Source organism: Fischerella muscicola PCC 7414, from assembly GCF_000317205.1.
GTDB classification, from domain to species: Bacteria; Cyanobacteriota; Cyanobacteriia; order Cyanobacteriales; family Nostocaceae; genus Fischerella; species Fischerella muscicola.
Genome location: NZ_AJLK01000140.1, coordinates 1 through 46,833, shown reverse-complemented (window position 1 = coordinate 46,833; position 46,833 = coordinate 1). Strand labels below are relative to the sequence as shown.

The following is a 46,833-nucleotide window of genomic DNA, read 5'->3' as shown; positions in this document are numbered from 1 at the left end:
ATTAAACTGTTTTCTAAAGGCATCAAAACTACCAAAGGTTTGATTTATTTGTTGGGCGATTTCCCCCGTTGGTTCTCCGCCACCATTAGGACTCATGATTTGCCACAAAATTGTGTGGTTCAGATGACCGCCACCGTTGTTGCGTACCGTTTCCCGAATATCCTCTGGTAGGCTATTCAAGTCGCGTAGCATTGCTTCTACACTTCTGTTTTGCAGTTCAGGTTTTGCAATGCTTCGTTGAGGTTTTCCACGTATGTAGCATGGTGTCTGTCATGATGCAGTTTCATCGTTTCTGCATCAATGGCTTTTTCTAGTGCGTTATAAGCGTAAGGTAATTCTGGTAGCTCTGCGGGGGAAGCACTCAGTTCTCTGTCAGGATATGCTACGGGGGGAAACTGGTTCGCAGCAAGAGTTTGCTCTGTTGCAGGTGTTACTGTGGGAGTTGGTGACTCTGCGATCGGTGTTCCTTGACAAGCAAGTAGCACAGATACCAGAAAAATTCCTGTTACAAACAGAACAAATTGTTGTCGCAAAAATTTTATAATCATAGGTTTTTGCTTCAAAATCAAATGGTTTATTGCTGACATCAGCAGCTAGTAGTGGACTGACAGGACTAAAATGGTGCATAAATAAACCGCATGAGGCAAGAGAGAACACACCAGAAAGAAGAAGAGATTTTTTGCACCATTGTATTCGTGTCACGCCACTACTGAACTTTAGCGAAGAAGTGCAAATTTTAATTCAGTGTTTAACAAGCGTGTCAATCGCTTTTCAGCTAAAAGAAGACAATTTGAGTTGGGAATAGATATATCAAAATATAGAACAAAGTTACATCAAAATTAATAAATTAAAATTGAATTATACAACAACAAAAACTATTAGTTGATTTTCACAATTACTGTTTTTAAAACTTTAAATTCTCTGGGGTGTCACCCCTAACTTCCTCAATTTGACCAACTTCAAAAATTAAGGTGAAAGGTTGACCCATTTCTTTTTCTAAAAATTTTTCTAAAAAGATTACTTGTGTTGGTGTTACAGGTTCCTTTGTCCTAACATTCAAACGAACTTGTGGCGGATTGGTTAACCAATTCACACTACTATTTAGGAGTACCACCCGTTGAAAGGTAACAGTTCGATTCAGCAATGCTTGCCTAATACTAGTTTCAAGTCTAGCTTGTCTAATTAACCGATAAAAGCTTATGCTTAAGGGAATAAAAAGTATTGCTGTAAAAGCTAGCGTCCATCCAAGGGCTTTTCTCGCAAGTTTAAAGGAGGTGCAACCCGTTAGCAAAAACGTCACCATACAAGAAAGAGTGATTCCCAGTAAATTAGTTAGATAAAGTATTGTTGCACCGATACTAAGTGACAAATTTACTTGTGATAAACCCAGGCCAATTACACAAACTGGTGGCATAAGTGCAACTGCGATCGCGGTTCCGGCTAAACTTTCAGAAATTTTTGGTTCCACTTTTGCATAACCACTAATTCCCCCAGCCGCTACGGCAATTCCTAAGTCTAGTAAAGTGGGTCGAGAACGGGCGATAATTTCACTACCAAATTCTGGAAGCGCTACGAAGTAACCGATAAACCAAGCTAAAGCAATTGCTAGAATAGTTCCAAATATAATCGCAGTTAAACCTTTACGAAATAAGATTACATTGCCTTCTAAAGCTCCAAATGCTACTCCCCGAATTGGCAACATTAAAGGTGCAATAATCATGGCACCAATAATCACAGCAGCACTATTAGAAAGCAATCCTAAGGTAGCGATGATACAAGAACCAAAAATTAGCACTATATAATTAATACTTATTGTTGATTCTTCTAATAGACCACTGCGTATTTCCTCTAATCGTGGTAGCGGAATTCGTTTGTTTTTGAAATTATTAAAACGATTGCGAATACCATTTATATTTCGCACAATGCTATCCCTCGCACGCCAATAATTTTTGAGAAAGTAAAGGATGAACAGTATCCACCCTACCAAATTTATCTATTCAGAATCAAGAAATTATTCTAGGTCATCATCTATCGCAACGAGCGATCGCAAAGTTTTAATTGTCACATTATATCAATTTAATGTGAAGCCGTACTAAATGAGTAACCCTCCACTCTTAGCGTTCTACCCTTCCGGAAGCCGCTTGCGCGTTTATGGCGTCTTAGCAGTTAGTTTTTTAAAATAATGTGCATCTTCATAAATAATTGGTATTAGTGTCAATCTGCTTTCAACTCATCCATTTCAAATAAACTAATAATTACTCCAGCAATGGGAACAGCCAGAAAAACTCCTAGTAGTCCTGCGACTCTTGCACCTATTAATAGTGCAAAAAACATCACAACTGGATTAATATTCAACGAACCTTGCATAATGCGAGGCATAAGTAAATTCTCTTCTATTTGTTGAAGTAAAATACAACCTACTAATACTTTAAGACTGAGCCAAATTCCTTGAGGTAAAACAATTAAAGCCACAAGGCTAATTCCTAATGTGGCTCCAATGCCTGGAATCAAGTCAAAAACTCCGGCAATGGTAGCTAAAATTAATGCATAAGGCACTTGCAAAATCAAAAATACAATAAAAGCAGAAACCCCAAAGAACACAGATAAAATTAGCCGTCCCCAGAAAAAGCCTAAAAAGTTCCGCTGAATAGCAACCGTCAATTCGTTACGCAGACGTTCGGGAAAAAATTTCAGAATGAAATACCAGAGACGTTCACCATCTAGTAACATGAAAAAAGCAACAACGGCAATCAAAATTACATCAACTAAGCTGGCAAGTAATCTTTGAACTGTCTCGAAACCCAAACCAATTCCGGCTAAAGCTTGATTTCGTAGTTCCTCTTCAACAGCGCTTAAATCCACTTGCAAATTCCACTGATCCAGTAAAGCTTCTAGTCGTTCTAATAATGATATTATAAAGTTGACAAACTCTGGAGATTGACTGAGCAATTGTTGTCCCTGAGATAAAGCTGCAAAACCGATTGTAAATGTAAAAACACCAAGAATTAAGAGACTTAATAAAAAAACTAAAATGACTGCTAAAGTGTGCGGTAAAAAACGCTCCACCCACTGCACAGGATAATTAAGTACAAATGCTAAAACTGCTGCCAAAGTAAAAATTACAATTACTGTGGAAAAATAAGCCAAAACTTGGACTATTCCCCATCCAAGTGCAAATAGTAGCAAATAGTGAACTAACTTGCTAGTACTTATTTGTTCTAAAAAATTATTTACTCTTGGTTTATTCATTGTTTTGTTTCATTCGTTTTGCTCGTCATAATTGACGCGATGGTTATCAATAAATGACGGCAAACTGTGTAAACTAATAGTATAAATATCTGTCGATATATCAATTCTCGTTAATCCTTTTCCAGAATGTATTAGTAGCAGACAGGAAACAATGAATACAGCCGTTACCGCAACAAATACCGTCAACGTTTGAGCGTTGCAAATTGGAATTGGCTTGGTTGGCTGGAACTACAGCTGCACGCAAATTCCGATCAAGCAGTACTCGCAAACTAGCTTCTGAGTCGGGTGCAATACCACGCATTAGAGTTCCAGCCATTCCCAACTCATCTGGTTTGGCAATAGTAAAGCGTTCATTTTCATTTTGCTTGATTGACTCAGCACTAGCAGCTACACCACCATCATGCTGTGGTTGTTGGATCTGCGTTTAACCCAAATACGGCATTATTCAATGTAGTCAGTCCATGGAACCAACCGATGGAAGCAACACCACTCCAAGCGTAGGGAAAAGTTTCGTGGGTGTAGGAAGATGGAATTTGTGCTGAGTTATTCTTGAGGTCGCCATTAGAGACAAAGTTACCAGGTGGCCAGGAAAGAATCGCAGCATCAACCTCATCTTCCATAATTTTTGGGTCAGGGAGTTTTGCTGTTTCTCCTTTGTTGTTGATGAAAGTATGTTCTCCCGGTGTAATTTTGGTTGGATTGACATCTGTCTGACGGAAGAGCGCAGCAGAATTACTTGCCATCGCAATTAATGGGCCCAAATTGATGTCTGTATTGATTGCACCTTCTAAAATACGTCCGGTTTCTGCACTCACTGTTGCATGGCACAAAGCACAAGTAATTCCTACTCGCAGTTGACCTTTGTCGAGGTGAGTGATTAACCCTAAAGGAAATAGCGAACCTCCAGGTACATCTAAACCAGTATTCAAAACTGTACCAGCTTTGAAGGTGCGATCGCCAACGGTAATATCTTGGTCTATAGGCAGTTGCAGATTTGTAGTTGCCTTTCCTTTCAAACCCAAAACTGCTTTGGCAATACTACGTAAATTAATTGGGCTATCCAGAATACCGACGACATCTGTAAATAGATACTCATTACCAAAGGTTTCTTGATAAAAAGCATCACGACCCAAATCTATTAAGTCTTGGGTAACTTTAACCGCACCATGATCAGGAGAAAGTGCTTGGCGTCCTTTTTCGGTTTGCAGCCATCTGTCGGCTTTTTCAGACTCGACTACATAACCCAAAACATCATAGGAACCTACACTTGTGGGGGGAGATTTTGTCAATGGTGTATAGGTTTTGTCAATAGAAGGCGGTCTTCCTGGCAAATTCAGTTCTAACTGAAAACCTAAAAAGCCGACGACTATTAACAAAGAGATGAGGATGAGAATTGCGCGCGATCGCATAGTTTCCTCACTGTTGATTTTCTTTTCCAGCAAGCAGCGCCACTTTAGTTATATGCCTCAAATGTGATTGAAAAGTGATGATGTATTGCTATAGCTAATTTATTAAAATGATTGCAGTTTCATCACTAAAATGAAATATGCTGTAAGCATTCAAACGAACTTGATTATAGGTTTTGGGATTAAATTAGAAGATTTCTAAATATTTTTTACTGGTTATCTATGTTTCAACGAGTTTTGATTTGCACAGATTTTTCTGATGGTTTACACCGTCTCACACATTTTGTTTCTAGTCTTGCGCTTGCGGGGATGAAGCAAATTGTTTTTCTGCACGCTGTTCCATTGTGGGAAAAAGGCATTATTCCACGAGCCGATACTGAGAAAATAGAACAAGCTCAAACTCGATTGACCGAAACTGTTGGTGAAAGTCCTACTGATGTAGAAGTAAAAATAGAAGTTCAATCGGGAAAGCCTGTGGAAATCATCCTTAAGGTTGCCCAAACCTATCAGTCCCAATTGATTATACTGGGTTCTCAAAGTCGCAGCTTACTCACTGAAAAATTGGTGGGTAGTACAATGGCTGACTTGTCTCACAAAACAACGATTCCTCTTCTGGTACTGCGTCCTCAGTTAATCTCTACTTATACTTCTGAGGAATTAACGCTTCGTTGTCAGCACCTTTTCCGTTCTTTGCTACTTCCCTACAACGATACTCAAGCGGCGAATTATCTAGTGCAACAGGTGAAGCAATTAGCTCAACAACAATCTGATAGATATCTACAACAGTGTAAGCTATGCTGGGTATTAGAAGATACTGGTCGCCGAGAAGTACCAAAGAAAATCTTACCGCAGCAGGCAGGGCAAACTCTATCTCAGATTAAAGCTGATTTAGAGAGAGTAAATTTACAAGTGGAGACAGAAGTTCGCGAAGGACACTGCGTCACTCAGATTTTAGAGGCGGCTACAATGGCAGATATTAGTGCGATCGCAGTGTCTTCAGGAACGATAGGTAAACTCCAACAATGGTTGGTTTCCAGTTTTGCGGCGGAATTATTACGTTATAGCTGGTATCCTGTACTCTTTTTTCCACCCCAACGTGGATAATCATGATTAAGTACAGCTTTGCGTAAGAAAGTAGCAATTTGAACGCAGAGGCTCGAAAAGTTAAGCGCAAAGGAGCGCAGAGCCTTTGTGTAAAAATTTCGTTATGAACTTGCCTATCATCACCGTCATTTCTACTAGGTAGTTTCAATTTTCAAAAAACCCTGGCATAGTCTTTTACACTACTGTGAAAGATTATTCTACACTCCAAGGCTGCCAAGTTTGCTGCTTAACTTCCACATCGCCTTCTTGAACCGCAGCATCCCATTTTGTACTTGCTCCATCCCGCCAGAACCGCAAATCAACTGACGCCTTGCCAACTTCCACACGTCGCAGCGTCAATTCTGGCAACCATTCAGGTAAATAGGGGTCTAGGTGCAGGCAATTATTTGGGGCATCCGCTTGCAAACCGAGGAGTGCTTGTAAAATTTGAAACACAGATGCTGCTGCCCATGCTTGAGGTACGTTTGCCTCTATATACGGTACGGGGAAAGTTCCAGGCTCTTTTTCAACTCCTGCGTAAAGCTCAGGTAAACGATAATTGCTAAAAAGGCTACCAGCCTCGAAAATTCCCAAAGCAACATCAGCTACTTCTTGAGAAAAACCATATCTTTTCAGTCCCAAAGCAATGATACTGTTATCGTGGGGCCAGACGGAGCCGCGATGGTAAGAAAATGGATTATATGCAGAATTTTGTGTAGATAAAGTGCGGATACCCCAGCCAGTCCACATATCCGGTGCAAATAAGCGCTTAACCACACGTTCAGCACGTTCTGGGCTAATCATACCGCTCCACAAACAGTGACCGGGATTGGAAGATACTGTTTTGACTGGTTTTTTGTCGGGGTCGAGGCTAAAGGCATAAAAACCAATGTCATCACACCAAAAGCTTTCTTCAAATGAGTGACGCAGTTTTGCAGCTTTACGGCGTAACTCACCAGAAAATTCCCTTTCCCCTAACACATCAAATACTTCTGCCATCCGCATCCAGGCATCAAAGACATAACCTTGCAACTCACACAAAGCCTTGGGTGCTTTCACCTGAGTGCCATCTGGGTAGACAATGGCATCACCAGAATCTTTCCAACCTTGGTTTTCTATTCCGTAACCCGAATTGCAGCGCATTTGGTACTCTTGAAAACCATCACCGTCAAGATCACCATATTTATCAATCCACTCTAAGCAACGCAAAGCCACATCTCGCTGTTCGTGCAGTAGCGAAGTATCCCCCAGCCATTTCCAAGCTTCATGTAACAGAATTAAATACAATGGTGTGGCATCAGCAGTGCCATAGTAAGGCGTGTGGGGAATTTGCCCTAAACGTGCCAACTCTCCAGTACAACATCTAATGGGGAACTCTTAACTCTTAACAGGGATTAACTAAAACAGCAAACCCATAATCCATCGCCTTGCACTGTTGAAAAGTTTGTAGACGCGCCTTCTTTGGCTTCAAGGTAAGAGTAGCGTCCCGGAGGGAACTTAAAAGCTTTTCAAGACAGCTATTTATGAACTTTGGTACACAACCAATACATGAAAATTCTTACCCTTTTGCCAATCCCCTGGTTGTGGGCGCGATCGCCCTTGGGGTCTAATCCGCAATCTAAAATCCAAAACCCTCAAGCCCTCGGATTTATCCATGAGGTCAATCCAAAATCCACCAAAATTGGATGACAAAGTCGGTCACTTTCTAGTCAATGCTGGTAGAACCTTTTCACCAAAAACTTCAATGAACCTCTGCTGCTCCCGGTTGACGTTGTGTAGAGAGAGTTCACTGAATCCCAGTTCTACATATTTTTGCAACCACTCGATATGCTGCTGCGGGTCGGCTGATATCCGCACATGCTCGTCCATGTCCTCTGGCTTGACAAACTCTGCCATCGCGTCAAATTGCTGAGGATTGCGGAGTTCTGATAACACAGGACTTTGGAAAATGTTCGTGCGCCATTGTTCGTAAGCTCCTTGACGGGCAGTTGCCTCGTTGGCTGCATAGGATATCTGTACTTTTAAATACATCGGTTTTCCTTCGCCACCACCCCGGTGGAAAGCCTCAACCACTTGTTTTAGCTTCTCGTAGGGGTGAGAAATTGTGATTAGCCCATCAGCCCATCCCCCCAACCACTCTGCTGTTGCTGGGGTAATTGCTGCGCCGATGATTTGGGGCGGAATTTGGGGACGGGTATAAAGCTTTGCCTCTTCTATACGGACTAAACCATAGTGGGTGACGGTTTCACCTGCCCAAAGAGCGCGGATAATATCAACGCATTCCTGCAAACGGGCATTACGTTCGGCTTTGGCGGGCCAGCGATCGCCTGTAATCTTTTCATTCAATGCCTGACCACTTCCTAAAGCAACCCAAAAGCGGTTAGGAAACATTTCCGCCAAGGTTGCTGCTGCTTGAGCAATGATGGCAGGGTGATAGCGCTGTCCGGGCGCGCAAACTACACCAAAAGGCAAGCTTGTTGCTTGCATGGCTGCACCCAGCCAAGACCAGGTAAAACCACTTTCTCCCTGGCGATCGCTCCAAGGGTAGAAGTGATCCGAAGAAGATATGAAGTTAAATCCCGCTGTTTCGGCAGCTTGAGCGTATTCTAACAGAGCGCTCGGCTTGAACTGTTCGTGGGAGGCGTGATAACCAAACTTTGCCATATATGAAATAAATAGAAAATCGGACATCTTGTAAAGAAAATCCCCGACAGAATCATGTTTCGATATTCTTCGTCTGGGTAAAATGGGCAAACATTTTTCTGTCGGTTATCTTCCATAGGTACGTCATATTTAATTGACGCGTTGATGAAGTTAAACACAAATGAGTGACACAGCTTGTTACGTAGAAATATCAAGCAGTAAAGATGTGTCAGGGAGTAGTCGTTGGTGGTGCATCTGGGCAAACAGATAAAGGCACTTGCCCAACAACGTAGATGTCGAATTGGTTGAATCAATCCATACCTCCTGATAAATACTGCGTTCTTCTTAACTGCGATCGCCTTGGGGTTATTAATGGCTATACCGCTAACAGTGGTTGCAAAAACTTGGTTAGAGGAAGTTTTATTTAAAGACGTTTTAGATCAGTGGCGTCATGCTTAGATTTATGCACTTGTGACAAAATTGAAGGTGGAAGTCTATGTGCTTTTAGCTGTGGGAGGAAAAAGTATTTTATAAAGGAGTTAGCCAATAACTAATTCCACCAATCACTTTATTTTGAAATCCCAAATCACTCAGTTTATCCGGCGGATAACCAATATAAGTCCAATGAGGTACATCATATTCCACAGTGCGAAACCAACCATTTTGATTTAAAGCCTGTCTTTGAGCTTCAGTTGATACTCGCAAATCAATTGCTAATCCCCACAGATGTTGTGATGCACCAGGAGGTGCAACTGTTCCCAAAATTTTTGTTTCTTGACCTTGTTGAACTCTTGCTAAAGTTTTATCGTTAGCATACTTTCTCCAAAATCTAACGTTGGCGGCAAAACTACGAGTGCAGTCACTATCAGCGTAACCAGATTTTAAGGGAATACTAATTTGTGCTTTAGCCTGATTTAAGGCATCGGCTGCTACTTTTTGTAAATAACAGTTGTTAGTTCCATTCACTTTACCCATTGTCAGGGTATCCTGAAATTCTTTTGTTTCTTTTTCATCTTTAAATAACACTTTAGATGGAAGTTGAACCTCGGGATTATGATTTACAAAAGCTGCCCCATAGGCACGCAACAAAATATATTCATAAGTCCCAAATTGGGGAATTGTTGATAATTGATCTGTAATTGCTGTCAAAAACCGCTCTCTGTTAGTCAAGTTTAAATTAGGAGTAGGAGTAGTCTCGGGAGTAGGGGTGACTATCTCATTAACTATACCGATATAAAGTTGATTTAATTGCTGCTGTTTGTGAGGCGGATCAGCAAGAATGTAACTTTCTGAATTACGAGTATCTTGACTCAGGATTTTCTTTGTTGTTCCACTACTTGCCACTAGACTAAAAACAATTAAGGCAAGAAGCGTAAAAAAGGCAGTTTTTTTCCAAAGTCGTTTCATTTTTCATAGTTTTATAGGTAGGTTTCCTGGCTAGAATTTCTGATATAAAAATCTGGTGCTAAAGCGCTACTCGAAACCAGGGAATTTACGTTTATTTACATAGCTTTTTCATTGTATAATTTTCGTTAAAAAAAAATAATAGGAGGGGCTATTAAACCCCTCCCAGATTTTGGAATATTTTCCCTGTCCTCGGCAAAGCTTGACTATGTAAGGCGATCGCAAGGTTATTTATCTATTCCAGCAACGGAAGCTATATTAGATTCTGCGATTTTGGGAAATAGGAAGCCCTTAGCAAATATTTGGGGATTGGTTTGTGAGATTTGGATGTAAGATTGGCGCACCTGGGTATTAACTGCAACAGTTTTGACGTCGTACATCTCGGTAGCCAGTTTTGGGTAGACGCCGATACCGATAGTCAGCAGCAAGAAGCAAGCAGCAATAAACACTTCACGCGGCTTAGCATCGCTGAATTTGGCCTCAGTTGGGAGGACGCAGTTAGTCCCGAAGCAAACAGCTTCCTCATTGTCTTGGTTTTGTGAACCTGCATCAGAAATCACACAAGCAGGAGCAACATCTGAACCGTAAAATACTTGTCTGAGCATCGAGAGTAGGTAAATTGGTGTGAGGATGAGTCCTACTGCTGCTAAGAAAACCATAACAGTACAGAAAGTCGAACTGTAAATGTCGCTAGTGGTGACGCCGACAAAGACTGCGAGTTCACCCACAAAACCACTCATTCCAGGAAGGGCTAATGACGCCATTGCAGCAGCTGTAAACAGGGCAAATACTTTCGGCATTGCTCGACCGATACCACCCATATCTGACATGATCAGTGTGTGGGTGCGATCGTAGGTGACGCCTGCAAGGAAGAACAGTACTGCAGCAATCAAACCGTGGGAAATCATCTGTAGCATCGCCCCACTGATTCCCAAGTCGGTGAAGGATGCAATACCCAACAGGACAAAACCCATGTGAGAAACCGATGAATACGCGAGGCGGCGCTTCATGTTGGGCTGGGCGAAGGAATTCAATGCACCATAGATAATATTGACAACACCTAGACAAGCTAAAACTGGCGCAAAATAAACGTGGGCATCAGATAAAAGTTCTAAGTTGAGACGAATTAAACCATATCCACCCATTTTTAGGAGTACACCTGCTAAAATCATTGACACAGGCGCAGACGCTTCACCGTGGGCATCAGGTAGCCAGGTGTGCATGGGGAAAACAGCCAGCTTCACACCAAAGGCAATCAACAATCCTGCATACAGCAGCAATTCGAGTGCCAGTGGGTAATTTTTCATCCCCAATTCGACCATATCAAAAGTCATATTGTCACCGTAGAGGGCCATTGCTAACCCTGCTACCAGAATAAAAATCGAAGCTGCTGCTGTGTATAACAAGAATTTTGTAGCTGCGTAGCGACGCTTTTGTCCGCCCCAAATAGAAACGAGTAGGTAGACAGGAACCAGTTCTAGTTCCCACATAATGAACAACAGCAGCATGTCTTGGGCAACAAACACGCCTATCTGTGCAGAATACAGCACCAACATTAGAAAATAGAATAGGCGCGGTTTGCGATCGACTTGCCATGCTGCAAAAATCGCCAGTGTTGTTACCAATCCTGCTAGCAGTACGAGTGGCACAGACAGCCCATCAACTGAAACTGCCCAGTTCAAACCCAACTGAGGTATCCAGGTGTATTTCTCCACAAGTTGAACAGATGCGCTGCTGGGATCGTAATTTTGCCAAAAGGCATAGCACATCAACATAAAGTCCACCATACCTACGCCCAAGGCATACCAGCGCAGACGCTTGCCGTTTTTATCGGGCAAGAAGGGAATAGCTAGGGAACCCACTAGTGGCAATAGAATGATCGCAGTGAGCCAGGGAAATTGATCGCCTATCATGTTTCTGAGCAAAAATACTTATGATGGTCTAGAACCATAATATTAAACTTTGTAAACATTTTTTATCAACGTTTATCGCAGATAATTATTGACAAAACTCTAGTTTATGTAAAATACAATAGGGATTATCTATGATTCTGGTTAGAACATTTTAGAATTGAGTTTTCTTAGGATTTATATAAGTTTTTATCAGGGAAAGGCAGAGGGCAGGAGGCTCAGTTGGCAGAAGGGAATTCAGCATAGCTGCATAGCTGCCTGTGACCGAAGGGAACAAGGGTTTAAGACCCCCACTGAACCTCCGTTCAGTGGCTCTCGTTCAGATGGGGATTCGACCCCATCTGAACGAAACATAAAAGCCCTCTGCCTTCGTACTTCTGCCTTCTTCAATTATTTTGCTGGATGTAAATTGTCGCTATGAGAATAATTATTGGATGAATGTCGAACACCGATGCACACAGATGAACACAGATGTACACAGATAGATCATTGGTAGGTATTTGTATCTGATGGGATTGGTTTGTTCAATAAGGGTTGGATTTGTACTAGTTTAAAAGTGATTATAAAGTGTTAGATATTATGAAATTATTTGTGTTTTAAGTTATCAGAAGTTACTAGAGTGTCTAGTGTAGTTAGAAATATAATTTTTGGGAAAGATAGTTTTATTAGAAATATTCACTCTAGCAAAGCAACAGTATCGATAGGCAAAAATCTGATTGTATTTCAAGACTTATACACCAACAAATGACATCATGCACAATGAATAATCTCTCTGTGTCCATCAGTGTTCATCTGTGTGCATCGGCGGAAGTTTGTAGACGCTTTGCGGCTTAAGGTTAGGGTGCGAAGGTTTTCTCCGCTCAAAGCTTTCCAAGACAGTGTTCGCCTTCCAAAACATAACTTTCATTCACCGCTTTCATCCATATCAACCTTAATTTTCCATTCAACATGGCATAAATCTGAAAAGACAGTATCAGTTAAAATTGATCAGAATCTCCATGCTTAGTGTTTTCTCATTATGACCATGCACAATTCTATAGATTTTCAAGACGCTTTTGATGTCATCGTCGTCGGTGCTGGTCACTCTGGTTGTGAAGCAGCGCTTGCTACCGCACGCCTTGGTTGCCGTACCATGCTGTTGACACTCAACTTAGATAAAATTGCTTGGCAACCTTGTAACCCAGCAGTAGGTGGGCCTGCGAAATCTCAGTTAACCCATGAGGTGGATGCACTCGGCGGAGAAATAGGTAAGATGGCAGACCGTACTTACCTGCAAAAGCGGATTCTCAATTCTTCGCGGGGACCTGCGGTGTGGGCATTACGCGCCCAGACAGATAAGCGGGAGTACGCGGCGGTGATGAAAGGTATTGTTGAGAATCAAGAAAATTTAACTGTCCGTGAGGGGATGGTTACAGATTTAGTGCTGGGTACTAACGATGAAGTCATTGGCGTCCAGACTTATTTTGGTGTAGGTTTCCAATGCAAAGCGGTAATTCTTACAACTGGTACATTTTTAGGCGGCAAAATTTGGGTTGGTAACAAGTCGATGTCAGCTGGGAGGGCTGGAGAATTTGCTGCTGTCGGGCTAACGGAAACTCTACAGCGTTTGGGCTTTGAGACTGGGCGCTTGAAAACAGGTACTCCTGCACGAGTTGACAAGCGGTCTGTAGATTACAGCAAAATGGAACCCCAGCCAGGGGATAACGATGTGCGTTGGTTTAGCTTTGATCCCCAAGTGTGGGTAGAAAGGGAACAAATGCCCTGCTACATGACGCGGACAACAGCCGAAACCCATCGTCTGATTCGCGAAAATCTCCACTTGTCCCCGGTGTATGGTGGTTGGGTAGAAGCGAAAGGACCGCGTTACTGTCCTAGTATTGAAGATAAAATTGTGCGCTTTGCTGATAAGGAAAGCCACCAGATATTTATCGAACCGGAAGGTAGAGATATACCAGAACTTTATATTCAAGGGTTTTCTACAGGATTGCCAGAAAACTTGCAATTGCAAATGTTGCGGAGTCTTCCTGGTATGGAAAACTGTATCATGCTACGTCCAGCTTATGCTGTGGAGTATGATTATTTGCCTGCGACGCAGTGTTTTCCCACACTGATGACAAAGAAGATCGAAGGACTGTTTTGTGCTGGACAAATTAACGGCACAACTGGCTATGAAGAAGCAGCAGCCCAAGGGATTGTGGCAGGAATTAATGCGGCACGATTTGTGCGGGGAAAAGCGATGATTGTGTTTCCCCGTGAAGAAAGTTACATCGGTACACTGGTTGATGATTTGTGTACAAAAGACTTGCGGGAGCCTTACCGGATGTTAACTAGTAGGTCAGAGTATCGTTTAATTTTACGTTCTGATAATGCTGATCAACGCCTGACTCCTTTGGGAAGGGAAATTGGTTTGATTGACGATCGCCGTTGGGAATTATTTACCCGCAAGCAAGCAAATATTGCCGCCGAAAAAGAACGGTTGCATAGCATCCGGGTGAAAGAACATGATGAAATTGGCAAAGCGATCGCCCAAGCCACAGGACAAGCGATCAAAGGTTCGATCACCCTCGCTGATCTATTACGGCGTCCCGGCTTTCATTATCTAGACCTCAACACCTACGGACTCGCAAATCCTCACCTCAACCGTGCCGAAACAGAAGGGGCAGAAATTGATATCAAGTACTCTGGTTATCTGGCGAGACAGCAAAATCAAATTGAGCAAATTGCTCGTCAGGCCAATCGCCACTTACCTCCAGATTTAGATTACGGAGCAATTGATACCCTTTCTAAAGAAGCACGGGAAAAGCTCACCAAGGTAAAACCGTTGACCATTGGTCAAGCAGCACGTATTGGTGGTGTGAATCCGGCTGATATCAACGCTTTGTTAATTTATTTAGAATTGCGCAGAACAAAGACGGATACTGAGTTTTCAGCTTTAGCTTCCCAACAAACTTTATGAAGCGGGAGTATAGTAGTAGGGTATATCAGGGTATAGTTAAGTATGATTGATGACATCAGTATATACTGAGAATAATCATCTTGCTTCCTGACTCCAGTCGAATTTAATACCAAAACCATCATTAACTCGTCTAACTGAGACGAGGTAATAGATTTTTGCTCCCAGATCAGCATACAGGGCTAACAATTCATTGGTTCCCTACGACGAAGCTAAAACTGAAAAATCGCTATGTCTCAAGAAGCCAGCACCAACCTCATTATTCCAGAACCATCAGAGGAATTAATCGCCATTGAACCTTGGACGATAGACACCTACGCAGATGGTTTTATGGATGATCTATTTGCCGATATAGACTCGATTTTGGATGGTAGTCCCAACCTACCTTCGCACACGGCGCAACAAACATACCCGATGCCGCCAGTTGTCTTGCCAAATCAACCGTGGCAAAACATACAAACAGTGGCGCACTACAGAAACAACCCGAATGCAGTAGTGGTGAATTCTGCTTCTGTCAGAAAAGTTGTTAAGAGAGTACGCCCAAAATCACGAAACTGGTTCAGTCGGATGCTAAGTATAGGAACAACCTTAGGAGTGGCGATCGCTAGCATTGTCTGGTTAATCAACTCTGGTTTGTTCCACCGCTTCAGATTAGCATCTTTCCAGCAAGCCTTAGAAGCACCCCAACCACAACTGCCTACAAAAGCAGAAATAGAAGCAGATTTTGTGAATTATATGTTGGGTTCGCTTGCTGCCATAGACAGACAAGAAGCGAAAACCAATATCAAACCCGTCAACGTTGCACTCACACCAGGAGTAACAACTAACCGCACAGCCTTAGCTTATGTCAGGAATGACCAACCTCCTCCTAACCTACCACCAGTTTTGACCGCTAACAATACATCCCCTACTCCGAGTTCTTCCACTTCTACGAACGTTGTTGAGCGAATTTATATTCCTGTTTATAAAGCGCCATTACCAATGCGCTACGTACCTCCAAAGGTTTCTGGCATCAGTACAACTTTGCCACCACTGCCATCTGTTATGAATCAAAAGACAACAAATACCTCTAAACCACCATCTATTGTCAAACCTTCTCCCAATAGTGGGATTCAACCAACTAAACCCGTAAATGTCTTAGCAGTAGTACAACAAAATCTGAAACCCGTAGATATAAAAGCTGCACCAATTACAGTTAGACAAGCACCCAAACCAACACCCAACAACCAACAACCACCAACCATTAACCAACAACCAACAGCTATTGCATCTGCTCCTACTCCTGCCTATATTCTTGAGGGATTGCTAGAGTCAGAGAATAAATCCAAATCTGCTGCTTTATTTCAAATCAATGGTGTGACTCAGCGCATTGATATTGGTGAAAGCATCGGTTCTAGTGGTTGGACACTAGTAGATGTGGCAAACAAAGAAGCAATCATCCGCCGCAACGGCGAAGTGCGATCAATTTTTGCTGGACAGAGATTTTAGTTAATATCATGTTCGCTTGAATACCTATACTGTCGCGTATGCTGGTAATAGGTAATTGGTAATCCGTAATGGGAAAAACTAATGACCAACAGCCAAGCATAATATCGTAAGCAGTTAGTCGAACTTGATATAAGTTAGTGTGAACAAATGGCTGGTTAAGGCTGTGAGTAGTTAGTAGGTAAAAACAACTTCCAATTTCCGTCTACACCTTAACACAGTAATATCTTTCGCCTTTTGTGCAAACCAGACAAGGGCACATCATCTTGAAACTGAAGTTTAATTCGACAAAAATAAAGCTACTAAACTGTCCTAATTCAAAGATTCAAATGCAGAAAAACTCCACGACCATTTGGGTTGAAAAACGCTATGTTTTCACGGAAAGCTCAACCAAATAGTTGATCAAATTAATTGATTCTTGAACTTTTAACGAGACTCTAATTTAGTAACTCGCTTTTCCAATCCTTGGACTTGGCGCTTAACTTCGACTACTAACGTCGCCAGTCTATCAAACATTTTATCTTTTTCTTGTTGGGAAAGATTTCGTCGGGATGGCGACGGAGTTATGGTTGTTCTGGGTAATGAAGAAGGACGATTTGATAACTGGGATTGGAGTTGATTTACTTCTGACTGCAAGCGATTAAAATCAGCTTCTAAATTGTTAAGTCGAGATTCTATTTGTTGCGATGCGGCAGGATGAGAAAACAAACCACCCCAAATAAAAATAAACGTTAATATTCCCAGAGAGATTAACACCCCGATTCTTTTCATTGCTTTGCTATAGTGACAATTATATCACTACGTTAGCGCATCTCATCGCATAATCGGGCTGGCATGATGATGGATTAAGTACCATTTTCCTCCCAAAAATTCAAAAATATTTGTAGCAAGCGATCGCGCTTCGATTTTTCTACCATTGATCACTTGCATCACATTTTCTACTAACACAATGTAGGCAAGATGATCGCGTATTTCTACAGTAATTAACTCGGTGTTAATTTCAATATAAGGAGTATTTTTAAATATCTTCTGCCAAGAGGTAGAAATTGCTTTCCAACCCCGGAGTATATCCCAGCCAGGGTGAACACAAAGACTACCAGTTCCTTGAGACCAAACTGCACTCATAGCCTCAATATCTTTTTTTTCAAACGCCCGATAAAAAGCGTCATTCACAGCTAAAATTTCAGAATTATTTGTCATTTGTCATTGGTTAGTAGTTAGTGGTTAGTGGTTGTTGTAGAGACGTGCCATGGCACGTCTCTACAGTGGTTAGTAGTTAGTGGTTATTCCTCCACTCCTCACACTCCCCATCACCCCATTGCCCCTAATCCCCACTCCCTATCGGTCGTGGGGGCCCCGAGTTCCCCATCTCCCCATCTCCCCATCTCCCCATCTCCCCATCTCCCCATCTCCCCATCTCCCCATCACAAACTACTTTCCACTTTTCACCACACCAATGGTTTGCAATAATTGCTTGGCGGTGAAGGGTTTAGATAAAAAGGCTTTGACGCCGATGTCGGCTGCGGCGTTTACCTTTTCGGTGGAAGCCAGTCCACTGACGGCGATAATTTTGACGTTGGGATTAATTTTTTTCAAGGTGCGGATGGTTGTCAGTCCATCCATAGATGGCATGAGCATATCTGTTAATACTACAGATATTTCGTCGCGATGTTCTGCATAAAGAGCGATCGCTTCAATGCCATCGCTAGCTGTGATCGCTTTATAATTGTGGGTTTCTAGGGATGTTTTGGTGATGTCCCGAATCGAATCTTCATCATCAACGACCAAAATTAATTCACCATTGCCGGTGGGTAATTCTTTTTCTGGTTCTTCTAGACTTTCTGGTGTCTGTTGTGCCGGCAAAAACACTTTAAATTGACTACCTTTGCCAACTTCACTGTAAACACTCACAAAACCGCCGTGACTTTTGACAATTCCTAGTACCGTAGAAAGACCTAAACCAGTTCCTTTACCAAATTCTTTGGTTGTATAAAATGGCTCAAAAATCCGGTCTATAATTCCCGGGGCAATACCCACTCCTGTGTCAGCAACGGTAATTGCTACGTAAGCCCCTACTTGCGCATCTAAATGCATTCTGGCATAGTTTTCGTCGACTAAAAAATTTTCTGTGGAGATTGTTAAATTACCACCGTTGGGCATAGCATCACGGGCATTGACACATAAATTCATCAGTACTTGATGCAGTTGGGTGGCATCACCGTATATAGTCCAAAGATTTGGAGGGATAGAGGTAGAAACGTTAATGGATTTCGGGAAGGTTTCTCGAATTACTTGCTGGATTTCTCGGACTATGTGCTTGAGTTGCAGCAAGGTGCGATCGCCTTCCATCCCCCGAGTAAAAGATAATACTTGTTTAACTAAATTTGCTCCCCGTTTGGCATTGCTAATTAAAATTGGTAAAAGTCGCTGACTGCGCTCATCATCTAGTTGTGATTCTAAAAGTTGTGCTGTCATCAATATTGGTGCTAGGACATTGTTCAGGTCATGGGCAATACCACTAGCCAAAGTACCTATACTCTCTAATCTTTGGGCGCGTAAAAATTGTGATTCTAATAATTTTTTTTGAGTAATATCAGTATTTACAACTAAAAAACATTGGGTTGTGTTGTCAAAATCTTTGACGAGTGTCCAACGGCTTTCAACTGTAATCTCTTGACCAGTTTTTGTGATTTGTTGTAATTCACCTTCCCAGGCACGATTTTTCATTAGAATCGAGAGGGCGGCTTGTAATTTTGATAAATCTTTTTCTTGCCAAAGTTCTGAGGCTTTTTTACCAATAGCTTCTTCTTTTTTCCATTTATAAAGATGTTCAGCAGCTTTATTCCAAAATAAAATTTTATTATCTAAATCCTGGACAAAAATGGCATCAGTTGCTACGTCTAATAAGGCGGCTTGTTCCCGGATTTTTTGCTCATTTTGTTTACGTTCTAAGGCATAACGAATAGAACGTTCTAGTAAAGGGGCTGCCAATTGGCTTTTTTCGAGATAATCTGCGGCCCCGGCTTTCATGGCCTCGATATCTATTTCTCTGTCTCCCTGACCGGTGAGAAAAATAATCGGGGCTGTACAGCCACGATCAATAGCTTCACGTAATAATTCTAGTCCGTTGCCATCGCCTAAACGGTAATCTACTAGATAAACATCATACTGCCCAGAGGCGATCGCGTCTCTGCCTGCTTGATAGTTATTTACCCATTCCAATGTACACGAAGCTACTTGAAATTCTTTAAACCAATCGCGAGTTAATATATAATCATCTTCATCATCGTCAATCAGCAAAACCCTGATTAAGTTACTTTTCATTGCTGCCTCCCACGCTTATAGCGGCAGTTCTACAATTTCAAACCAGTACTTTCCTATAGTTTTCATTACTTCTACTAAGGCTGCAAAGGTCACCGGTTTAATGATGAACGAATTTGCTCCCAAATTATAGGTACGATAGATATCTTCCTCGGCTTTTGAGGTAGTAAGTACGACCACGGGAATTGACCTTAGTTCTGGATCATTTTTGATTTCCCTAAGTGCTTCACGACCATCTTTTTTCGGCATATTCAAATCTAACAAAATCAGACCTGGACGAGGTGAAATATTAGGATCAGCATATCGACCGTGCCGATACAGATAATCCATTAACTCTTCTCCATCTCGAACCATGCGTAGCTCAATGGTCAAGCGACTTTCTGCTAATGCTTCACGAACTAACATACAGTCGTCCTCATCATCATCGGCCATTAAAATAGTGACGGTTGTTTGCCGACCCTTCACTCTGCATTTTCTCCTTTATGAGGTTTCTTAGGATTAGTTCATTATTAAATTGCAACAAATAAATGGGTAAAAATGCAAAACTGCTAATTATCATATGGGGCATGATAAACCCATTAGTAGCAGAAAAAATCAAGAGTGATGATGAATTGGCAAAGTGACGATAAATTTTGCCCCTTGTCCTGGTTCACTCCTGGCGGTGATGCTCCCCTGATGACGCTCAACTATTTTGCGGCAGATTGCTAACCCTATACCAGTGCCATCATATTCACTACGACCATGTAGGCGCTGAAAGACGTTAAAGATACGGTCTAAGTATTTCTCATTAAACCCTATACCATTATCTTCCACGATGATTTGACATTGTTCACCACTGACGTGTTCTGGATCATACAGGAGTTGACTGTAGATTTTCACAATAGGCTGTATTTCTTTTTGATGAAACTTCAGGGCATTACCGATCAGATTCTGCAACAATTGTCGCATTTGCAGCGGGTCGGCATCGATGACAGGCAATTCTCCGATTTCTATAGTTGCTCCGGTTTGCTGAATACTAATTTCCAAATCAGATAAAACTTCTTGGGTAACCTGTAAAAGATCCACCGCCACGAAAGGCTGCGCCCTGGTGGTAACTCGCGAAAGGGTCAATAAATCTTCTATTAATGTCTGCATCCGACGGGCAGCATTCTGCATTCGTTCTAGATAATCGCGTCCTTGTTCACTCAGGACATCACCACAGCTAGCTTTGAGGCGATCGCCAAAGGTTTTGATTTTCCGTAGTGGTTCTTGCAAGTCATGGGAGGCGACAAAAGCAAATTCTTGCAGTTCTTCGTTAGAACGACTGAGTTCTTGTCGTTGTCTGGTTTCTTGTTCTAGGAGTTTAGCTTGGGCTAGGGCAATACCAATTTGATCTGCTAGTTGTCGCAACAATTCGGTTTCCCACTGATCCCAGTGGCGGGGTTGGGTACAATGATGAGCAATCAACAGCCCCCAGAGTTGATCTTGCATAATAATTGGCACAACTAGGTTGGCTTTGACTGACAGTTCTTGGAGAAATTCCACATGACAAGGTTGGATGTCAGCCTGGGTGATATCTTCTATAGCACTAATTCGTCCCCGACGGTATTTTTCAACGTAATCTTCTTGAAAACAACGATCAACGATGTTCCGCCCTAAAATTGTGGGTGTACCAGGAAGCACTGCTTCTTTAACCACAGTCCCAGAACCATCAGGACGTAGCCGAAAAACTAATACCCGGTCAGCACGTAGTAGCTTTTGGACTTCTGTGACACTAGTGTGCAGAATGTCATCGATTTGTAATGACTGGCGAATTTTGAGAGTGATATCAGCAAACAAGCGCGATCGCATGTTTTGCCGCTGTAATTCTTCTTGGACACGTTTGCGATCACTGATATCCATCATGGCGCCGATCATGCGGACAGGATTACCTGCACGGTCAAGAACAACGTAACCGCGGTCAAAAATGTATGCATAAGAACCATCAGCACGACAAAAGCGGTATTCGTTAGACCAAAATTGTTGCTTACTATCTATAACGGCGTGAATATCAGCAATAATCCTCTGTCTGTCATCCGGATGTATACATTCATACCACCAATTAGTATTATTCCTACTTACTTCTGGTGGATAACCAAATAGTATTTGGACATTTTCATTCCACCACACCTGGTCGGTCAGCAAATCCCAGTCCCAAACGACATCGGTGGTGGCACGGGCAAGGATTTGAAAGCGTTCTTCACTCTGATGCAATTGTTCCTCTGCTAGCTTACGTTCGGTAATATCCGTATGGGAACCTACCATCCGCACAGCGTTACCATCTTCATCCCACAGCGCTTGACCGCGATCCAAAATCCATTTGTAAGTGCCGTCTTTACAGCGGATGCGGTATTCACTGATGTAAAAAGGAGTTTTTTGATCAAAGTGGTCTTGAACTACTTGCATTACCCAGCCAAAATCATCGGGATGCACTCGGCTTGACCATTCATCAAAATTGTTAGAAATTTCCTGTTCTTCGTAACCAAGCATTTCTTTCCAGCGTGTGGAAAAGAAAACTTCATTGGTTTTGACATTCCAATCCCAAATACCATCATTACTACCCCGCACAGCTAACTGCCAACGTTGTTCACTTTCTTTGAGTGCATCTTCAGCTTGCTGGCGGGCGATCGCTGTAGCTAAAACATTGGCAGTGGCTTGTAGAAAGTAAATATCATCTTTGCTGAAAGTGCGATATTTGGTTGTATGTGCGCCTAAAACACCAAAAGCACGGTCTTTGCCATGAATAACGACGCTGAGACTACTAATTAATGGCTGTTCCTGAAAAAACGGCGACGAATTGAACCGTGTTTCTGTGCGGAGGTCTTCTACGACCACTGGTTCGTTAACATTGAGAGTGTAGCCAGCTTGAGAATTGTTCCCAGCATTGATAGTTGCCCTTCCTACTAGTTCTTGTTGCCAACCTACTGCTGCCCGCAACAGTAGTGTATTGTTATCTGGTAGCAGTTCCCAGGCTTTGCAATACTCTACTTCTAGGCACTGGGCAACAAAGGTGACTGCTTGCTGCATGAGTGAGATGAGGTCTGTACCAGCTAGTGCCTGTTGACTAAGTTCTGCTACTAGGATCTGCTGTTCGGTTTGTTGTCGTAGTGCCTGCATCGCGTGACTAGCTTCTAAAAGACGCTGCACTCGTTGACGCAATATCGGCCATTTAATGGGTTTGGTAATAAAATCTGCCGCACCTGCCGCAAAAGCTTTTTCTAGAGATTCTTGGTCAGTAAGACCTGTAACCATTAATATAGGAGTGCGATCGCCGCCAGGAAGGCTTTTTATTTGCGCGCAGCAGGTAAATCCATCCATCCCTGACATTAATGCATCTAGCAACACCATGTCTGGTTGCTGTTGAGTATAAATAGCGAGGGACTCCTCACCACTACTTGCCTCTAGCACTCTATAGCCTGCTGTTTTTAACAATTCTTGTAACTGTCTACGTACAAAATGGTCATCATCGACAACCAAAATTAAATTAGTCATTTGTCAAGAGTCAATGGTCAATTGTCAATAGTCAAGATTTTTAAAATACTTTGATTTTGATAAAAAAATTAATATTAATTTTTTTACTTATTCTATTCTATGTATTTTTTTGCTTCCTTTTCTATTACTTTTTCACTCATAAAAGCATCTTGCTAAGCTGTAATTCAAAATCGGATGTCTCTTGACAATTGACCTTGACTATTGACTATTAACTATTAATTACATGTAATGTTTTTAATAATTCCTGTGCAGTATAAGGTTTTGGTAGGAAAACTGTACGCTTTGTATTGTTATTTAATAAAAATTGTTCACCTGTTGCCAATCCACTCACAGCAATAATACGTAACAGTGGATTCATTTTCAGCAATGTGTTAATAGTGGTTGTGCCATCCATATTTGGCATCATCATATCGATAATTGCTGCACTAATTTTGTCTTTGTGTTGGGCATACAGTGCTACTGCTTCAATCCCATCACTAGCAGTTAATACTTTGTAGTTGTGATTTTCTAACGAAGTTGCTGTAATCTCTCTGACGGCGACTTCATCATCTACAACCAAGATCCATTGTCCTTGCCCTTTTGGCATTTCTACGTCTTCTGATGGAGCTTCAGTCTGTGTTTGAACTGCTGGTAAATATACTTTAAATTTTGTACCTTTACCAAGGGTACTAGACACAGTGATAAAACCACCGTGCCCTTTAACAATACCCATGACTGTTGAGAGTCCCAGTCCTGTACCTTTACCAAACTCTTTGGTTGTGAAAAATGGCTCAAAAATTCTGTCTAATATTTCCTGAGAAATGCCGACTCCTGTATCAGTAACTTTCAGGACTATATAAGAACCGACTTTTGCATCTAAATGCATTTTGGCATAGTTTTCATCAATGACAATATTCTGAGCGGCAATTGTGATATTTCCACCTGTGGGCATGGCATCACGCGCATTGAGACACAAGTTCATTAATACTTGATGTAGTTGAGTACTATCTCCACAAACACTCCACAAATCTGGTTGAATTTCGGTATCGACAGTAATTGATTTGGGAAATGTTTGTTCCACAATTTGTTTCATTTCCAAAATCAGGTGTTTGACTTGGAGAACAGTGCGATCGCCTTCTATTCCCCTCACAAATGACAGTACTTGTTTCACCAAATTTGCACCACGCTTGGCATTATTTTCTACTATTGCTAAGATTTGGCGATCGCGTCGGTCTTGGGATTTAGCTTTTAATAGTTGTACCGACATCAAAATTGGCGATAAGACATTATTTAAATCGTGAGCAATGCCACTAGCAAGAGTACCAATACTCTCCATGCGTTGGGCGCGTAAAAATTGCTTTTCTAGTTGTTTCTTGTGGGTGATATCTGTATCAACGATCAGAATGGATTTTGGTTGTTGATGTTCATCTCTTACCAGCGTCCAACGACTTTCAACGATGATTTTTTGACCAGATGTGTTAGTTTTTTGTAATTCTCCTTGCCAAAAACCTTGCTCTAAAACTGTGTTATGAATTTCTCGTAGTAGTGATAATGGTTCGTGAACAAAAAGTTCATCAGCATACTTACCGATAGCTTCTTGTGAGTGCCAGCCGTAAAGGTTTTCTGCACTTTTATTCCACAGTAAAATCTGATTAGATAAATCTTTCAGAATTATGGCATCAGTGGTGATATCTAGCAACGCTGCTTGTTCGCGGACTTGTTGTTCTGCTTGTTTGCGGGCAGTGATATCCTCAAAAATATACAAACGTCCAAAATATTGATCATTGGCATCGCGGACTTGGGTTGAGAACCGCCGTATGATTCGCCCATCGGTAAATAAAATTTCGTCTTCAACAACACAGTGGTTGTGTTCGCTTTGTAAGGGTTTACAGGACTCAGCAAAAGCGGGAATATCTGCTATCAATTGCAGGCAATCGGGAATGATATCCTGATTTTTTAATTGACGACGTTCCATCAATGGTTTGAGGTGTTGAATACCCCAAATTTCACAAAATTGCTCGTTAAAATAGAGAATATTGTCTGTACGATTATCGACAACATAAAATGCTAGTGGTGAAACACTAGTCATAGAACGTAATAGGGCTTCTTGCCAACAGAGGTTATCTGCGGCAAGTTTGCGATCAGTAATATCTTCTACTACATAAGCAAATTGTGGAGTGCCGCTGCAACACGTATCAATTGATGAAACTGTACTTCTGAGCCATTTTTTACCCTGGGTGTGTTCGTGAACATATTCAAAGCTGACAGGTAATTTAGTATATTCAGCCTCACGATAATAATTTATCCACTCATTCACTGATGCTTGTGGGGCACCCAACTCAGTGGCAAAGCGATTTTGCATCGCTTCTGGAGTTAGCCCAAAAAATTTGGCACTAGTCGCGTTATCAGAAATGTGCAGTATATCATTACCTCGGAGTTCAACGACTCCCATCATCATAGGGGCACTGTCATAGAAACTACGGAGGGTAGATTCGCTCTGCTGTAGTGCTATTTGTGACTGTTTATATTCCTTTTTAATACTGACTAACTCGGAGAGATTTCGCCGTAATTCTAATTGCCTAATAACTAAGCGGCTGATAGCTTGTAATGCTTCTATTTGTTCTGAGGTGATCTCACGGGAGATGTAATCGACTACACAAACAGTACCAATTGCTTCTCCCTGTGGTGCAAACAAGGGCACACCTGCATAAAATCTGACATGTGGTTCCGAGGTAACGACAGGCGAGTTAGCAAACCGTTCATCAGCCAAAGTGTCAGGGACAATCAAAATATCCTTCATTTCTATACAAATAGGGCAAAATCCAATCTCTCTGGGCATTTCTCCCACAGACAAACCCACCTTGGCCTTGAACCACTGACGCTTGGCATCAATAAAATTAATCAGAGCGATCGGTGTTTGGCAAATTTGAGCTGCTAAAAACGCCAAATCGTCAAACACTTGTTCTGGTAAAGTGTCTAGAATTTGATACTCATGAAGAGCTTCAAGCCTCTTCACTTCATTATTAGGCACTAAAGTTTTCATGAGATGTTTTCCCACTATTGCTGATTTACGGCTTGCCTTCGTGTAACCTACGGCTTTTGAAATGACTGAAGTAGGGCGGTAAGAAATAAAAGAGGGTCATCAGTCATGAGTGTGTTTGCAAGCGCTATGTACAAATACCCTAACGGGGAAATTGCTTGCTAATTCACTTTACGATTACTTTAAGTTGGTATTTTAGGTCAAGTTACTATCCAGCCATCTAAATTAGGGATAATTAGACAACTTTATCACTTCAACTATAGTAATATGCCTTAGGACAGATGACAAAACAATAATTAAATTGAGTAAAACTACTTAAAAAATCCAAAAATTGTGCAGTTGTAAGCATTTTTGTTATGGATGATCTTTGGATAAAGCTGACACAAGCTCGCAACAACGGGATCATAGATAAAAAATCAGCCGATATCAATAAATCTTCAACATCAAAGATTCTTACTATGGGTGTAGGGTAATTGATAATAGTTGGTGGTTGGTTGTTGGTTGTTGGTTGTTAGTGGTTGGTGGTTATTTCTCTACTTCCTCCACTCCTCACACTTCCCCTACTCCTCACACTCCACATTTTTCCAATGCCCAATGCTTGATACCCAATAACTGTTGCTATGATAACAACATTTCCCTTTACCATAAAACCGAAATCTGAAGATAGCTTTGCCATTACCTTTGCACCGTTGCTAGTTGAAGAAATCTATCAATTAGCTGATGATCCAGCAAATGGGGCAGTAGTGGTGATGAGTGGTACAGTTCGCAATCAAACTGATGGTAAACCAGTTGTTTCCTTGGAATACCAAGCTTATGAACCAATGGCCCTACAAATGTTCTATCAAATTGCCGCCGATATTCGTCAAAAATGGACTGATGTAAATCGTTTAGTGATCCACCATCGCATTGGACATTTGCAAATTGGCGAAATCAGTGTTTTAGTGGCAGTGGGTTGTCCCCATCGTTCGGAAGCATTTGAAGCTTGTCGTTATGCGATCGACACTCTCAAACATAACGCCCCCATTTGGAAAAAAGAACATTGGCAAGATGGTTCTAGTAGTTGGGTAAGTATTGGTGCTTGTGAACAGTCTTGATGTTTCCTCGCTGGGGGGTTGCGGGTATGAGGGGGCTGCCACTGCAACCATCAATGGTATTGCAATCAGTATAATCTTCGTTATTGATTACTCCTACCCAGGAGTAATTGGAGCGATCGCGTATACGGAACTCACTGCGATCGCTCTTTACTTTGAGTTCCAAGCAACATGCGATCGCCCTCATACCGTTTCACTATAAGTTTGATGCATTTAGCGACTAGGAGACAAGGAGGACAAGAAGGACAAGGCAGAAAAAGCAGGAGAGGAAAGAAATAACTATTAGACATCTCCGAAAAAGAATATCAAAGCCTTATATAGTCAAGGTCGATATTTCATTTCTGGAGAGGTCTATTGCCCAATGCCCAATGACCATTGACAACTAACCAATCCCCAATGCCCCACGCCCTATATCTATTTCCCGTTCTCTATTAAGTCCAGTATAAAATTTTTGCATTGGGAAAGCGCCGTTGAATCTCATCCTCAAAAAAGCGCTTTATAGTCTTCATTTAGCAATGTTGTATGTATCGCGTTCGTCTTCACCGCGTAAACCTGTGAGGCGGTTTCGTGGTAGCTCTTCCACAGGTAAATTAAATGACTGGACACGCTGTAGTATCTGCTGAGCGTAAGGTTCTTCCAAAGCCGCGGGTGTAAATACGACGCGTTCTGGTATCCACATACGACGCTGACGCGCTTCTGGCTGTGATGAAAGTTCCTTGTCTCGGATCGCGTACATGGAAAAGTGTTCTCCGCGTTGATTTTGCTAATTGTTCACTTGTTGTAGGGGACTCATGGGCAATATAAGAAATGCCCATGATTTGACTAATTCTCCAAAACTTGGCGAATGCGCCGCTCTAACCGTTCAATATCCAAACCGCCTTCATCACGACTAATCCGACGTACAGTCGAATTAACATTGCCAAGATCTACTAATAAATCTTGAAGAATTTCCTGCTGTTGACGTGCTTGGGTAACTTCGCGCGGCTCCTGCACTAAGTCACGCACAATGGTATCTTCAGCTCTTGAGGCGATAATTGGGTTAGTTTGTCCTTGGAGATGAACAAAAGTGCGTCGTCCTGGGCCCCTATCTTCTTCAATCGGTACTACTGCTGTGACTTGGTCTGAACGCACGTACTTGCCAAATCCTAAATGGACTAGTACTGATGACTGTATTTTCATGTAAATCAAAGTTATTTTTGTGGCTTAATTCTATTTTAGAATCTAGGGAAATAACCTATTCACTACCAACAGAGCGGGTTCTACCCAATTAGAAGTAGTGGTTTCCAGTTGCAGAAGACAGCACATTCACTCTGGAAAAATAACAGGTAAGAGGGAACTCTTAACAGGAAATAGGGAATAGGGAAAGGGGAACTCTTAACAGGGAAATTAGGGTCAAATTTAGGTATAATATGATACTAATTTAAAGTAGCGATCGCTCCAAAAATAATGTCGCGATCCGCAGACTCGCGACAGTAGTAAAAGAAACCTTAGAGAAAAAATGAGTAGATGATTGAGCAAATCATTTACTTCTAACATTATCTTGGTTCTATACAAAGCCTTAATCTATCGATTGTTGAGTCAAAATATTAATTAATTACGTAGCTACAGATACAAAATAACTTATAAGGAATAATAATGTCGTGGTTTTACAACCACGACAGTTGAGGAATAATGCCTTCTAATTTAATGGACGTTTAGATAAACAAGTTTATCTACCCTACATATACTCTGATATTTTTAGATATTACGCATCTATCTATCGAGTAGTAAAATATTAATTTATCATGTAGCTATCAAAACAAACTTATCTGAAAATAAGTGTAAAACTTATAATATATCGAGTTTATCCAAAGGAAATATCTAAAGTCAAATAGCTGATATATACAAAAAACGAATTTAGTTGATTACATTAAAAATACCGCCATGATTACAAAATCACGACGGTAAGCACAATGCCTTTGTTAGGGTCATAGACCACATTTATTATGCTAATTTCTAAAAGATTATTTATCTATCTATTGACTAATAAAAATATTAAATAATTCTGTACTTTTGAATACAAACTAATTTGGAAGATAAGGATTCAGCAATTTCTGATTACACTAAATTAGCTGAAAATCAATGATTTTGGTCAATTTGTAAAGGATTCAGTGTCCTCCATACCTCGCTCCGCCATAACCACCGCCGCCGCCACCGCCACCACCTCCACCTCCTTTGTTATGCACTAAAATGCCATCTGCGTAAAAATTGTGATTTGGGCTGACGGAGATGAGGTTGTAGACAGTAATAGGTTTATTGACATATTCCAGACTAGAAATAACAGGGTGAGATTCTTCTCCAACTAGCTGATCACCAGGTTTAAGTTTTTGCGCCTTTACCACCTTAACTCCCGTAGAAGTTTTGATATAGAAAGGATGGCTTTCTGTAACTTTGATTTTGTCATTAATTAAAAAATAACCAGGAGAAGATAAAACCTGAATTTCACCAATATTTCCTTCTTCAGGGTGCTGGGTTGTAAAGTTATAACCAATAATGCGATCGCTCTGATCTAGTTGCTCAATTGGTTTATAACCCTCGGTTGTCAAAATAGCAGTTCCCCTTGCAAAACAACCTCCACGCGCAGCAGCAACATCAGTGACACAAAAAGAAAATAATAAAATAATCAAACCAATCCAAAATATTTGAGTCAGTTTGCTGATATTTTTCATAGATGTATGGCTATACTTGGTTGCTTAGACCTCAGAAAGTATAAAGTAGTTCATTAGAAATCTTGCAAAATTTTAGTTTTGCAAGAGACTCCATGAATATAATTCACAACGAGGGTATGAAAATTTCATCTGCTTGCATCCTTACACCCTTATACCCCTACACCCATTTTCAAGGCAGTTTCGGTAAAGGTGAAAGGATTTTTAATCTCTTTAACCTTTTCCCCGACTTCTACAAGAAGTCTAATCAATGGCAAATGACAATACTGCTAAACTAAAAAAGACCCAAAGAACCAGTAAATATGCTAAAGCGTTCTAAGTTCGAGACAACCCAAACCCAAATTATGCATCGTGCGGAAGATTTGATTAGTGCAGCTTCAAATCGCTACCGTATTACGGTTCAGGTGGCAAATCGCGCTAAGCGTCGGCGTTATGAAGACTTCGAGAGTAATGATGATGTGATGATGAAGCCAGTGCTGAGGGCAATCATTGAAATGTCAGACGAACTGACTCAACCAGAAATTATCGGAGAAGTATAGATAAATTAATTTTAATAAGGTGCGGTGTACTATGCTCAAGCTTTGGCGGGCATTCTCTACTCCCCACTTTTTCAGGGGGGTGGGGTGTATGTTAATGTTAGGTGTGTTTTGGTTTGGCTTAGAACAAAACCAATCTATCCATACTAATTTACTCTCCACCTCACCTGCCTATGCCCAAAGAGTCCCATCAACTGATGTTTGGCAGCAGGTGTACAAACAACTGCCTGATTTACCAAAAGAAAACCAATACATCAGCAAACAAACAGGGAAAGTCGCCGAAAGCAATACTCTAGTTAGCCGCATGATTCAGTATCACGTCTATGTTAAGGGGCGTGCGCCAAATTATCGGCTAGATTGGAAATTGACTTTGGCTGATTACCTGGATGCAAATGAAGTAATGTATGAATCATCGTATCCAGGTAAGGATACTTTACGACAAAATCCCTTTGCAAGCGATCGCGCTGCCATTCGCCGCCTCACCCGCCAGCAACGAAATGCTTTAGTGCAAGCATTAGTTAATGCTTTTAGTCAAAATTAGTTAGTGGTTGTTTTTTGTTTGTTGTTTGGAACAACCAACAATCAACAACCAACAACCAACATAAGTTATGGAACGTCTCATCAAAAGTGGATCTGGTTGGCGTATCGGTTGGAACCCATCTGCGCCAGAATTTAAGGGTTTGGTGGGTACAGATGATTGGGCAATAGAATTAACAGAAGCAGAATTAAATGATTTTTGTCGGCTACTGTTGCAGTTAGCAGATACAATGCAGCAGCTGACGTCAGAATTAATGGATGAAGAAAAAATTGCCTGCGAAGCCGAAAGTGATTTGTTATGGATGGAAGTAGAAGGTTATCCCCGCGCCTACAGTCTGCGTTTTATCCTCAACACAAATCGTTGTGCAGAAGGGAAGTGGAGTGCTGCGGCTGTTCCGGGTTTATTGCAAGCTGCGGGAATGCTAAAAGTTTTTTGAGTAGACTGATTGATTTTTCCAGGTCTGATTGCTATAATTAGGAGGTTGACTAAAACAATTCCAGATTGTGAATTGTTGTGTCCGGGGCGTAGCGCAGCTTGGTAGCGCGCCACTTTGGGGTAGTGGAGGTCGTGGGTTCAAATCCCGCCGCTCCGATTGAAGAAAGCTTACTCTAAGCAAGCTTCAATCATTCTCCTAATTTAGCAGACAAGGTAAAGAAGTACCATTTTCAGCCTTTAATTGGTATGAAAGTGGTATGCCTGGAATATGTTCCCAATGATCAGCACGCTTCACAGACTAAAATTTGAAGCGCTTCATCTGTCGTGTTCGTCAGCGTGTGGAAGGTGCTTTTCACAAAATTCAAAACACTGGTCACAATCCCGAACAGTTATTTTGATTCATAAAATTATTAATTACAAAAAAAATAGTCAAAAATAGTTGAAACGAAAATACTTTGCTGTACTTTCTACAACAGTAAGATCACAAAAAGTTGGGCACTTCCTGCCATCACATCACTACAAAACTCCAGCCTCAGTGAATGCCATTATCAACGCATCAACCAGTTTCAACCGTTCCGCCCACTCGGTAAGATAGTCGTAGTCGAGATTTTCGGCTTGGAGTTTAATTATCCCCAGTACGTCACGCCACTGTTTTTCCGATTGGCTTCCCCTTCCCCAATGCAGTTTTTGCAGCACCAAGTCTTCAGGTGAGATTACCCAAAAGGCGGGCATTCCCTCAACATCAAGTAACTGCCGCCGCGCCATTTGCGATGCTGCAAACGGTGAATTGTCCGTCACGTATAGGTCAGCGTTGGCGATCGTTTCCGTGTGCGTGATATTGAGCATTCTTTCTCGCCCCAGCTTCAGATCCTCAACCGCCCCGCCGGGACAGTAGTAACCTGCTGCTTCTAAAGTCGTCACCAATAGGTCAATTTGACTCACGTGCGCCTTTATTACCAAGTCTAAATCCCGTGTTGAACGGGCTTCCCCATGAATCGAACTAGCGACGCCGCCACTGACGTAGTAGGGGATATTAACCGACTCCAAGAAGGAGTGGAGTTCGCCAGCAAGCGCAATAGAGTCTTGAATCCAAATTGTTTCATCACCTCCTTTGGGTTGGAAACTGGGATCGTATTTCTCCCCCAGCACCGCACGGGCGAAGTGCAGGCGGATTTCTTCAAAAGTCGCACCTCGATGCCGCATTTTTACCCCTGCAAGGCAGAGTTTCTTTACCCCCCGGTTGTGGGTGGCGAACATCTCTACCCTTTGTTTGAGCGATAGTTGGCGCAATCGACCAAACATGTAGATATCAGCTTCGATGCTGGTGTCGGATGCTTGGGGGCGGTAGTTCGGTTTTGCGTTCGTCCACAAGGATGCACCGTAAGCGTTTTTCATAGGGACAACTCATAGAAAATGATAAACCCAAGCATCTAATTGAACTAGATGTTTTTATTTATTACCTAATTTAAATTAAGTTCAAATTCTACTCATTTATATACAATTTTTGTAGTAATTATACAAAGATGACTGTGAATTAACATGTAGGGATTGCTTCCCTTCATAAGTGGGAGTTTCTAGGTAGCGTTCCATCAGCGTTGCGCTGCGAGGCAATATCTAAACTGATCGAAAGTCCTTTATCACTATAGAGCCAACATAACAATGCCCAAAGCCGCATGGCGCGAGTGAGATTATGACTTTGGCCTAGAGAGCCATTGGCTAGCTGTTGTAAAAGTTTGGGGTGCGGAGGGTTGGTGAAGAGTGCATTCACGGTCAGTTAAGATGTCTCAGGTGTACTTTCCAAGGTAGCAGTTATTCGGAAGGGGGTATTTCCGATGCTGTGTAATACTGGGTATGGCATTTTTGAAAAACGGATACATTCTCCCTGTGAGTACGTCTGAGTTTGACAAGTATAAAGTAGATCATCTGTTTTTGCTGATTGGTGAAAATCCTCTGCCCAACTATGTTGCAGCAAAGCTGTTGTTGAATGATGGTGGAACTGCATATTTAGTACACACAGCGGATACAGTAGAACAGGCAAAGCGGCTGCAAAATATTCTCAAAAGTGAGTCAAATAGTTCTAAAGATGTAGAATTGCGATCGCTCAATGATTATGAGTCTGATGCTTATCACATCCAAACGGAAATTAGAGAAAAGCTAGAAAGCATTAAAAGCGGAAAAATAGGGCTAAATTATACAGGCGGAACAAAGGCGATGTCCACCCACGCCTACCGAACATTGTTTTACGAAGAAATTAAAGATAAAACATATAAAGATAAAACATACAAGAAGCGTGAAGGTATTACTTTTAGCTATCTCGACGCTCGCAAATTAGAGATGTGCATCGATAGAGAAGATAATGAGCGCATCCGCTTAAAAATCAAACCAGATATATTACCTGTCAAACTTGTAAAAATCTTCCAGCTTCATGGTTTGGAGTTAGATCCAAAGCCTATACAGCAAGCGCAATTACCGAATTTAGCTATAGAACTGGCCAATGTTTTTCAAGAAGAGGCTAAACAAAAACAGTGGTTTGATTGGTATCAAAATATATTTTGTCAAGAAGCACGTAAGAAGAAACAAAACGGTAGTTGGGGAGAGTGGAAAAGTGAAACATCTTTGAAAGAAGTATCAACATGTTTGGAAAAATTACCGAAAGAAATAGTTGCAGCCTTTAATCAAGAAAGCTTTGTTACAAGTGATAGTCAACTTTCTTTACAAGAAGTCCAGAAAACGGAGATTTTTAAAAAACTCAAACATTTTTGCGAGTGGCTAGACGGTTTATGGCTAGAACATTATGTGTTAGAGCAAGTCAATCATATTGTTCATAGTCACTTGGTAACAGACTACGGACTTAATTTTGAAATTCCTCTTAAGGATACTGAAGATGGATTTCAGTTTGACATTGCGTTTACCCGTGGTTATCAACTTTTTGCTATTTCTTGTACAACGAGTAATGACAGAAAGTTATGCAAGAGTAAGCTTTTTGAAGCATATATTAGAGCGAAACAAATGGGAGGTGATGAAGCTAGAGTAGCACTCTTTTCGGTACACCCGGCAGTACTTTGGGAACAATAGCAGCAATGCACGTAGGAGATGCTTGCTTACCAGATGATTTACGGGAAGCTGTTGCTTGGCAAATTCAAGACAAAACATTGACAAGGGAGGAAGTTCTGGAATCTCTTACTACTATCCGTCGCCAAACTGCGATTGATTCCCAAACTGGTACGGCGGACAAAGGAAGTTTACGTTCTTTCAGAGTAGTTATACGCCAGCTTGAATTCAAAGCTGATTTACTGTTTGAAACTCAACCTAGTGATGAAATGCTGTCAATTTTAGCAGTGGGGGTACTAGCACTTCGGCGTGTAGGAAGTGGACGCAATCGAGGTCGAGGATATGTGCGATGTACACTACATAATCATCCAGGAGAAGAAATTACACAACGGTATGTAAGCCTTTTTGGTCAAATTCAGGAGAAAGTTGCATGAAGATAATTACTTTTTCATTGCATACTCAACAACCACTGCTTGCTACTTCATTTCAAGGCGACCCAAATTCTGATGTGTCTTATAGTTTTATTCCCGGTAGCATGATTCGGGGTGCGATAATTGGTCGCTATATGAAGCAGCATCAATTATCAGAGCTTGATTTGAGCAATGATACAGTCAAACACCTATTTTTTGATGCTAAAAGCACGCGCTATCTAAATGCATATTTGCTAAGTCAGCAAGGGAAACGGACGCTACCTGTACCCCGTTCTTGGTTTAAGGATAAGGATGCAGAATTAACAGATGATTCAACGATATGGGTTTATGATTTCAGTCTTTATAGAGGGGATGATCTAGAAAACCCCAAGTTTGTGGGTGAATACTTTTGCACAGAAGAAGGTGGCTGTGTCAGATTTTACAAAGAAAAACGGCGGATTAACATTCACAATCAACGCGATCGCAAACAAGGACACTCTACTCAAATTAAACGCGACCCTCAAACCAAGCAACTCAAAGGTGAAGGGGAAATTTTTCGCTACGAAGCAATTGATGCTGGACAAACGTTTCAAGCTGTCATCCTCTGCCAAGAAGCAGATGCAGACTTTCTGAAAAAATTACTCCATAAATCACAAGATATTTGGTTAGGTGGTTCTCAAAGTGCAGGTTACGGACATACAAAAATTTCTGAGATAAATTGTCACGACGCTTGGGATGAAGTAAGTATTCCAATTGAAGACCGTATTGATAGGGACAGTTTTACAATTACGCTGCTAAGTGACATAATTTTACGTGATGAGTGGGGGCAATATGCCGTAATTCCTCCGTCAGCACTACATCAAGTCCCAGTACCATTAATAAAAGAACTAAAAAAATTTTTAGGTGTAGAACTACAGCCAAAAATAAGTTTTACTAATAACACTTTAGTAGGTGGATTTAATCGTAAATGGGGACTTCCTCTACCTCAAGTCCCAGCATTTACAGCAGGAAGCGTATTTGTTTTTGAGAATATTTCCTTAAATCTAGAGCAGATTCAACAACTGGAAATTCAAGGTATTGGAGAACGAAGAGTAGAAGGTTTTGGCAGAGTAGTTGTGAATTGGTTAGAAGAAACCCATTTCCAGGTATATCCAAAACCAACTAAATTAACTAGTCAGCCGACATTAAAACAAGAACCATCACGTACTTTAGCAGCACACATGGCTGAGAGACTACTACACCAAAAACTAGAAGAATTATTGCAAAAACAAATTGGACGTTTAGCAATACAAGGTAATATTAGCAATAGTCAACTATCACGCTTGCAATTAGTAGCAAGACAGGCACTAACAACTGGTGACTGTGATTTGTTACTGTCACTTTTAGATAATTTACCAGCTAATGCCAGAGGTCAATTTGAAAGAGCAAAAATAGGTGCAGACAAAGATTCTCTGAAGCAAAAGCTCGATGAATGGCTGCGTAACCCTATGTCTTGGATTAGCAATCCACAGGATTTAGCAGTCAGGGTTGCTGAGATAGAGCGAAGTATTACAGATGAATTTGCAAGAAACAACAAGCTGGTTGAAAAATATACCCTGCGTCTAATTATGGCTGTGGCTAAAAAGGCAATGAAGGAGGAAAGTTGATGAGTAGCGATCGCCTCAAAAATCGTAATCAACGCCACATAATCGAACGCATTATAGTAAAAGGCACTTTGGTTTTAAATACTCCAAGTTGTTTAGGAAGCGGTGATGTTGATGGTGATACTGATTTAGTTTTGTTGCGAGACAGTAGAGAAGATAAAGCTTTACTGATGGGTTCATCTATTGCCGGAGCGTTACGGAACTATTTGCGAGAGTATCAAAATGGTTATAGTGCTACAGAAGAATTGCTCTTATTTGGCTGTCTGCGTAGTGATGAAGAGGGTGAGCAAAGTCCTCTAATAGTAAATGATGCACTCAGCAATGAAAATATCAAAGCAGAACTGCGAGACGGTGTCAAGATTAATAGCGTTACTAGGACAGCCGAACCTGGCGCAAAATATGACTTAGAGTTACTAGAAGCTGGAACAAAGTTTGACCTTTATTTTGAATTGTTGATTGACGCGGAAAATAATAAGAAGCAATTAGTTAGAGAACTAGCAATTGTTCTCAAAGGGCTAGAACATGGTGAAATTAGTATCGGAACGAAAAAGCGGCGGGGGTTTGGTCGCACTCATGTAGAAGAATGGCAAGTTTGGGAATTTGATATGACCAACCCCAATCAACGTCTCCAATGGTTAACTCTAGATCGTGATTGGGCAGAATCCTACACAAAATCACCCAATATAAGTAAATCAATTGAAACAGCACTCCAAGTCCAACTGGATGCAAAAGATAAACGCGATCGCCTAACCATCGAAGCTAAATTCATCCTCGCAAGTCCCCTGTTAATTCGTTCTGGTCAAGCTTCCACCGATAAAGCACCTGATGTCGTTCATTTGAAATCTAGACGCGACGAGGAACTGAAACCAATTTTATCCGGTACAGCTTTAACAGGAGCCTTGCGTCACCGCGCAGAAAAGATTATTAACACTTTGACACAAGGTAAAAAACAACTTTTTACTGAACAAATCGTTAATGAGATATTTGGTTTTGTAAAGGATAAAAACCAAATATTAGAATCAACTAATAATGAGCAGAAAAAAAAAGCAAAGGCTAGCCGCTTAACTGTCGAAGCCTTATAGAAATTATTAGCTTTAGTAAAATTACAAAAGTTACAAATAAAAAGCCTTTTTATCTTTCTTTGGGAGATAAAGCACTTCAAGAAATTTATTCATCTAATTTTATTGAATAGTCAGAAGAAATACATCTGAATAATCTAGGTACGAAAATTCCCTGTTACCGCTCTAAAGTTCGTGCTGGATTTATACAAAAAATAAATAATAATGATTATGTAATAGAAGAATGTGGTTATGGACGTATTGATAGAAATGATATTCGTTATATTTCTAATCAACCACGTCAAGCACTCTATATTGGTAAAAAACCAGGAAGTAACCCAAATTGGAAATATCAGCACCAACATATATATGTTGATATTGATGCTGAAGTTTAATGATGCTACTTGTACACACCTTGGAAACGTTTGGCATCAAGAAAATTTTGAGAAAACCTTAATCCCTAAAATATTAGGTAGTCCAAAACTCACAACTTTTCAACACTATTTAGTTCAAACTAGCACCGATAGAAAACAACTTAAGCATTATTCTCCTCAATCGGATGATGAAAAAACTGTTATTCGAGGACATAAACTTTACTGGCATCAAGGAAGTAAACCCGATATTCAATATTCAAACTCGAATGAAGCTTCAGGTACTCAAACTACTCAAATTAAACCAATAAAATCGGATGTTCATTTTACATTTACCATCAACTTTGAAAACTTGAGTGATGTAGAGCTAGGTGCGTTGTTGTGGGTACTAAGTATTTCAAGCGATAAAACACAAGCATTTGGCATTGGCAAACAAGGTGAAGAGTACTGCCTTTCTCTAGGTATGGGTAAACCTTTAGGGATGGGTGCAGTTAAAATTGAGCCGGAGCTATATTTGAGCGATCGCAATACACGCTACCAAAAATTATTTGATGGAAATCACTGGAATGAAGCCGAAACATCAGCCAGCGACGAACAGCAGATTAGTTTCATCAAGGCTTTTGAGAAATATGTAATTGATAATATCAGCAACGAGGATAAACCAAAAGAAGGAGAACTAAACAGCCTAAAAGATTTACCACGTATTGAAATGCTTTATTGCTTGCTGCGTTGGAATTCTCCACTAAAAGCAGAAGATACTCGATATATGACTATTAAGCCTACTAACGAGTATAGAGAGCGTCCTGTTTTGCCAACTCCATTGCAGATAATGAACATCACAGATAATCGTAAATTACCAACCTCCTCAGCTTCATCACCAGAAAATACCCCAACAAAAAAGTTTGAAAAACCAATAATAAAACCCAAGAACAATAATAGAGATTCTAGACCCAACAATAATCGATATAACTCAGGGGATGGGAATAGTTCTAATCCTGCTATACAAAGACCATTACCACCCAAAAAATAAATATTACCCAACTCTCATACACCCTCACTACCTTCCCCCACGCAACTTTCAACGCGAAACCATCCTTAAAATCCTTCAACGTTATCCGCCAAATCTGACTTCTTCCCAAATAACAAAGAAATTCTCAACCAACTATCGTGACTAAAACTCGCATCATTACGTTATTCAACCAGTCAGGGGGCGTTGCCAAAACAACTTTGACCGGAAAACTAGCCAAAATAGCCAAAAGAGTAAATCAATATGGACTTTTGAGTTTAGAAGATGCTCCCGACTGCTCAAGCTCTACTTCCAGATGCTTGACATTATGACCCCTATGCCCTTGCGACAATTTGGGCTTTGTTTGAAGTGGATTGATACCTGAGTTTTCCCGTTAAGTCTTGAAAAGCCTACTAGTAAATGATTTGAGAAACAGCACAGTAGATACGGTACAGTAATGAAAATTGGGTGCTAAAGCTGACAATCAATCCTGGACTGGTGAGAGAAGAATTTTGCGACCTTAGAACTGGGCGATCGCCGATTGAATGAGCGTGCAATGTCAATTAGGTATGCTCTGAGTCTGGGATTTGGCAAAGCACTGTCAGAAGTTTTCACTTCTTGGAACGGTACTCAACAGAGCCTATGAGTTTTTGCAAATCCAAAAGTGGAATTTTCAAGCGTGATTGAGCCGCACTGTACAAATGACGGCCCAACAAACCAATTTAGCCTCTTTGTCGACGGAAGAACCAGCGGATAAATAGCTTCTCAGCCTCAATCCATATAAAGATAATGGCACTGAAGCCAATACAAACCATTAGCTCTTGGAAGGTAATATAGTGAGTACCGAAGAAGTTTCGGAGTGGTTCGATATAAATCAGCAACAGTTGCAAGATGCTAGTTAATATTACAGAAGCAAGGATAAAGGGGTTAGAGAAGGGATTCACCTGAATGAATAAACGAGTGTTGGAACGAATAGCAAGTGCATGTCCCATTTGAGCGAGACACAGGGTAGTGAACACCATTGTCTTCCAACGGTCTGGGTCAAGTGTTCCGCCTGCGGTGTTCTGCCCAGTAAAGTTGTATGCCCATGTCATCATTAAGATGGTGACGATGGCTAGGACACAACCAATGCGAATCATATAAGCTCCCAAGCCTCGAGCAAAGATGTTTTCTTTGGGGTCTTTGGGTGGCTGCTGCATGACAATTGGTCTACCTGGTTCCACTGCTAAAGCTAAGGCAGGAACACCATCCGTCACTAGGTTCATCCAGAGAATTTGTAATGGTGACATCGGCACACCACCTAATCCTAATAGGGGCGCAGCAGCAATAGTTAGTACTTCGCCAATGTTACTGCCTAAAATGTAACGGATGAAGCGGCGAATGTTGATGTAAACAACACGCCCTTCCTCTACGGCTGATACGATGGTGGCAAAGTTATCGTCTAAAAGCACCATATCGCTGGCTTCTTTACTGACGTCTGTACCTGTAATTCCCATTGCCACGCCTATATCTGCCTGCTTTAATGCGGGAGCATCATTGACTCCGTCTCCTGTCATTGCCACTACGTTATTGCGGTGTTGCAGTGCTTGGACGATCCGCAGCTTATGCTCTGGTGAGACACGGGCATAGACGCTCACCCGATCAACCTCTGCCTCCAAGTCTGCCATGCTAAGTTTTTCTAGTTCTTGTCCGGTAAGACATAAGTCACCTACTTTAGCAATACCTAAGTCTTCTGCGATCGCCTGCGCTGTTAATTGGTGATCTCCTGTAATCATGACAGGGCGAATACCTGCTGCCCGGCATTTTGCTACTGCTTCTCTGACTTCAGGACGGGGTGCATCTAGCATTCCTACCAATCCTAGCCATGTCAATCCATTTTCGGAAACATCTTCAGAAGCTTCGGGCGGCAATTCTGTTAGGAGTTTACTAGCAAATCCTAAAACTCGCAGACCTCGACTGGCAAGCTGATTATTTTGCTGGAGAATTGTGCGACGCTGCTCATCTGTGATCGGTTGCCAACGATTCCCCACTTGAATATGAGTACAACGTTCTAGGGTTAACTCTGGCGACCCCTTGGTAAACATGACGTAGGGTGCAAGGTGTAAATTATTGAGTGGAGAAAGTAGTTCATTACTTCTGTGAGTCTCCACCATTACACTCATGCGCTTCCGTTCTGAGGAAAAAGGAAACTCGGCAACACGAGGGAAATAAGCCTCTTGCTCATGCTTGCGGAATCCAGCTTTACCTGCAACAGAAAGTAATGCGCCTTCTGTCGGATCTCCAAGAATTGCCCACTCACCATTTTCTTTTTGCAAAATTGCATCATTACACAGCACACAGGCAAGCATGAGTGCCAAAAGTTCTGGCTGCTGTTGAGGTGAAATCATTTTAGATGGTTGGTTTACCATACTCATCTCGTAAAATTGACCCTCAGGACTATAGCCCTCTCCTGTGATGCTGACAGAACTGCTTGGTGTATGCAGTGCCTGCACTACCATTTTGTTTTGAGTGAGCGTTCCAGTTTTGTCTGAGCAAATCGTTGTCACAGAACCAAGAGTTTCTACAGCTGGAAGTTTGCGAATCAGAGCATTACGCCTGACCATGCGCTGAGTTCCGAGTGCCAAGGTGACGGTAATTACTGCTGGTAAGCCTTCTGGAACAACGGCAACTGCCATACTCAGGGAAACTTTTACTAGTTCCTCAAACAAAGAGGGATTAAAAATAGTACCACCTACTATGACGATCGCCACCAGTATTAAGGAACCTGTTACTAAGGTGTTCCCCAATTGGCTCATGCGCTTTTGCAAGGGAGTCGGCTCAGATTCCACTGATTGGAGTGCGCTGGCAATCTTGCCTAGTTCTGTTTGCATTCCAGTTTCAGTCACTAAGACTGTTGCCCGCCCTTGAACAACTTCAGTGCCAGAGAAAACTAAGTTGATGCGATCGCCCAAGGGCGCATCTTTGGGTAACAGCACTTCTGCTTGTTTGTTGACTGCATGTGCTTCCCCTGTCAGGGCTGCTTCTCGTACTTGCAAATTCGCTGCTTCTACCAAGCGTCCATCGGCTGCTACTTTGACTCCGGCTTCTAACAGCATGATGTCTCCTGGTACCAGTTCTTTTGACTCTACTTCTATTGGCTTACCATCCCGGATGACTCGCACTTTTGATGAAGCTAGGTTTTTTAGTGCTGCCAAAGCTTTTTCAGCACCACTTTCTTGAATGTAACCTAGTACGCCATTCAAGATTACCACTACAAAAATCGCAACGGCATCCTTGGGAAACACGAACTTCCCAGCGGTAAAAGATTCGCGAATATCCAAAATTGCAGAGATGATTGCAACTGCAATCAGCATCAGCAGCATGATGTTTTTGAACTGATCCCAGAAGATTTCTAAGGGTGTACGCCCTCCTGTTTCTACCAATTCGTTAGCACCGTAATGCCGCTGTTTCTCTGTAATTTGTCTGGTTGTTAAACCAGAGGTGCGATCGCTGTTCAGCTTCAGGAGTGCTTGATCAACCTCCAAGGTATGCCAAGCCGGAGCTTCAGGCTTCGCAAAAGCTGAGTCTGATATGGTACTAGAAGACATGAATCGAAATTCCTAGTAATGCTGTTATGTCTAATTGCAATATTTAATAGTACTTATATTAGTATACAGCACTATTAAATAGTATCAAGCATAATTTTAATTAATATCACTCTTCAGTACTTTTAATGAATTGTTAATTACCAAAGTAAGCAGATACCAGTTCATACCAATTTTGGATTTTACCCAACAGGATTTTGGATTGAAAGTCTTCACTGGAAGGCTGTTCCTGTAATTTCAAACAATACTACCTATCCCAATTTGGTATCAGAAGTACCGATTTGTGAAAAATAAGATCCCTGACTTTTGCAAAAAGTCGGGAATCTGGGCAAGCTGAATTATTCGCAACTCAAATAGAATTCCTATATCTATGGAAATAAATAATAGTATCTGTAAAAGATTTAAATACTATTAAATGGTATTAGGTATAATCTAAAATTATATTTATCAATAATAACTTTTACCTTAAGCGTATAGTAATCCCTAACCCTTACTCCCAGCAAAAAATGGTCAGCAATCCTTTTGTTCCGCGATATTTAATAGGCAGGCAGGCAGAACTAGAGCAAGTCAGCACAATTCTTGCTCAGGATGGCGACCTGATGGTGGCAGGTATTCCAGGAAATGGGCGACGAGCGCTCATCTGCTGGGCTGCTCAACAGGTAGGAGCTAGGGTTTTGGAAATTGACTGTCTGCGAGCGACAAATTCTTCTCGCTTTTTGGAACTGTTGGCAGAAGGACTGCTGCAAGTATTCTCAGATCCAGCTGAATTAGAACTCATCCAAAGATGGAGTACTGAACATCCGTTGATTCTGGAACAATATTTAACGCGACGCACTCGCTTAGTATGGCACGTCCCGTCTAAGGATAACTGGATTATCCTACAAGCTCTGTTGACCCTACCGCAAGTGATGGCAGAATGGCTTGATTGCCGAGTTGTGTTAGTATTTCAAAATTTTCCTCACATCCGCTCTTGGGATCGAACTCGTAAGTGGGAAGATTATCTACGCCAGGAAGTTGAGCGGCAAAACCGTGTTAGCTATGTCCTCATTGCTACAGTTCCAGAACCCTGGGTTTATGAAAGTAATTTGCATGTTGTTACCTTAGCACCTCTGGAGCGTAAAGACCTCCAGTCTTGGATTATAGATGCGATGGCAGCAGAAGGACTCAAGTTTGAAGCAGATAGTCAAGCACTTAATATGTTTCTTAACTACGTTCAAGGTCATCTGGGGGATGCTATTGCTCTTGCCCGTCGCATTTGGCTAGACTGTCGAGCTTTTGCAACGATGAAAGATGAAGGCACTAAGAAAAATGCACCTGGAATCATAAGCTCTCAACTGCAATCATCCTCAATAGTTTATCCTTTTGAAGATGGATTAATTCAAACTCATCACGTCCACCGTAGTACTTTAAGTTTAGTGGAAGATTTATCTCTAACTTTTGAGTCCTTACTTTTACTGCTCCCACCTATTCAAGCTCGTGTTTTAGAAAGTCTAGCTCTTGACCCAACTGATAGCCCTCACTCACGGGAGTATATTGAGAAGCACCAACTTTCTAGAGGAGGAGGTCTCCAAGGGGCACTGGCTGGATTGGAACAAAAAGGACTTGTTTACGGTTCTAAATATAGCTATCGCATAGCAATGCCGCTGTTAGGATTCTGGCTGAAGCACCGTCTAGGTTAAATGATGATCAGGAAAAAGGGGATAATCGGAAACCCTACGATCGCACTCAAGCCATAGGCAAAAATGGTCAGAATGATCGAGCCAAGAATAGATATGATCAGCGATAACAAAATATTGGGAAGCAACAACGCAAGTGTATGCATTAACCGATTGAACCGTTGAGTCCAACCACCGTTTCTAGGGGCAATGCTCAAGGAAGAGTACATAAGTACCTCAAATTTTATGTTTCAAAGGAATACATTACCGTTAACATCACCTTACCACCAATTCAATGCAAGGATGATAGAATTTTTGATGAAAAATAGGTAATGGGATGAATTTTAGCTTATCGTTGCAATCAACTATTAGTATAGTAACGCACTATTAATTTTCTGAGTCAAGGAGTAATTTTTCTGCTACATTTCAATTAGTAGGAAATCGCAAGTATTTGGACAAATGAATTATGTTTAAGCAGATGAGAAATGCCGCAAGAATTGTTGTTGGCTCGATATCCGCTGTAGTCGGTGTTGTTGGGATACTTCTGCCTGTGATTCCTGGTACTCCATTTCTTCTGGTAGCTGCGGCTTGCTTTTGTACTCTAGAACCTTAAATTTTTAATTGACCAATTTTTCTCACAATTGGTCAATTTTTTCAAATTGTAGCCAATTTCATTAATTCCTCCCAAATCACAGAGAATTACTTGAATATTTATAGTTTGGGTTAATTAACTCTACCTCGTACTGGCTAGAGTTTTTCTAACACCTAACTTTCACGTGGATTCCAGTAATTCTAGGTGAAAGGTTAATATTTCAATGAGCAGAATCATTACATTTATAGGTAAAGCAGGGACAGGGCAGACAACGCTAGCAATCGCCACTGCCAAATGGTTTTCTCAACAAGGGAAAGAAGTACTGTTTGTCACTCATAACCCTAGTCCCAATGCTGAAATTTTGTTGAAAACGCCGCTGACGCATATTCCCCAGATTGTTGCTCCCAATCTCCAAGCTGTGCAGTTGCAAGCTACAACAATGCTAGATCAAACCTGGGAAGAAGTGAAGCAACTATTGTCCCTCTATATACCCATACCTGACTCTGAAGAAATCTACTCAGGAGAGTTAATTTTGCTCCCTGGATTTGACAGTCTCCTGTATTTTAATGCTATGCGCCAATACTATCAGAGTGGCGATTATGAAGTCATAGTTTATGATAGTCGAGGAGACTTAGAAACGCTGCGGATGTTAGGCATCCCAGGGATGTTGGACTGGTATTTTCAGCGTTTTGGGAAGATGTTTGAGGGATTTAGCTTACACAAAATAGCTGATTCTATTGGTGGGCCAATTGCTTCTGCGATTGTGTCAGCAAATGTGGATACTGAAAAAGTACAACAAGGTTTGGATCAAATCCGCAGTTGGATTGCTGAAGGTACTGCTGTTGTGGGAGATGCCAGCAAGCTAACATCCTACCTGGTGACTAATAATGAACCGGGAGCGATCGCTGAGACTCGATGGCTTTGGGGGAGCGCTCAGCAAATAAATCTGGTCGTTAATGGAGTTCTAGCTTATCAATACCAGGAAAGCGAAGATATCAGCGATTTACAGCAAGTCTTTGCTCCGTTGAGTGTTACTCCCATTCCAGCTTTAAAAGAGGATAATTGGAACCCTTTGCTGCAAGCCCTACCTGATTTTAACGACAATCATCAGGCTCCTTTGCCACTCAAAATAGATCTAGAATCTCGTCAATTATTTGTATTTTTACCGGGATTCACTAAAAAACAGGTTAAATTAACTCAACATGGTAATGAACTTACTGTTGAAGCAGGGGAGCAACGACGAAATATCTTTTTACCTCCAGATTTGCAAAAATTAGCTATTCAATCAGGTAAATTTGAAGAACCATATTTGATAGTTGCTTTTGAAGAGAAACAAGAACAGGGTTAGGTCATCCGATTTTGGATTGTAGATTTTGGATTGCTTACACAGATAAATTTAGAGACTTGTACCTTCCTCAGAATTATCGGATTTGAGATTTTGAATTGATTCCATAACAGGTGAACGTATGGGTTGGTTAATCACATTAGTGACAGAAGCTATAACTGAATTTATTGTTCATGTCTTGGCAGAGTGGGTTAGGTCAGTGATTGTTGAAGCGATCGCCAGCTTCATGACAGAAATAGTAGTTGGCTTGATTGCTGAATGGGTTGCAGAAGCAGTAACTGCATTAGCCACAGAGTTAGCGGCATTTGTGAGGAGGAGTCTGGCTGTCTCTTAAATGTAAAACTTTTACTTGAAGTTAGATTACCTAATGGACAACTTTGATTTTTCTACTACAACCAGTTGGATTATCATGCTAGGTTTGCTAGGGGTTTCTCTATGGCGATTTTGGAAACGCAAATCCCGAACCCCTTAAGGAAATTCGTAGCGAATTTACTTAACTCAAACCTTGCGCCAATGTCAGTAAGCCTTAAATTCCGTCCATAACTCAAGTTCAGCGGCTCATAGCTCAACTCCATTTTAATGGAGTCAACTTCTTTTTCAGTCTTCTTTAAGAAGACTTTTGCTATCAGCCTGGGGTTTGAACCCCAGGCAGGTTATTGCGACTGTATTTCTTCGTGTGTAGGGGCGTAGACGCCCTACGTTGTCCCCATCGAAGCTTTCAGGTTTCCTCTAGGATGCTGTGTGTCTACAAACTTCTCTGTGTTTTTTTCGATGCAAAGTTTTTTAAACTTTCAGTTTGATCAGCATAAGGAGGGATGGTCATGGATGCT

The 46,833-nt window shown here is 41.4% G+C and carries 41 protein-coding genes, 1 tRNA gene and 1 pseudogene; 20 read left to right on the top strand and 23 right to left on the bottom strand.

Translation table 11 applies throughout. The features are described from left to right. The 5 genes and pseudogenes from UYI_RS33215 to UYI_RS39150 form a co-directional block, all read right to left on the bottom strand. Window positions 1-548: pseudogene (locus UYI_RS33215) on the bottom strand (superoxide dismutase); the annotation flags it as partial. Window positions 549-904: 356 nt separating this feature from the next. Continuing rightward, window positions 905-1,921 carry a TIGR00341 family protein gene (locus tag UYI_RS0122465; protein ID WP_016868928.1) on the bottom strand — a complete coding sequence of 339 codons (1,017 nt, stop codon included), beginning with the start codon at window positions 1,919-1,921 and terminating at the stop codon, window positions 905-907. A gap of 293 nt (window positions 1,922-2,214) precedes the next feature. Next, the gene (locus UYI_RS0122460) at window positions 2,215-3,249 is read right to left on the bottom strand and encodes an AI-2E family transporter (protein ID WP_016868927.1); all 1,035 of its coding nucleotides are present in this window, start codon (window positions 3,247-3,249) and stop codon (window positions 2,215-2,217) included. A gap of 100 nt (window positions 3,250-3,349) precedes the next feature. After that, window positions 3,350-3,565 (bottom strand): hypothetical protein, encoded by a 216-nt coding sequence (locus UYI_RS38400; RefSeq protein ID WP_051035577.1) that lies wholly within the window; start codon window positions 3,563-3,565, stop codon window positions 3,350-3,352. An 82-nt stretch (window positions 3,566-3,647) separates the two neighbouring features. Next, complete coding sequence (locus UYI_RS39150) at window positions 3,648-4,658, bottom strand: hypothetical protein (RefSeq protein WP_235147998.1); 1,011 nt, start codon at window positions 4,656-4,658, stop codon at window positions 3,648-3,650. A gap of 219 nt (window positions 4,659-4,877) precedes the next feature. On the opposite strand from UYI_RS39150, the gene UYI_RS0122450 reads away from it, so the two are divergent. Next, window positions 4,878-5,759, top strand: coding sequence for a universal stress protein (locus UYI_RS0122450; protein WP_016868926.1), 882 nt, complete (start codon window positions 4,878-4,880; stop codon window positions 5,757-5,759). A gap of 192 nt (window positions 5,760-5,951) precedes the next feature. Here the strand turns inward: UYI_RS0122450 and UYI_RS33205 are convergent, their stop codons facing one another. From UYI_RS33205 to UYI_RS0122430, 5 genes are all read right to left on the bottom strand, one after another. Continuing rightward, window positions 5,952-7,085: an amylo-alpha-1,6-glucosidase gene (locus UYI_RS33205; RefSeq protein WP_016868925.1), complete on the bottom strand. Its 1,134-nt coding sequence runs from the start codon at window positions 7,083-7,085 to the stop codon at window positions 5,952-5,954. Between the two features lie 174 nt (window positions 7,086-7,259). Beyond that, on the bottom strand, window positions 7,260-7,430 hold the full coding sequence (locus UYI_RS37755) for a hypothetical protein (protein WP_162140414.1): 171 nt from the start codon (window positions 7,428-7,430) through the stop codon (window positions 7,260-7,262). A gap of 6 nt (window positions 7,431-7,436) precedes the next feature. Continuing rightward, window positions 7,437-8,402: a TIGR03885 family FMN-dependent LLM class oxidoreductase gene (locus tag UYI_RS0122440; protein WP_016868924.1), complete on the bottom strand. Its 966-nt coding sequence runs from the start codon at window positions 8,400-8,402 to the stop codon at window positions 7,437-7,439. A 507-nt stretch (window positions 8,403-8,909) separates the two neighbouring features. Beyond that, a complete protein-coding gene (locus tag UYI_RS0122435) occupies window positions 8,910-9,788 on the bottom strand; it encodes a D-alanyl-D-alanine carboxypeptidase family protein (RefSeq protein ID WP_016868923.1) in 879 nt (292 codons plus the stop codon). A gap of 224 nt (window positions 9,789-10,012) precedes the next feature. Further along, window positions 10,013-11,698, bottom strand: coding sequence for an NAD(P)H-quinone oxidoreductase subunit 4 (locus UYI_RS0122430; RefSeq protein ID WP_016868922.1), 1,686 nt, complete (start codon window positions 11,696-11,698; stop codon window positions 10,013-10,015). Window positions 11,699-12,713: 1,015 nt separating this feature from the next. Between UYI_RS0122430 and mnmG the strand changes: the two genes are divergently transcribed. Continuing rightward, a complete protein-coding gene (gene mnmG, locus UYI_RS0122425; protein WP_026086114.1) occupies window positions 12,714-14,651 on the top strand; it encodes a tRNA uridine-5-carboxymethylaminomethyl(34) synthesis enzyme MnmG in 1,938 nt (645 codons plus the stop codon). A gap of 228 nt (window positions 14,652-14,879) precedes the next feature. Further along, entirely contained in the window at window positions 14,880-16,136 is a 1,257-nt protein-coding gene (locus UYI_RS0122420) for a hypothetical protein (protein WP_016868920.1), read from the top strand. A gap of 423 nt (window positions 16,137-16,559) precedes the next feature. Here the strand turns inward: UYI_RS0122420 and UYI_RS0122415 are convergent, their stop codons facing one another. Together UYI_RS0122415 and UYI_RS0122410 are read right to left on the bottom strand one after the other, a co-directional pair. Further along, window positions 16,560-16,904, bottom strand: a complete 345-nt coding sequence (locus tag UYI_RS0122415) for a hypothetical protein (protein WP_016868919.1) — start codon at window positions 16,902-16,904, stop codon at window positions 16,560-16,562. A gap of 42 nt (window positions 16,905-16,946) precedes the next feature. After that, window positions 16,947-17,333, bottom strand: coding sequence for a nuclear transport factor 2 family protein (locus UYI_RS0122410; RefSeq protein WP_016868918.1), 387 nt, complete (start codon window positions 17,331-17,333; stop codon window positions 16,947-16,949). A 27-nt stretch (window positions 17,334-17,360) separates the two neighbouring features. On the opposite strand from UYI_RS0122410, the gene UYI_RS37095 reads away from it, so the two are divergent. Continuing rightward, window positions 17,361-17,603: a hypothetical protein gene (locus UYI_RS37095; RefSeq protein ID WP_081589254.1), complete on the top strand. Its 243-nt coding sequence runs from the start codon at window positions 17,361-17,363 to the stop codon at window positions 17,601-17,603. Here the strand turns inward: UYI_RS37095 and UYI_RS0122400 are convergent. The 4 genes from UYI_RS0122400 to UYI_RS0122385 form a co-directional block, all read right to left on the bottom strand. Beyond that, window positions 17,565-19,457, bottom strand: a complete 1,893-nt coding sequence (locus UYI_RS0122400; protein ID WP_016868916.1) for a hybrid sensor histidine kinase/response regulator — start codon at window positions 19,455-19,457, stop codon at window positions 17,565-17,567. The two genes, UYI_RS37095 and UYI_RS0122400, sit on opposite strands and share 39 nt — an antisense overlap. Before the next feature lie 15 nt (window positions 19,458-19,472). Continuing rightward, on the bottom strand, window positions 19,473-19,919 hold the full coding sequence (locus UYI_RS0122395) for a response regulator (protein WP_016868915.1): 447 nt from the start codon (window positions 19,917-19,919) through the stop codon (window positions 19,473-19,475). 129 nt (window positions 19,920-20,048) lie between these two features. Then, window positions 20,049-22,964: a PAS domain-containing protein gene (locus tag UYI_RS0122390; protein WP_016868914.1), complete on the bottom strand. Its 2,916-nt coding sequence runs from the start codon at window positions 22,962-22,964 to the stop codon at window positions 20,049-20,051. A gap of 208 nt (window positions 22,965-23,172) precedes the next feature. Beyond that, entirely contained in the window at window positions 23,173-25,986 is a 2,814-nt protein-coding gene (locus UYI_RS0122385; RefSeq protein WP_016868913.1) for a hybrid sensor histidine kinase/response regulator, read from the bottom strand. A 617-nt stretch (window positions 25,987-26,603) separates the two neighbouring features. Between UYI_RS0122385 and UYI_RS0122380 the strand changes: the two genes are divergently transcribed. Next, a complete protein-coding gene (locus UYI_RS0122380) occupies window positions 26,604-27,077 on the top strand; it encodes a molybdenum cofactor biosynthesis protein MoaE (protein ID WP_016868912.1) in 474 nt (157 codons plus the stop codon). Beyond that, on the top strand, window positions 27,064-27,276 hold the full coding sequence (locus UYI_RS37090; protein ID WP_146007566.1) for a hypothetical protein: 213 nt from the start codon (window positions 27,064-27,066) through the stop codon (window positions 27,274-27,276). Before UYI_RS0122380 ends, UYI_RS37090 begins: the two co-directional genes overlap by 14 nt. A 303-nt stretch (window positions 27,277-27,579) precedes the next feature. On the opposite strand, the gene UYI_RS0122375 is transcribed toward UYI_RS37090, so the two are convergent. The 3 genes from UYI_RS0122375 to UYI_RS33200 all read right to left on the bottom strand — a co-directional run bounded on the left by UYI_RS0122375 (window position 27,580) and on the right by UYI_RS33200 (window position 29,782). Continuing rightward, window positions 27,580-27,810: a hypothetical protein gene (locus tag UYI_RS0122375; protein ID WP_016868911.1), complete on the bottom strand. Its 231-nt coding sequence runs from the start codon at window positions 27,808-27,810 to the stop codon at window positions 27,580-27,582. Window positions 27,811-27,896: 86 nt separating this feature from the next. Continuing rightward, window positions 27,897-28,253, bottom strand: coding sequence for a hypothetical protein (locus tag UYI_RS0122370; protein WP_016868910.1), 357 nt, complete (start codon window positions 28,251-28,253; stop codon window positions 27,897-27,899). Window positions 28,254-29,221: 968 nt separating this feature from the next. Continuing rightward, window positions 29,222-29,782, bottom strand: coding sequence for a Hint domain-containing protein (locus UYI_RS33200; RefSeq protein ID WP_016868909.1), 561 nt, complete (start codon window positions 29,780-29,782; stop codon window positions 29,222-29,224). A 299-nt stretch (window positions 29,783-30,081) separates the two neighbouring features. Between UYI_RS33200 and UYI_RS0122360 the strand changes: the two genes are divergently transcribed. From UYI_RS0122360 to UYI_RS0122345, 4 genes are all read left to right on the top strand, one after another. After that, window positions 30,082-30,318: a DNA-directed RNA polymerase subunit omega gene (locus UYI_RS0122360; RefSeq protein ID WP_009456735.1), complete on the top strand. Its 237-nt coding sequence runs from the start codon at window positions 30,082-30,084 to the stop codon at window positions 30,316-30,318. A 31-nt stretch (window positions 30,319-30,349) separates the two neighbouring features. Beyond that, window positions 30,350-30,856, top strand: a complete 507-nt coding sequence (locus UYI_RS0122355; RefSeq protein WP_026086113.1) for a hypothetical protein — start codon at window positions 30,350-30,352, stop codon at window positions 30,854-30,856. A gap of 67 nt (window positions 30,857-30,923) precedes the next feature. Then, window positions 30,924-31,289, top strand: coding sequence for a DUF1818 family protein (locus tag UYI_RS0122350; protein WP_016868907.1), 366 nt, complete (start codon window positions 30,924-30,926; stop codon window positions 31,287-31,289). Window positions 31,290-31,371: 82 nt separating this feature from the next. After that, window positions 31,372-31,445 (top strand) — tRNA-Pro (locus tag UYI_RS0122345). A gap of 359 nt (window positions 31,446-31,804) precedes the next feature. Here UYI_RS0122345 and UYI_RS0122340 read toward each other — a convergent pair. Further along, complete coding sequence (locus UYI_RS0122340) at window positions 31,805-32,683, bottom strand: hypothetical protein (RefSeq protein WP_016868906.1); 879 nt, start codon at window positions 32,681-32,683, stop codon at window positions 31,805-31,807. A gap of 534 nt (window positions 32,684-33,217) precedes the next feature. Between UYI_RS0122340 and UYI_RS35130 the strand changes: the two genes are divergently transcribed. The 5 genes from UYI_RS35130 to UYI_RS33180 all read left to right on the top strand — a co-directional run bounded on the left by UYI_RS35130 (window position 33,218) and on the right by UYI_RS33180 (window position 38,851). Then, entirely contained in the window at window positions 33,218-34,363 is a 1,146-nt protein-coding gene (locus UYI_RS35130; protein WP_190806365.1) for a PDDEXK family nuclease, read from the top strand. Window positions 34,364-34,368: 5 nt separating this feature from the next. Then, the gene (locus tag UYI_RS33190; RefSeq protein WP_102204955.1) at window positions 34,369-34,773 is read left to right on the top strand and encodes an RAMP superfamily CRISPR-associated protein; all 405 of its coding nucleotides are present in this window, start codon (window positions 34,369-34,371) and stop codon (window positions 34,771-34,773) included. Beyond that, window positions 34,770-36,395 (top strand): RAMP superfamily CRISPR-associated protein, encoded by a 1,626-nt coding sequence (locus UYI_RS0122320; RefSeq protein WP_016868902.1) that lies wholly within the window; start codon window positions 34,770-34,772, stop codon window positions 36,393-36,395. Before UYI_RS33190 ends, UYI_RS0122320 begins: the two co-directional genes overlap by 4 nt. Beyond that, complete coding sequence (locus UYI_RS33185; protein WP_016868901.1) at window positions 36,395-37,474, top strand: RAMP superfamily CRISPR-associated protein; 1,080 nt, start codon at window positions 36,395-36,397, stop codon at window positions 37,472-37,474. The genes UYI_RS0122320 and UYI_RS33185 overlap by 1 nt, the downstream gene beginning before the upstream one ends. Window positions 37,475-37,702: 228 nt before the next feature. Further along, on the top strand, window positions 37,703-38,851 hold the full coding sequence (locus UYI_RS33180) for a TIGR03986 family type III CRISPR-associated RAMP protein (protein WP_081589253.1): 1,149 nt from the start codon (window positions 37,703-37,705) through the stop codon (window positions 38,849-38,851). Window positions 38,852-39,240: 389 nt separating this feature from the next. Here the strand turns inward: UYI_RS33180 and UYI_RS39145 are convergent, their stop codons facing one another. Further along, complete coding sequence (locus tag UYI_RS39145; RefSeq protein WP_180977193.1) at window positions 39,241-39,384, bottom strand: hypothetical protein; 144 nt, start codon at window positions 39,382-39,384, stop codon at window positions 39,241-39,243. Between UYI_RS39145 and UYI_RS39140 the strand changes: the two genes are divergently transcribed. Then, window positions 39,384-39,473, top strand: a complete 90-nt coding sequence (locus UYI_RS39140; protein WP_235147996.1) for a hypothetical protein — start codon at window positions 39,384-39,386, stop codon at window positions 39,471-39,473. The genes UYI_RS39145 and UYI_RS39140 overlap by 1 nt on opposite strands. Before the next feature lie 76 nt (window positions 39,474-39,549). On the opposite strand, the gene UYI_RS0122305 is transcribed toward UYI_RS39140, so the two are convergent. Beyond that, complete coding sequence (locus tag UYI_RS0122305; protein WP_016868899.1) at window positions 39,550-42,414, bottom strand: cation-translocating P-type ATPase; 2,865 nt, start codon at window positions 42,412-42,414, stop codon at window positions 39,550-39,552. Between the two features lie 503 nt (window positions 42,415-42,917). Here UYI_RS0122305 and UYI_RS0122295 point away from each other — a divergent pair. Next, window positions 42,918-44,090, top strand: coding sequence for a DNA polymerase III subunit delta (locus UYI_RS0122295; protein WP_016868897.1), 1,173 nt, complete (start codon window positions 42,918-42,920; stop codon window positions 44,088-44,090). On the opposite strand, the gene UYI_RS37750 is transcribed toward UYI_RS0122295, so the two are convergent. Further along, entirely contained in the window at window positions 44,087-44,296 is a 210-nt protein-coding gene (locus UYI_RS37750) for a hypothetical protein (RefSeq protein WP_016868896.1), read from the bottom strand. The genes UYI_RS0122295 and UYI_RS37750 overlap by 4 nt on opposite strands. Before the next feature lie 236 nt (window positions 44,297-44,532). On the opposite strand from UYI_RS37750, the gene UYI_RS35115 reads away from it, so the two are divergent. The 3 genes from UYI_RS35115 to UYI_RS0122275 all read left to right on the top strand — a co-directional run bounded on the left by UYI_RS35115 (window position 44,533) and on the right by UYI_RS0122275 (window position 46,337). After that, complete coding sequence (locus UYI_RS35115) at window positions 44,533-44,679, top strand: DUF454 family protein (protein ID WP_016868895.1); 147 nt, start codon at window positions 44,533-44,535, stop codon at window positions 44,677-44,679. Between the two features lie 202 nt (window positions 44,680-44,881). Then, window positions 44,882-46,006 carry a Get3/ArsA fold putative tail anchor-mediating ATPase NosAFP gene (locus UYI_RS0122280; protein WP_016868894.1) on the top strand — a complete coding sequence of 375 codons (1,125 nt, stop codon included), beginning with the start codon at window positions 44,882-44,884 and terminating at the stop codon, window positions 46,004-46,006. Window positions 46,007-46,124: 118 nt separating this feature from the next. Then, complete coding sequence (locus UYI_RS0122275; protein WP_016868893.1) at window positions 46,125-46,337, top strand: hypothetical protein; 213 nt, start codon at window positions 46,125-46,127, stop codon at window positions 46,335-46,337. Window positions 46,338-46,833: the final 496 nt, after the last annotated feature.

Coding starts and splice junctions, on each gene's coding strand:
- UYI_RS0122460 (WP_016868927.1), bottom strand. CDS start 3,249: ATGAATAAACCAAGAGTAAATAATTTTTTAGAACAAATAAGTACTAGC.
- UYI_RS38400 (WP_051035577.1), bottom strand. CDS start 3,565: ATGGCTGGAACTCTAATGCGTGGTATTGCACCCGACTCAGAAGCTAGT.
- UYI_RS39150 (WP_235147998.1), bottom strand. CDS start 4,658: ATGCGATCGCGCGCAATTCTCATCCTCATCTCTTTGTTAATAGTCGTC.
- UYI_RS0122450 (WP_016868926.1), top strand. CDS start 4,878: ATGTTTCAACGAGTTTTGATTTGCACAGATTTTTCTGATGGTTTACAC.
- UYI_RS0122440 (WP_016868924.1), bottom strand. CDS start 8,402: ATGGCAAAGTTTGGTTATCACGCCTCCCACGAACAGTTCAAGCCGAGC.
- UYI_RS0122435 (WP_016868923.1), bottom strand. CDS start 9,788: ATGAAACGACTTTGGAAAAAAACTGCCTTTTTTACGCTTCTTGCCTTA.
- UYI_RS0122430 (WP_016868922.1), bottom strand. CDS start 11,698: ATGATAGGCGATCAATTTCCCTGGCTCACTGCGATCATTCTATTGCCA.
- mnmG (WP_026086114.1), top strand. CDS start 12,714: ATGACCATGCACAATTCTATAGATTTTCAAGACGCTTTTGATGTCATC.
- UYI_RS0122420 (WP_016868920.1), top strand. CDS start 14,880: ATGTCTCAAGAAGCCAGCACCAACCTCATTATTCCAGAACCATCAGAG.
- UYI_RS0122415 (WP_016868919.1), bottom strand. CDS start 16,904: ATGAAAAGAATCGGGGTGTTAATCTCTCTGGGAATATTAACGTTTATT.
- UYI_RS0122410 (WP_016868918.1), bottom strand. CDS start 17,333: ATGACAAATAATTCTGAAATTTTAGCTGTGAATGACGCTTTTTATCGG.
- UYI_RS0122400 (WP_016868916.1), bottom strand. CDS start 19,457: ATGAAAAGTAACTTAATCAGGGTTTTGCTGATTGACGATGATGAAGAT.
- UYI_RS0122390 (WP_016868914.1), bottom strand. CDS start 22,964: ATGACTAATTTAATTTTGGTTGTCGATGATGACCATTTTGTACGTAGA.
- UYI_RS0122385 (WP_016868913.1), bottom strand. CDS start 25,986: ATGAAAACTTTAGTGCCTAATAATGAAGTGAAGAGGCTTGAAGCTCTT.
- UYI_RS0122380 (WP_016868912.1), top strand. CDS start 26,604: ATGATAACAACATTTCCCTTTACCATAAAACCGAAATCTGAAGATAGC.
- UYI_RS0122375 (WP_016868911.1), bottom strand. CDS start 27,810: ATGTACGCGATCCGAGACAAGGAACTTTCATCACAGCCAGAAGCGCGT.
- UYI_RS0122370 (WP_016868910.1), bottom strand. CDS start 28,253: ATGAAAATACAGTCATCAGTACTAGTCCATTTAGGATTTGGCAAGTAC.
- UYI_RS33200 (WP_016868909.1), bottom strand. CDS start 29,782: ATGAAAAATATCAGCAAACTGACTCAAATATTTTGGATTGGTTTGATT.
- UYI_RS0122360 (WP_009456735.1), top strand. CDS start 30,082: ATGCTAAAGCGTTCTAAGTTCGAGACAACCCAAACCCAAATTATGCAT.
- UYI_RS0122355 (WP_026086113.1), top strand. CDS start 30,350: ATGCTCAAGCTTTGGCGGGCATTCTCTACTCCCCACTTTTTCAGGGGG.
- UYI_RS0122350 (WP_016868907.1), top strand. CDS start 30,924: ATGGAACGTCTCATCAAAAGTGGATCTGGTTGGCGTATCGGTTGGAAC.
- UYI_RS0122340 (WP_016868906.1), bottom strand. CDS start 32,683: ATGAAAAACGCTTACGGTGCATCCTTGTGGACGAACGCAAAACCGAAC.
- UYI_RS33190 (WP_102204955.1), top strand. CDS start 34,369: ATGCACGTAGGAGATGCTTGCTTACCAGATGATTTACGGGAAGCTGTT.
- UYI_RS0122320 (WP_016868902.1), top strand. CDS start 34,770: ATGAAGATAATTACTTTTTCATTGCATACTCAACAACCACTGCTTGCT.
- UYI_RS33185 (WP_016868901.1), top strand. CDS start 36,395: ATGAGTAGCGATCGCCTCAAAAATCGTAATCAACGCCACATAATCGAA.
- UYI_RS33180 (WP_081589253.1), top strand. CDS start 37,703: ATGGACGTATTGATAGAAATGATATTCGTTATATTTCTAATCAACCAC.
- UYI_RS39140 (WP_235147996.1), top strand. CDS start 39,384: ATGTCAATTAGGTATGCTCTGAGTCTGGGATTTGGCAAAGCACTGTCA.
- UYI_RS0122305 (WP_016868899.1), bottom strand. CDS start 42,414: ATGTCTTCTAGTACCATATCAGACTCAGCTTTTGCGAAGCCTGAAGCT.
- UYI_RS0122295 (WP_016868897.1), top strand. CDS start 42,918: ATGGTCAGCAATCCTTTTGTTCCGCGATATTTAATAGGCAGGCAGGCA.
- UYI_RS37750 (WP_016868896.1), bottom strand. CDS start 44,296: ATGTACTCTTCCTTGAGCATTGCCCCTAGAAACGGTGGTTGGACTCAA.
- UYI_RS35115 (WP_016868895.1), top strand. CDS start 44,533: ATGTTTAAGCAGATGAGAAATGCCGCAAGAATTGTTGTTGGCTCGATA.
- UYI_RS0122280 (WP_016868894.1), top strand. CDS start 44,882: ATGAGCAGAATCATTACATTTATAGGTAAAGCAGGGACAGGGCAGACA.
- UYI_RS0122275 (WP_016868893.1), top strand. CDS start 46,125: ATGGGTTGGTTAATCACATTAGTGACAGAAGCTATAACTGAATTTATT.